Origin of the sequence: Myxococcus sp. CA023, assembly GCF_010998615.1 — a bacterium.
GTDB lineage: Bacteria > Myxococcota > Myxococcia > Myxococcales > Myxococcaceae > Myxococcus.
In genome coordinates this window covers 1-41087 of the sequence record NZ_JAAEAH010000083.1, presented here as the reverse complement: position 1 = coordinate 41087, position 41087 = coordinate 1, and the positions used below count along the sequence as shown (strand labels likewise).

The 41087-nt window shown below is 67.9% G+C and carries 28 protein-coding genes, 1 tRNA gene and 1 pseudogene; 19 read left to right on the top strand and 11 right to left on the bottom strand.

Going from position 1 to position 41087, the window contains the following annotated elements; all coding sequences use genetic code 11:
• Positions 1-215 precede the first annotated feature (215 nt).
• From F8M74_RS30150 to F8M74_RS30135, 4 genes are all read left to right on the top strand, one after another.
• A complete protein-coding gene (locus tag F8M74_RS30150; protein ID WP_240462311.1) occupies positions 216-908 on the top strand; it encodes an AgmX/PglI C-terminal domain-containing protein in 693 nt (230 codons plus the stop codon).
• 239 nt (positions 909-1147) lie between these two features.
• On the top strand, positions 1148-2050 hold the full coding sequence (locus F8M74_RS30145) for a hypothetical protein (RefSeq protein ID WP_228560203.1): 903 nt from the start codon (positions 1148-1150) through the stop codon (positions 2048-2050).
• A 148-nt stretch (positions 2051-2198) separates the two neighbouring features.
• Positions 2199-2681, top strand: coding sequence for a toxin-antitoxin system YwqK family antitoxin (locus tag F8M74_RS30140; RefSeq protein WP_141256344.1), 483 nt, complete (start codon positions 2199-2201; stop codon positions 2679-2681).
• A 38-nt stretch (positions 2682-2719) separates the two neighbouring features.
• Complete coding sequence (locus tag F8M74_RS30135; protein ID WP_141256343.1) at positions 2720-3892, top strand: TIGR04552 family protein; 1173 nt, start codon at positions 2720-2722, stop codon at positions 3890-3892.
• A gap of 58 nt (positions 3893-3950) precedes the next feature.
• Here the strand turns inward: F8M74_RS30135 and F8M74_RS30130 are convergent, their stop codons facing one another.
• Both F8M74_RS30130 and ffh read right to left on the bottom strand, forming a co-directional pair.
• A complete protein-coding gene (locus tag F8M74_RS30130; RefSeq protein ID WP_228560201.1) occupies positions 3951-5306 on the bottom strand; it encodes an Ig-like domain-containing protein in 1356 nt (451 codons plus the stop codon).
• A 246-nt stretch (positions 5307-5552) separates the two neighbouring features.
• The gene (gene ffh, locus F8M74_RS30125) at positions 5553-7199 is read right to left on the bottom strand and encodes a signal recognition particle protein (protein WP_141256342.1); all 1647 of its coding nucleotides are present in this window, start codon (positions 7197-7199) and stop codon (positions 5553-5555) included.
• 311 nt (positions 7200-7510) lie between these two features.
• Between ffh and F8M74_RS30120 the strand changes: the two genes are divergently transcribed.
• Both F8M74_RS30120 and F8M74_RS30115 read left to right on the top strand, forming a co-directional pair.
• Positions 7511-7596: transfer RNA gene (locus tag F8M74_RS30120), tRNA-Leu, on the top strand.
• 64 nt (positions 7597-7660) lie between these two features.
• The gene (locus F8M74_RS30115) at positions 7661-8617 is read left to right on the top strand and encodes a pirin family protein (protein ID WP_141256341.1); all 957 of its coding nucleotides are present in this window, start codon (positions 7661-7663) and stop codon (positions 8615-8617) included.
• A gap of 6 nt (positions 8618-8623) precedes the next feature.
• On the opposite strand, the gene F8M74_RS30110 is transcribed toward F8M74_RS30115, so the two are convergent.
• Positions 8624-10579 (bottom strand): ATP-dependent DNA helicase RecQ, encoded by a 1956-nt coding sequence (locus tag F8M74_RS30110; protein ID WP_228560199.1) that lies wholly within the window; start codon positions 10577-10579, stop codon positions 8624-8626.
• A gap of 186 nt (positions 10580-10765) precedes the next feature.
• On the opposite strand from F8M74_RS30110, the gene F8M74_RS30105 reads away from it, so the two are divergent.
• Both F8M74_RS30105 and F8M74_RS30100 read left to right on the top strand, forming a co-directional pair.
• On the top strand, positions 10766-12439 hold the full coding sequence (locus F8M74_RS30105) for an amidase (protein WP_141256339.1): 1674 nt from the start codon (positions 10766-10768) through the stop codon (positions 12437-12439).
• A gap of 153 nt (positions 12440-12592) precedes the next feature.
• Complete coding sequence (locus F8M74_RS30100; protein WP_141256338.1) at positions 12593-14071, top strand: glycoside hydrolase family 6 protein; 1479 nt, start codon at positions 12593-12595, stop codon at positions 14069-14071.
• Positions 14072-14098: 27 nt separating this feature from the next.
• Here F8M74_RS30100 and F8M74_RS30095 read toward each other — a convergent pair whose 3' ends face one another.
• The 3 genes from F8M74_RS30095 to F8M74_RS30085 all read right to left on the bottom strand — a co-directional run bounded on the left by F8M74_RS30095 (position 14099) and on the right by F8M74_RS30085 (position 16821).
• Positions 14099-15562: an MDR family MFS transporter gene (locus tag F8M74_RS30095; protein ID WP_141256337.1), complete on the bottom strand. Its 1464-nt coding sequence runs from the start codon at positions 15560-15562 to the stop codon at positions 14099-14101.
• 183 nt (positions 15563-15745) lie between these two features.
• A complete protein-coding gene (locus F8M74_RS30090) occupies positions 15746-16312 on the bottom strand; it encodes a hypothetical protein (protein ID WP_141256336.1) in 567 nt (188 codons plus the stop codon).
• A 74-nt stretch (positions 16313-16386) separates the two neighbouring features.
• A complete protein-coding gene (locus tag F8M74_RS30085) occupies positions 16387-16821 on the bottom strand; it encodes a hypothetical protein (RefSeq protein ID WP_011554819.1) in 435 nt (144 codons plus the stop codon).
• A gap of 165 nt (positions 16822-16986) precedes the next feature.
• On the opposite strand from F8M74_RS30085, the gene F8M74_RS30080 reads away from it, so the two are divergent.
• The 4 genes from F8M74_RS30080 to F8M74_RS30065 all read left to right on the top strand — a co-directional run bounded on the left by F8M74_RS30080 (position 16987) and on the right by F8M74_RS30065 (position 23102).
• Positions 16987-19641, top strand: coding sequence for an ATP-dependent Clp protease ATP-binding subunit (locus tag F8M74_RS30080; RefSeq protein ID WP_141256335.1), 2655 nt, complete (start codon positions 16987-16989; stop codon positions 19639-19641).
• A 77-nt stretch (positions 19642-19718) separates the two neighbouring features.
• Positions 19719-20372 carry an Isoquinoline 1-oxidoreductase subunit gene (locus tag F8M74_RS30075; protein WP_171410288.1) on the top strand — a complete coding sequence of 218 codons (654 nt, stop codon included), beginning with the start codon at positions 19719-19721 and terminating at the stop codon, positions 20370-20372.
• On the top strand, positions 20369-20830 hold the full coding sequence (locus F8M74_RS30070) for a (2Fe-2S)-binding protein (RefSeq protein WP_140793704.1): 462 nt from the start codon (positions 20369-20371) through the stop codon (positions 20828-20830). The genes F8M74_RS30075 and F8M74_RS30070 overlap by 4 nt, the downstream gene beginning before the upstream one ends.
• Positions 20831-20840: 10 nt before the next feature.
• The gene (locus F8M74_RS30065) at positions 20841-23102 is read left to right on the top strand and encodes a molybdopterin cofactor-binding domain-containing protein (protein WP_141256333.1); all 2262 of its coding nucleotides are present in this window, start codon (positions 20841-20843) and stop codon (positions 23100-23102) included.
• A gap of 75 nt (positions 23103-23177) precedes the next feature.
• Here F8M74_RS30065 and F8M74_RS30060 read toward each other — a convergent pair whose 3' ends face one another.
• Complete coding sequence (locus F8M74_RS30060) at positions 23178-24173, bottom strand: hypothetical protein (RefSeq protein WP_141256332.1); 996 nt, start codon at positions 24171-24173, stop codon at positions 23178-23180.
• A 207-nt stretch (positions 24174-24380) separates the two neighbouring features.
• Between F8M74_RS30060 and F8M74_RS30055 the strand changes: the two genes are divergently transcribed.
• Positions 24381-24881, top strand: coding sequence for a flavin reductase family protein (locus tag F8M74_RS30055; RefSeq protein WP_141256331.1), 501 nt, complete (start codon positions 24381-24383; stop codon positions 24879-24881).
• Positions 24882-24906: 25 nt separating this feature from the next.
• On the top strand, positions 24907-25488 hold the full coding sequence (locus F8M74_RS30050; protein WP_141256330.1) for a superoxide dismutase: 582 nt from the start codon (positions 24907-24909) through the stop codon (positions 25486-25488).
• 55 nt (positions 25489-25543) lie between these two features.
• On the opposite strand, the gene F8M74_RS30045 is transcribed toward F8M74_RS30050, so the two are convergent.
• From F8M74_RS30045 to F8M74_RS30035, 3 genes are read right to left on the bottom strand one after another with little or no spacing between them, the layout of a single operon-like run.
• Positions 25544-27838, bottom strand: coding sequence for an AAA family ATPase (locus F8M74_RS30045; protein ID WP_141256329.1), 2295 nt, complete (start codon positions 27836-27838; stop codon positions 25544-25546).
• A gap of 1 nt (position 27839) precedes the next feature.
• Complete coding sequence (locus F8M74_RS30040) at positions 27840-31223, bottom strand: AAA family ATPase (protein WP_141256328.1); 3384 nt, start codon at positions 31221-31223, stop codon at positions 27840-27842.
• A 4-nt stretch (positions 31224-31227) separates the two neighbouring features.
• Entirely contained in the window at positions 31228-34635 is a 3408-nt protein-coding gene (locus tag F8M74_RS30035) for an AAA family ATPase (protein ID WP_228560197.1), read from the bottom strand.
• Positions 34636-35034: 399 nt separating this feature from the next.
• Between F8M74_RS30035 and F8M74_RS30030 the strand changes: the two genes are divergently transcribed.
• The 5 genes from F8M74_RS30030 to F8M74_RS30010 all read left to right on the top strand — a co-directional run bounded on the left by F8M74_RS30030 (position 35035) and on the right by F8M74_RS30010 (position 40279).
• Positions 35035-36045, top strand: a complete 1011-nt coding sequence (locus F8M74_RS30030) for a sulfate ABC transporter substrate-binding protein (protein WP_141256347.1) — start codon at positions 35035-35037, stop codon at positions 36043-36045.
• Between the two features lie 12 nt (positions 36046-36057).
• Complete coding sequence (gene cysT / locus F8M74_RS30025; protein WP_141256326.1) at positions 36058-36900, top strand: sulfate ABC transporter permease subunit CysT; 843 nt, start codon at positions 36058-36060, stop codon at positions 36898-36900.
• Between the two features lie 5 nt (positions 36901-36905).
• A complete protein-coding gene (gene cysW / locus F8M74_RS30020; protein WP_141256325.1) occupies positions 36906-37754 on the top strand; it encodes a sulfate ABC transporter permease subunit CysW in 849 nt (282 codons plus the stop codon).
• Positions 37751-38818 (top strand): sulfate/molybdate ABC transporter ATP-binding protein, encoded by a 1068-nt coding sequence (locus tag F8M74_RS30015; RefSeq protein ID WP_141256324.1) that lies wholly within the window; start codon positions 37751-37753, stop codon positions 38816-38818. The genes cysW and F8M74_RS30015 overlap by 4 nt, the downstream gene beginning before the upstream one ends.
• Positions 38819-38911: 93 nt before the next feature.
• Positions 38912-40279: a family 16 glycosylhydrolase gene (locus tag F8M74_RS30010; RefSeq protein ID WP_141256323.1), complete on the top strand. Its 1368-nt coding sequence runs from the start codon at positions 38912-38914 to the stop codon at positions 40277-40279.
• Positions 40280-40565: 286 nt separating this feature from the next.
• On the opposite strand, the pseudogene F8M74_RS38180 reads toward F8M74_RS30010, so the two are convergent.
• A pseudogene (locus F8M74_RS38180) lies at positions 40566-40888 on the bottom strand (transposase); the annotation flags it as partial.
• Positions 40889-41087: the final 199 nt, after the last annotated feature.

The window sequence follows — 41087 nt, the reverse complement described above, 5'->3', positions numbered from 1 at the left end:
CGTCAGATGTGGTATAAGAGACAGAGACGGGGCTCTTCGTTGGCATTGCCGCGGGGCTGCTCCTGGTCGGTGGTGGCGCTGCGGCGCTCTTCCTGAAGGGCGGGTCTGGCACGGACGCGGCACCGGCGAATCCCCCGGTCGTCGCGGCGGCGCCCGTGGCCACGCCGACGCCTCCTCCCAGCAGCCCTCCGCCTCCTCAGGCGAACACGGCCCCCATGGCGGCTGCTCAGACGCCCGTGAATCCCGCGACGCCGCCTCCGACCCCGCCCACGGAGGTCGCTGCGGCGCCGGTGAACACGCCTCCGCCGGAGACGACGCCCCCGGCCGTCGCGGCGGCGCCCGTGGCCACGCCGACGCCGCCTTCGGTTGAAACGCCGAAGCCTGCGGAGACGGCGGTGGCGAAGGCCGAGCGGCCCAATAATCGACGCACCTCGTCGTCGTCCTCTCGCCGGGAGGACCCGGAGCCTCGCGCGTCCGCGCCGGCGCGTGCGGAGCGGCCCTCGTCGAGCGATTCGGATGATGACTTCGACGAGCTCTTCGGCACGAAGAAGTCGGCGCCAGAGGCGAAGCCGTCCTCGGCACGTCCGACGGCCTACGTCCCTCCCGAGCCGGGGGGCGGGGTTCCGGACCGGCTGCAGCAGTCGGACATCATGGCGGTGGTGCTGGCCAACAAGCCGGCCATCGTGAAGTGCGTCAACGAGCAGAAGAAGAAGGACCCGTCGTTGAGCGGCAAGCTGGTGATGCGCTGGACCATCCAGACGAGTGGCAAGACGAGCGCGGTGTCGTGCCGCACGGATGAGTTCCGCACCACCTACATGGCGAGCTGCATCTCCGGGCTCATCAAGAGCTGGTCCTTCCCGCGTCACAAGCGGCAGGGCGAGCCCATCGACTTCCCGTTCACCTTCTGAACGGTGGGGGGCGTCCACTGAGGCTATCGCGACATGAACGTCGCGATGGCCTCCGCTCCCGCTGTCTGCTTGCGCGAAGGGTGAATTTCGTGGCCGAGCAGCCGTCCAGGTGGCGTCGACACTCGTTGACACGTCCGGACGGGCGGGACTAAGCCTCACTTGCTCGCATGGTTGTTGGGGCCTGTAGTCAGTGGCCGGAGGCCCCCCGGGCGGCGTTCCAAACAAGAGGAAATCTCAACATGCAGCTTCGCAAGATGATGTTGGTGCTCACTGCGCTTGGCGCGATGAGCGGTCTCATGGCTGGTTGCGGTGACGACACGACGTCCCCGGGTGCGTGCTCCAGCAATGACGAGTGCGGAGAGTCGGAGATCTGTCACCCGACCGCCCAAGTCTGCGTGCAGACCTGTAACTCTGGTTCGGACTGCCCCTCCACGGCGAAGACCTGCGCCCCGCTGGGTGTTGCGGGTCCCAACGCCACCACGAACATCTGCCAGTGCTCCACGGACGTGCTCTGCAACGGTGGCACGGACTCCGAGTCCACGGGCCTGGTCTGCTCCCACCTGGACAACGTCTGCGTGACGGCCTGCACGTCCAACGCCGAGTGCACCGGCGACCGGACCTGCAACGTGACCACCGGCCAGTGCGAAGAGGGTGACACCCAGCCCACGAGCTGCTCCGGCGAGGGCCTGTCCACCTGTACTTACGGCCAGATCTGCTCCAGCGGCACCTGCTCCGCGCCGCCCGCGCCGACGTGCCAGAACTACAACGAGTTCCCGAACAAGGCGGACCTCGGCACCACGGGCCCGATCATCTACAAGGTGGGCTTCGTCAATGCGACGACGGACTCGGCGTTCTGTGGTGCCAGCGCGCCCAAGCGCCTGCGCATCCGTATCAACGCGTACTCCAACACGCCGTTCCCGGACACCTCCACCGAGCTGAGCCGTTTCTTCTACGTCCAGACGGACGGTGGTCGTAGCAACGCGTCCATCAGCCGCTCGGAGGGCAACTACACCGTCACGGGCACTAACCGCAGCAACGCGGAGATCATCGTCAACCTCTGCGTCGCCGCGAGCAGCACCACCAACTCGGCCGGCTTCTACTTCACTGACGGCAACTTCGTCTGCCAGCAGTCGAACTACTAGTAGTCGATTGGGCAGGTGAGTCATCGAGCCCCGCTCCGGTTGTAGGGGCGGGGCTCGCTCATTCCAGCGAGAGGTACGCTGAATTTCGGCTGGGCCTGTGCGTCCCATTCATGCCGCGGAAATCCCGGCGTCTTGAAAAGGAGAATCGATGCTGTCTACCAAGCTGATGCGAACGCTGACCCTCGGTCTGACCCTGGTTGCTCCGGCGGCAATGGCTGAAGGCGCTTCGGAGCGGCTGAACTGCGCTGAAGGCACGGTTCAGCTCGGTTCCAAGGAGGAAGGCTTGTCGTGTGTGAAGTCCGGCACGAAGGCAGGCTCCCGCACCTCGCACGGTGCGTACGTTGAGTACTACCCGAATGGCGTGAAGGCGGCGCAAGGGCAGTTCGAGAACGGCCTCAAGGTCGGGACCTGGACCTTTTACGACGTGTCCGGCGTCAAGCGCGGCACTGCGGAGTTCAAGGACGGCGGCTGGCATGGCCAGCGCATCATGTACTTCCCCAGCGGCAAGCCCCAGAGGGTCGAGGAGTACAAGAACGGCCGTAAGCATGGCGTGGTCAAGGACCTCGCTGAAGACGGCCGGGTGCTGAGTCAAGTCCGGTACGAGAACAACCGCGAGATTGCTTCCCAGTAGCTGGCTGACCGTTCGGTCGTAACGAGGGTCCTCTCCCGATGGGGGAGGGCCCTCGTTCGTTTGAGAGGACTTCCCCATCCGAGTGGGCTCGGCTAGGAAGCTCAAGTGTGAAGGCGCCTTCGCTTGTTCCTGTTTTGCCTGATATTCCCATCTGCGCGGTGGAGCGGATGGGGGTGCGCGAACTCGAGCGCATCCGATTGATTCTCCGCGGGGGGTCGGTAATCGACTGGCGGCGAATGCACTTCCAGTCCCGTGGAGAGGTGGACAACTTCCTCAGGTTGCTCCAGTTGGATGTGTCTCGCCCCTACGATGAGGAGTGGGCCCGTGCCGTCTTAGCCGAAGCCGTTGAGTACCTTCGCAAGACGTTCAACTATCGCGTCGCGGATGCGGTGGCGCGGCCAGAGGAAATCCACGATTTGTTCCTCTACGCATCAGGCGTCAAAGGGTCGCCCCGTCACCGGCGGATTGCGTGTGTCGTCCTGAAGGTGATGCACGTCATTCAGCACATTGAAGGGCGCGATCTGCTCTTCCGCTTGCCCGTCTCCGAGGTGGAACTGGCAGAACTGATCACGGAGAGGGTCTTGGGCGTGGCTGCTGAGATGCAGGCCAAGGGTCTGCCCATCGTGGAGTTCGCGCACTCCATCAAGACCCAGGATTCGCTCATCACGAAGTTGCTGGCAAAAAAAGATACCGTTGCCGCGCAGGTCTACGACCGGACTCGGTTCCGGGTGGTAACACGGAAGCGTGAGGATCTACTGCTGGTCCTTTACTACCTTACCCAGCGCCTCTTCCCATTTCATCTGGTGGTCCCTGGGCAGACTGAAAATACGCTGATGCCCTTCAAGACCGTGCTCGCTGAAAACCCCCACTTTGAGCAACATATCGCCAAGCTTCACTTGGATCGCGATTTCGAAGATCGTGAAAACGCTGGCGGGAATGTGTTTTCAGGAAATACATATCGGGCACTCAATTTCGTGGTGGATATCCCCATGCGAATGGATGCCTATCTGCCGCCGCCAGAGGAAGACACCCGGCATCGAAAGGGAAGGATCATCATTTCCCTTGTCGAGTTCCAGATTGTCGACGAGGAGACCGCACGGCTCAACGAGCGTGGGGAAAATGCCCATGAGGCCTACAAACGACGGCAGAGGCAGCGGGTGCTCAAACGCCTGAGTCAGGGCCTCGTGGTTCCCAAGCGACAGGAGAAGTGACTCCGGCGGGACTCATTAAAGGCGAGCCGCTCACTTGCGGCTCGCCTCATTCTGCACTTCAAGGATACTCGTAGACGACTTCAAGCTCGGCCAGCGTGGGGTACGTGCTTGAGCTCGAACGCAGTTCGTCAGTGTTCCGGTCGCTATTCGTTTCTCGGGTGAAGCGGAGACGGAACTGAGACCTGTAGTTTCGTTCCACCCGGCTTGCCCAGTCTTGAGTCACGTACGACGTGACATCGAACTGCCCCGGCGTGCCAATATTTGCTGCCGTGAGCGTGAGGCCGAGGGCCCGTGGTTGCGCGTTGTAGGCTGCAGTGAGCACTGGGCTTTCAGTATCTTCTACGTTCGACTGGGGGAGGTACTCACCTACATCTACAGGCTCCAAGAGGAGAGGCCCAAGTTGTTCGAATGGCTGGCCGAGTTGAGTGGAGAGCCACCACTTGATTGTCGACCGGTTGATTTGAATGAGCTCTGAAGGCAGGGCGTCGAGCTTGAATCCGAAGAAGAGCCGGCTGCTTTGATTGGCACTGTTATCGCCTATGCGCTCAAGGACGTAGGTGGCGTAACTCCGGTAGTGGAAGTCGGGTGTGTCGGATGTGGAAATGGATCCACTCACCGAGTAGATGATGGGCATCGTCATCGATGCTTGGCGGACGATTCTGAACTCGCTGTGTCCGGCCTCCTGCAGTGTATTGCCGGATTTGTCTTTGGCGAGAGTGGAGAGTTGCCAGGTAATGGTGGTGCCATACGTTACGATTGAAGGAAGCGCATAGGTCATCACCGTGTCGGCCTCGTTCCAGTTGAAGCTTCCGGAGTTTTGGCCCGCGGGCGAAGTGATGGCGAAGGCGTTTTGGACCGAGGTCCTATCCATGGGCTCCGAGAAGAGAACCTCGATGACTGGGTCTCGGGGCACGCCGATGGCGGCCTGACCGGGCGTCGTGTTGAGGATGGTAGGCGGGGTGGTGTCAGGGGCAGGGCCCGTCGTGGTGAACGTGAAACTGCGTGTGCCCGTCAGAGACTGCCCCGTGCGGTCCTTGGCCTCGACAGTGACTGTATATGCGGTGTTCTGCGCGAGCGCCGTCGATGGGCGCGTCACTGCAGTCGTGCCCTGATTGCTCCATTCGATAGGGCCCATTGCCACATGAGGGGCGACGTCCAGACGCAGCGAGTTCGTGTCAACGGCGCTTGAGAAGGTGAGCACCAACTGGGTGTCAGTGTCGACCTGCGTGGACCCACCTGCAGGGAAGGTCGTGCGCAACGTCGGAGGAGGTAGCTCTTCCTCGCCTGCGTCGGGCGTCGAGCCGGCATCTGCTTCTGGCTCGTTAGGAGTTGGTTCGACCTCTGGGACATTGATGCAGGCGCTCGCAGCCGCGAGGACGAACAACAGGAGAAGAAAGCGTCGTGGGTGGTGCATGCCGTGACTCATCGCAAGAACCATTCCGTGCAGTCGTGCTCGGAAGTCGGCCGCGAGGTGCCTGCGGCCTCTCTTCTTGTGCCTCGTCCCGTCAGCGGCGCGCAAGCCAGGACAGGTCACTGAGCTGACCGTTGTTCTGACGAGACGGGCGTCCCACGCCCCGGACGTCCATGCCGAAAACACGAACGCCCGCCCTCCCAGCACGGATGCGGGGAGGCGGGCGTGGGCACCGGGGCCTTGAGCGGCCTACTTCTTCTTCCGGTTCTTCTTCTTGTTTTCCTTCTCCCGCTTGCGGCGCTCCTTGATGGCGTCGCGGTCCTCGCTCTTGCCGGTGGCGGAGGGCGGCGCGTAGCCCATCAATCGGGCCTTGGCCATGGCGGCCTGGCCCATGGGCGGCGTGTAGCCGGGCGCGATCTGCGGCAGCTGCATGGGCATTCCCATGCCGGGCATTCCACCGCTCATCATCTTCTCCATCATCTTCGGGTCACCGCCGAACATGCTGGAGAGGTCCATGTTCTTCATCTGCGACAGCTGACCCAGTTGCTTGAATCCGGGGATGCGGCCCAGCAGGCCCGGATTCTGGCCGATGGTGCCCATCACCTGCTGCATCATCCCGAACTTCTGGAGCAGCTCCTTGACCTCTTCGACCTTGCGGCCGCTGCCCTTGGCGATGCGGTTGATGCGGCTGTTGTTGACGGTGTCCGGCCGCAGGCGCTCCTTTGCCGTCATCGAGTCGTACATCGACTCAATCTTCGTGAGCTCCTTCTCGTCCGGGTTGAGGTGCTCGGTGAGGTCGCCGAAGAGGGGGAACTTCTCCAGCAGGTCCTTGAGCGGTCCCATCTTCCGGACCATGCGGATCTGCTCGACGAAGTCCTTCATCGTGAACTGGCCGGACAGGAGCTTCTTGGCATCCTCCTCGGCCTTCTTCTCGTCGACGACCTTCTCGAAGTCCTTCATCAGGCCGACGATGTCGCCGAACCCGAGGATGCGGCCCGCGAGGCCGGCCGGGCGGAACTCCTCCAGCTTGTCCATGGACTCGCCCATTCCGAGGAACTTGATGGGCTTGCCCGTGACTTCCTTGATGGACAACGCAGCGCCGCCGCGGGCGTCACCGTCCAGCTTGGTGAGGATGAATCCGTCCAGCGTCAGCCGCCGGTCGAACTCCGCCGCCGTGCGCACGGCGTCCTGACCAATCATCGCGTCGCACACCAGCAGGATGTTGTCCGGCTGGACGTTGCCCTTGATGGACTCCAGTTCGGCCATCAGGGACTCGTCGATGGCGAGCCGGCCGGCGGTGTCGATGAGCACCACGTCGCACTTCTGCTCGCGCGCGGCGGCGTAGCCCCGCTTGGCGAGCTCGGGCGGCTGGATGCCGGGCTCGTGGTAGACGGGGACCTTGAGCCGCTCGCCCAGGACCTTGAGCTGGTCCACGGCGGCGGGGCGGTAGATGTCGGCGGCGACGAGCAGGGGCTTGCGCCCTTCCTGGAGGAGCCGGCTGGCGAGCTTCCCGGTGGTGGTCGTCTTACCGGAGCCCTGGAGGCCCACCATCATGATGCCGGACAGCTGGCCCTTGGGCTTCAGCTTCAAGCTGGTGTCGACGGGCCCCATGAGGGCCTCCAGCTCGTCGTGGCAGATCTTGATGAAGTGGTCCATCGGGCTGACCTTGCGCTTCTGGCCAGCCGTGTCGGTGATGGTCGTCTGCACCAACTCGCCCACGGACTTCTCGCGGACGCGGGCGACAAACTTCTTCACGACGTCGAAGGCGACGTCAGCCTCGAGCAGGGAGACGCGGATGTCGCGCAGCGACTCGTCGACCAGCTCCGGGGTGAGCTCGCTCTTGCCGGCGAGGCGGTTCTTGGCGGCGCGGAAGCCCTTGGTTACGGTCTCGAGCATGGGGGGCGCTTTATAACAGGGTCAGGCGGGATGCGACGGTGGAGCACATTCCGGCCGTCGAACTGTGAAGAGAAGGGGGCCCGGACCGGCCTCCCTGGCGGCGAATCCGACCCGGGGCCCTGGATTCTTCAACGCTCTTGAGGGGTTGGCGCATCCCTGAGCACCCTGGCGCGGGCCTTGAGGCATCGCCGGGCGCGAAATGAGGCGCCCAGGCCTGCCAGGAGCCCCAGCGGAGAGGGAAGAGAGCCTGGGGCTGCACGAGGCCTTTGCCGGAGGTAGGACAGGCCCTGTAGGGTGCTGCCCGCAGCCGGGCACGAGTGGCGGAACTGGCAGACGCAGCGGACTTAAAATCCGCTGGCCCGTAAGGGCCGTCCGGGTTCGATCCCCGGCTCGTGCATGGACTCCGGGCGGCTCCCGGAGGAGGCTCGGGGGACGCCCACCCGGTTTCCGGCAAGGTCTTCATGAACGCCACCTCGCGCCGCCGTTTCCTCCTTCAGTCGGGTCTTCTCGTGGCCGCCTCGGCCATCGGGTGTCGGCGCTCGGAGGCTCCCGCGGTCATCCTGAAGTCGCAGCGCAACGTCACGCAGACGCTCGAAGGCATCCCCGCGACGGATGGAGCCGGCGTTCGCTTGACGCGGGTCATCGGGCAGCCTGCGCTGCGGAACCTCGACCCGTTCCTCATGCTCGACCGGTTCCACTCCGATGACCCCGGGGCCTACATCAACGGCTTCCCGAATCACCCCCACCGGGGCTTCGAGACCGTCACGGTCATGCTCGATGGCCGAATGCGCCACCGGGACAGCCGTGGCAACAGCGGGCTCATCGCCGGAGGTGGCTCGCAGTGGATGACCGCGGGCCGTGGTCTCATCCACTCGGAGATGCCGGAGCAGGTGCAGGGGTTGATGTCCGGCTTCCAGCTCTGGCTCAACCTCCCCGCGAAGGAGAAGATGTGCCCGCCGGCCTACCAGGACCACACGCCCGAGCAGCTCGCGGAGGAGCGTCTGTCGCCCTCGGGGAGCCGCGCGCGTGTCATCGCGGGCCACATGAACGGACTCCAGGGCCCCGTACGTGAGCGCCCCACGCAGCCGCTCTTGTTGACCCTGGCGCTCGAGGACGACCGTCCTTTCGAGCTCGACACACCGTCGGACCACACCGCCTTCGCCTTCGTGTCCGCGGGCGAGGTGGACATGGGGCCCGAAGACACGTCGAAGCCGGTGCTCGAGGGCTCGCTGGCAGTGCTCGGCCCGGGGAGCCGGCTTCGCGTGCGTGCGAGGAATCGCCGGAGCGAGTTGCTCATCGCCGCCGCACGCCCCCTCCGTGAGCCCATCGTCCAGTACGGCCCGTTCGTCATGAACACCCGCGAGGAGATCCACCAGGCCTTCGAGGACTATCGCGCGGGTGTGCTCGACCAGGGGTGAGGGCTGTCAATCCACGGCTGGCCGGCCACAGAAGTCCAGCACCTCCGCGAAGGGCCAGCCCTCCAGCGCGCCGAACAACTTGTGGCCGCCGAGCTTCGCCCTCGTGAGGGCGGGGCTGTTCAGTCCGCAGAGGAACCTCGCGGCCTGCCTCGGGTGCCCGAGCGCCTCGGGATGCTTCGCGGCCAGGGCTCGGAAGCCCCCCACGTCGAGGCCCGCGGGCAGTGCAGGCTTCCGGCGCACCGCGGGAAGTACCTGGGCCTCCCCGGTCCGGCAGAAGGTGCAGTGCCCACACGGCTGCTCCCGCCGCTGACCGAAGTGGGCGACCAGCGCATTGCTCTGGCACCCCGCATGGGTGACGAGCTTCAGTACGTCCCGGACACGCGTGACCTCCTGGGCCTCGCGCTGCTGAAACCGCTGATGGAGGAGTGCGGTGAGCGCTGCTGCGTCCTCCTGGGTCCGTAGCCGTGTGAAGCGCTGACGCGGCTCGGAGACCTGGAGCAACACGAGCCCTTGTTCCTCGAGATATTCGATGGCCCGGACCACGCGCTCGCGGGGCTGCCGAAGTGAGTTCGCCACCTCGGCCGGGTCGAGCGAGTACCAGGTGCGTCCTTTCTTCGCCTGGGCAAACACGTCGCGCAGGAACTGCACCCGTTCTCCCTGGAAGCGCCCCACGAGCGCGTCGATGGACATGAGCGGCTGCACCTTGTAGCCCACGTAGTACGGCGTGCCCTGCCTCAACACGCCTTCGAGCTCCAGGTACGTCAGCGCCGTGCGCAGCACGAGTGGCCGCACATCATGCCGGCTGGACAGAGCGAACATGTCGACGCTCAGTTCGGGACCCAGGCCGAGCAACTCGGTCACCAGACTTTGAATTGCTTCCCGCGTGGGTGTGTCCCCGAGCGCGAAGTTCTCCAGGCTGGGGACGTCGTCCGGACACGCGAAGAGCTCCACCACTGATGGCGCTCCATCTCGCCCGGCACGGCCGATTTCCTGGCTATAGCTCTCCAGTCCCTTGGGCAGGTTGTAGTGATACACGGACCGTACATCCGCCTTGTCGATGCCCATCCCGAACGCGATGGTGGCCACGACGATGCCGTTCGTGGAGGCCATCCAGTCTTCCTGCACCCGCTCTCGGACCTCGGGCTCCAGGCCCGCGTGGTAGGCGCTGGCGGGGAGACCTTCCGTGGCGAGGAACGCGGCCACGCGCTCGGCGGTCTTCTGCTGCGTGACGTAGACGATGGTGGGGCCGGGCGCTCGGGAACCGAGCCGCCCCAGGAGGAGCGCGTCGCGGGCCTCGGCGTGAACCGGGGTCGTCTCCAGCGTGAGGTTCTGCCGGTAGAAACCCGTGACGACCGCGTTCTCCTCGGGGATGCCGAAGCCCTGGCAGATGTCTCGCACGACGGAGGGTGTCGCCGTGGCCGTGAGTGCGAGGATTCGCTCTGCCGACAAATCCCGCGCGGCCTTCGCCAGCTTCAGATAGTCCGGGCGGAAGTTGTGGCCCCATTCCGAGACGCAGTGCGCCTCATCCACCGCGAACAAGGAAATGCGCAGCTCACGGAGCAGGGCGGTGAAGCGCTCGTTGTTGAAGCGCTCGGGCGCCACGTACAAGAGCTTGAGTGAACCATCGCGCAGCGCCTGCGTGACTTCGCGTGAGTCGTCCACCGACAGCGAGGCGTCCAGCCGCGCGGCACGAATGCCCTGCCGGGCCAGGGCGTCAATCTGGTCCTTCATCAGCGCGATCAGCGGGGAGACCACCACCGTGATGCCCTCCAGCAGCAGCGCCGGAAGCTGATAGCAGAGCGACTTGCCGCCACCTGTGGGGAACACCGCGAGCGCCGCGGCGTTCGGACCGAGCAGGGCCTCGAGGACCTCTCGTTGGCCGGGGCGGAAGTCCGTCAGGCCGAACCGCTCGCGCAGAACGGTATCGAGTGAGCTGTGTCGTGCGCCATCTGCCCTGTGCATGAAGCTCCTCCAACTCGCGAACTCCGGCAACCCACGCCCTCCATGGGCCCTGTCCAGCGACTCCGTCCCTGCTCACCGAGGGAAGAGCGTAGCCACGAAGTCCACGAAGACGCGAACAAGTCGCGCCGCTGAATTGGCCACCATCGCTCATGCGGTACCGCCGGCTCGAGGATAGGCTGCGGCGCCATGACCTACCAACGCAACCCCGTGAAGGCGCCCCGTGTGTCGGGCATGGCGCTCAAGGCTTTCGTGAACGCGCTCGAGAGCGGCGTCGGGTCGGTGATGCTGGACAAGCTGACGCGGGACAGCGGCATCGAGCGATGGCGTGAGCTCCCAGCGGGGGATGCGCCGCCGCTCCAGTTTCCGTTGCCCCAGGGCACCGCCGCCACGGAGTCGCAGACGCCCACGCAGCAGGCCGCGCGCGCCGTCGCCGCGTCCGCCAGTCCACCGGAGCGTGAGAGCGTCGCGGCCTATGTCCGCGCCTACCGCGAGGGCGCCACGGACCCGGTGGCCGTGGTGAATCGAATTCATGAGTCCATCGCCCGGATGGACAGTGGGAAGCAGCGCCTGGGCTTGTTCATCGCCCGCAAGCCGGACGAGGTACACCGGGCCGCGGAGGCGTCCTCCGAACGGCTGCGCGAGGGCCGCCCGCTGAGCGTGCTCGATGGCATTCCCGTCGTGCTGAAGGACGAGGTCGACCTGGCCGGGTTCCCCACCACGCTGGGCACGCGGTTCCGCACGCAGGTGGCCGCCGCGGACTCGACGGTGGCTGCCCGGCTCAAGGCCGCGGGCGCCATCATCCTCGGCAAGGCCAACATGAATGAGATTGGCATCAACCCCATCGGGTTGAATCCCCACCACGGCGCCGCTCGCAATCCCTGGGACACGGGCCGCATCACCGGTGGCAGCTCCAGTGCCTCCGCCGCCGCCGTGGCCGCGGGCCTGTGCCCCTTGAGCATCGGTGCCGACGGCGGTGGTTCCATCCGCATCCCCGCGGCCCTGTGCGGCATCGTGGGGCTCAAGGCGACGTGGGGCCGCATCCCGGAGACGGGCGTGCCGCCGCTGTGCTGGAACGTGGGCCACGTGGGGCCCATGGGGCTCACCGTGGACGACGTCGCCGCGGCGTATGCGGTGCTCGCGGGGCCGGATGGACATGACCTCGTCTCACAGGGACAGTCGCCGCATCACCTGTCTGGCTACGAGGATGACGGCCTGAGTGGTGTGCGGCTGGGCATCTGCTGGGACTACTTCGAGGACGCCGACGCGGACGTCGTCGCCCGCTGCAAGGAAGCCGTGGCCGCGCTGTCGGCCGCGGGAGCGCGGGTGGTGGAGATTCCGCCTCCCGACCTCAACACCGTGCTGTGGACGCACAGCTGCATCATCCTGAGCGAGATGTCGGAGGTGATGCTTCCCCACGTGAAGGCGCATCCGTCGGAGTTCGGGCTCGACACGCGCACCAACCTGGCCATTGGCCGGCACTTTCGGGCCACGGACCTGGTGCATGCCCTGCGGCACCGGCACCGCCTGACGCGTGAGCTGCTCGCGCAGATGGCGGGCGTGGACGTTCTCGTCACGCCGACGACGGCCACCACGGCGCCCCTCATCCCGGAGGCGGCGCTTCCGGATGGCGAGTCGAACCTGCCTGTCGTCGATGCCCTGATGCGCTTCGTGCGCCTGGCCAACCTGACGGGCTTCCCCTCGCTGTCGGTGCCAGCAGGCTTCGACGAAGAGGGGCTCCCGGTGGGTGTCCAGCTCACAGGCCGTCCCTACGAGGAGCACCTGCTGCTGCGTCTGGGCCGCGTGGTGGAGCAGGCCTCGGAGTACCGCGTCCCGCCTGTTCATCTGCGCGCACTTCGGTGAACGCTGCGGATTGAAGGGCTGAAAAACAAGAAAAACGTGCAAGTGTGGCTCCGCGTGCTCGCGGGGCCACCCACGGGCCACGCACTCGACACAGCCCGCGTCACTCCGGGCGCCGCTCCCTGGCGTCCTCGCGCGGGCGGGAGGAATGGCTTCGTGCAACCCAGTAACTCCGCCGGTTCGCCGTTTCGTCGCTTCACCGCTCCGGCCGCGCTGATGCTCGCGGCGGCCCTCGCGACTGCCTGTGGTCCTTCGGAGCCGCCCGCCCCGGCGGAGGCCGAGGCGCTCGGCAGTCGCACCGACGCGCTGACCGAGCTCGTTTCCAATGGCACCTTCAACGGCGGCACCGTGTCGCCCTGGTGGAGCGGCCCCAACACACAGTCCCGCGTGGAGAACGCCCGCCTGCGCGTGGACGTGGGGGGCGGGACGGCCAACCCCTGGGACGCGCTGATTGGCCAGGATGACATTCCGCTGGTGAATGGCCGGGCGTACACGCTGTCCTTCACCGCTTCTGCTTCGGTGACGACGACGGTCCGTGTGACGGTGCAGTTGGAGAGCGCGCCGTACACCGCGCCGCTGGACCGGCAGATTACGTTGGACGGCACGTCACGGCGCTTTACGTTCCCCTTCACGTCGACGCTGGCCACGCAGGCAGGACAGGTCACCTTCCAGATGGGAGGCCGCGCGACGGGGTTCAGCGCGTTCATCGATGACGTCTCGCTCACCACGGAGGACGGCGGCGGGGGCGGCGGGCCGCTGGCGATGACGAGCGGCTTCTACATCGACCCGAACTCCAACCCCGCCAACTGGGTCCGGGCCAACAGCGGGGACTCGCGCGCTGCGCGCATCCAGTCCTCCATCGCGAACAACCTGGCCGCACGCTGGTTCGCCGCTTGGAGCGGAGACATCACCACGGCGGTGGCCAGCTTCGTCTCGGCCGCGGACGCCGCGGACAAGCTTCCGGTGCTGGTGGCGTACAACATCCCTGGCCGGGATTGCGGGAGCCACTCGGGCGGAGGCGCGGGGTCGCCAGAGGCGTACCGGACGTGGATTTCGTCCTTCGCCGCCGCCATTGGCAACCGTCCCGCCGTCGTCATCATCGAGCCGGACGCCGTCGCCCAGCTCGACTGCCTGGCGAACGACGCCGAGCGGCAGACGCGCATCAGCCTGATTCGCTACGCCACCGAGCAGTTCAGGGATCGCGCGCCGAACACGTGGGCCTACCTGGACGCGGGCAACGCCTTGTGGATCAACGCGGACACCATGGCCCAGCGGCTGGAGAACATGGGCGTGCGCAACGTGCGAGGCTTCGCGCTCAACGTGTCGAACTTCTACACCACCGCGCAGTCGGCCTCGTACGCGGGCTCCGTCAACAGCTCGCTGACCAGCCGGTACGGCTACACCAAGCCCTTCGTGGTGGACACCAGCCGCAACGGCAATGGCTCCAACGGTGAGTGGTGCAACCCCGCCGGCCGGAAGATTGGCACGACGAACCAGGTGGGCGTGGGCGGCGCGGAGATGACCCTGTGGATCAAGGTCCCCGGAGACTCCGACGGCCAGTGCGGCGTCGCGCCCAACACACCCGCAGGCACGTTCGTGCCGGACGTGGCCCTGCGGATGATTGACGGTCTCTGAGCGACGCACGGGGGCGCCGCACGGATGTCAGTGCGGCGCCGCCATCTCGGTGGAGGACACCGTCGTGGTGCGCGACACCTTGGGGAAGAACAGCCCCGCGGTGAAGGCGGCCACGGTGAAGGCGCAGATCAGCCAGAAGTTGATGCTCAGCCCGGTGCCCAGGGCGCTGCTCAGCGTCGCCAGCAGGTCCGCGGGCAGGTCCTGGCCATGGTCGGGGCTCATCAAGGCGTTGGCGGCCGAAATCGGCACCGTCGGGTCCTTGAGCAACTGCGACACCATGACGCCGCCCATCAGCCCCACGCCAATGGCGCCGCCGATGGTGCGGAAGAACATGTTGCTGGCGGTGGCCACTCCGCGCAGCTCCCAGCCCACGCTGGTCTGCACGGCGATGAGCAGCGCGGTGGACGCGAAGCCCATGCCGATGCCGAACAGGCCCATGGCCACCTCCGGCAGCAGCTTGGGCGCCTGGGGCCCCAGGAGCAGCGCCATCAGCGACGTGCCCACCACCGTCAATCCCAGCCCGCCCACGATGAGCGGGCGGAAGCCCGTCTTGAGCAGCAGCTTCCCGGCCACGAGGGCCGCCAGCGGCCAGCCGACAATCATCGGCGTAATCATCCCGCCGGCCTCGGTGGGCGTTCCGCCCAGGACGCCCTGGACGAAGAGCGGAACGTAGGTGGTGGCACCGAACATCGCCGCGGAGAAGAGCGCTCCCGCGATGGAGGAGATGACGATGGCCGGCACCTTGAAGATGGACATGGGGATGATGGGCTCGGCCGCCTTGCGCTCCACGGCGACGAAGGCCGCGAGCAGCACAGCCGCCACGGGCAGGCCCCACAGATTCACGCCCACACCTTGCACGCCGACGAGCAGCGCCACCACCCAGCCGGTGAGCAGCGCGGCGCCCGCGTAGTCCAGCTTCTGGGGCTTTCGCTCCACGCGCTCATGGAAGTAGCTCAGGAGCAGGATGAGGCAGCCCACGCCCACCGGGACGTTGATGAAGAAGACCCAGTGCCACGTGAGGTACTTCACGAGGAAGCCACCGGTGATGGGCCCGATCAGGCCCGCGATGCCCCACACCGCGCTGAACGCGCCCTGGACCTTCGCGCGCTCCTCCAGCGTGTAGATGTCCCCGATGACGGTGAGCGCCACCGGCTGCATGGCGCCCGCGCCCAGGCCCTGGAGCGTCCGGAAGCCGATCAACATGGCCATGGACGTGGAAAGGCCACTGGCGATGGAGCCCACGAGGAACAGCACGATGCCGAACACGAGCACGGGCTTGCGGCCGTAGAGGTCCGCCAGCTTCCCGTAGATGGGCACGGTGATGGTGGAGGACAGCATGTACGCGGTGAAGACCCACGCGTAGTGCTGGATGCCGCCCAGTTCGCCCACCACCGTGGGCATGGCCGTGGAAACGACAGTGGCTTCCAAGGCGGCCATGAAGAGGCTCAAGGCCAGGGCCAAGGTGGTGAGGGGACGATGAGTGGTTCGCATGAAGACGCCGGCGCGGGAGAGGCCCTCCTTAACGGCTGTGGGTGGGTGTCGCCAGCATCAAGCGGCCTCGCGCCCCGGGTGACCACTCTGCGTGTGGGCGCACACGGACTCGGAAACGAACGAAGGGCCAACCCCCACGTGCGTGGGAGCTGGCCCTGGGGGGCTTCACCCGTCGATTCGGGATTACAGGCCGCGCATCAGCTGGGCCTGGGCGAAGGCCGCCATCTGCTGGGCGTTGAACCGGCCCTCGGCGATGTCGCCCACCGTCTTCGCGCCCGTGCGGACCGTGTCCACCATGTCCGCCAGCTTGCCCACGGTGCCGGCCTTGCCGAACATCGAGGCAACGCCACCCAGCGGACCGCCGGCGACCATGGCCAGCCCGTTGTCGATGAACTTGTCGACGAACGGCTTGGCGAGCTGGCCGATGCCGAAGGGCATCTTGTCCAGCAGGCCGCCAATCATGCTCTTGAGGGGGCCGGTGATGGCGCTCATCGCCTTGTCGACGAGGCCGGACACCTGGCTCAGCGCGCTGCCAATCTTGCCGGCGATGCCGCCGATGCTGTTCGCCAGGCCGCCTACCGCCTTGCCGATGCCGCCCAGCGCCTTGCCGATACCGCCCAGCGCGCCCGCGAGACCGCCCGCCGCCTTGCTCGCCGCGTTGGCCGCACCTGCAGCGGCGCTTCGGCCAGCACTGCTCGCGCCATTCGAGCCACGGCTACCGTTCGAACCACCTGCGCCGCCAACGGACATGGGGGAAACCTCTATGAAAGGGGGTGAATGTACGGATTGTCGGGGAGCGTGGGAGAAAGTTGCGTCAAATCCGCCTAAACGCGATCAGGCCCGCCCTTGGGCACGTGCTGGCGGAGCTTCTGGCTGGTCTCCTCGTCCACCTTCACGGGCTCCTGGCCCTCATCCCCACGGAGTGACGGCTTGTTCGCGTCGTCCTGCTTCCCTTCGAAGCCACTGTAATAGGACTTGGGCGGGCCAATGCCCAGCTCTCCATTGGCGGCGGCGATGAAGAAGTTGGCGACGTCCTGGGTGGTCGGCGGGTTGTAGCCGGCGGCGCGCAGCTCCTCGTCCGGGGCAACGATGAGCGTTGGCTCCTTGTCCGGGTTCTGGGCGTAGTCGAGGACCAGCTCGACGTAGGCCTCCAGCTCCATATCGAGGGACTTCGCGATGCGCTGGGTGTCTGGGTCCGCGAGCAGCTCGGCGCGGACATTCTCCACGGGGCGCTTCAGGCGGGGCTTCTGCTCGGACATGTCGGGGACTCCCGGAGGGCATGGAAAAAACGACTCTTCCGGCAGGTTAGCGTCCCCTGCAACGGGGGGCCACCTTGGACGCCCGGCCCTGCCCTGGGGCCGAGGTGATGCGCACCGGCCGTCCCTAGCGTTGGCATTGAACCGTCGTTCGGGGGACCCGAAACCATGGCCAATGTCTGCGACCTCTGCCACCAACGCCCGGCGACCACCCGAGTCACCCGCGTCATGGGGAACCGGCGGACCACCGAGTCCCTGTGTGACGTCTGTAGCAGCCAGCGCTCGCGCTTCGGCCGCATGGGCCTGGGCACGTCGCTCTTCGACCAGTTCTTCAGTGACTTCGGAGAAGAGGACTTCGGGGGGCTGTCGCGTTCACTTCAGCAGCCGGTGGAGCGCTACGACATCACCGAGGCCTTCTCCGATGAGACGCGGCGCGTACTGGAAGCGGCCTTCGAGGCGGCGCGAAGCGCGGGTGCTGCGTTCATCGACACGGAGCACCTGCTGGTGGCGCTCGCGAAGGACCCGCTGGGCCGGACCGCGCTCAGCCGCATGAAGCTGGACCCGGCCCGCGTCGCCGAGCGCGCCGAGTCCGAGATGCGCCGTGGGAAGCGCCCCATGGAGCGTCCCGAGCTGTCGCCGCATGCGAAGCGCGCCCTGGAACTCGCGTACCAGGAGGCCTACGAGCTGGGACATTCCTATGTGGGGCCCGAACACGTGCTGCTGGGGTTGCTGCACGAAGGGGAAGGCTTGGCGTCGGAGATTCTGCGCGAGCAAGGGGCCCAGCACGGCAAGGCGCGCGCGGCCGTCGCGGAAGCGCTGGCACCTTCATCCGAGGCACGCCGGTCGCCCACGCCCACGCTGGACGAGTACTGCCGCGACCTGACGAGCCTGGCCTCGGAAGGGAAGCTGGACCCGGTGGTGGGGCGGGCCAACGAAATCGAGACCACGCTCGAAATCCTCTCGCGTCGCACGAAGAACAACCCCGTGCTCATCGGTGAGCCAGGCGTGGGCAAGACGGCCATCGTGGAGGGCATTGCCCAGCGCATCATCTCCGCCGCGGTCCCGGACACGCTGCGCGACAAGCGCGTGCTGCAACTGGACCTGTCCGGCCTGCTCGCGGGCAGCAAGTACCGCGGTGAGTTCGAGGAGCGGCTGAAGAAGGTCATGGACGAGGTGAAGGAGCACAGCGACGACATCGTCCTCTTCATCGACGAGGTTCACACCATCGTCGGGGCGGGCGCGGCGGAGGGTGCCATGGATGCGGGCAACATGCTCAAGCCATCCCTGGCGCGCGGCGAGCTGCACGTCATCGGCGCGACGACGTTGGATGAATACCGCAAGCGCATCGAGAAGGATGCCGCGCTCGAACGCCGCTTCCAGCCCGTGGTCGTCCCGGAGCCGACGGCCGAGCAGGCCATTGAGATTCTGCGAGGCCTCAAGGACCGCTACGAATCCCACCACCGCGTGCGCATCGCGGACGAGGCGCTGGTGGCGGCGGTGGAGCTGTCGGACCGTTACGTCACAGGGCGCTTCCTGCCGGACAAGGCCATCGACCTGGTGGACCAGGCGGCGGCCCGCGTGCGCTTGCGGCTCACGCTGCCACCGGAGCGACTGGTGAACGCCGAGCATGAGGTGGTGAAGGTGAAGCGCTCGCTCGACGAGGCACGCGACCGGAAGGCGGGCCCGCGCATCCAGGAGCTGGAGTCGAAGCTGAACGCCGCCGAGCGCGAGGTCCAGAGCGCGCAGAAGGAGCGCCGCACGCAGAAGTCCGGTGAGACGCCGGAGGTCCGCGCCGAGGACGTCGCGGAGGTGCTGTCGCGCATGACGGGCATCCCCGTGACGCAGATGACGGAGGACGAGCGCAAGAAGCTGCTGGAGCTGGAGTCGCGGCTGCACGAGCGCGTCATCGGTCAGGACGAGGCCATCCGCGTGCTGTCCCAGGCCATCCGGCGGGCGAGGGCGGGGCTCAAGGACGAGTCGCGCCCCATCGGCTCCTTCCTCTTCCTGGGCCCCACGGGCGTGGGCAAGACGGAGCTGGCGAAGACGCTGGCGGAGCTGCTCTTCGGTGACGAGAAGGCGCTCATCCGCTTCGACATGAGTGAGTACATGGAGAAACACACCGTGAGCCGGCTGGTGGGCGCGCCTCCGGGCTATGTCGGCTACGAGGAGGGCGGGCAGCTCACCGAGGCCGTGCGGCGGCGGCCCTACGCCGTGCTCCTCTTCGACGAGGTGGAGAAGGCCCACCCCGACGTGTTCCACATGCTGCTCCAGGTGCTGGATGACGGGCGGCTCACGGACGCGCAGGGCACGGTGGTGAACTTCAAGAACACCGTCATCATCGGCACCAGCAACCTGGGCTCGCACCTCATCCAGGAGTCCACCGCGCGCAAGGAGCCGCAGGAGCGCATGCGGGAGCGCGTCATGGGCGTGCTCAAGGGGCACTTCCCGCCCGAGTTCCTCAACCGCATCGACGAGACGGTGGTCTTCGAGCCGCTCAACCGCGCGCAGCTGCGCGCCATCGTGGACTTGATGCTGGAGAAGACGCGCCGCCTGTTGCATGGCCAGGGCATCGAGCTGGAGGTGACGCCCGCGGCGCTGGAAGCGCTGGTGGACAAGGGATGGGACCCAACCTTCGGCGCGCGTCCGCTGCGGCGTGAAATCCAGCGCGCCATCGAGGCGCCGCTCGCGGAGAAGCTCATCTCGGGCGACATCCATGAGAACAGCCGCGTGAGAGCGGACTTCAAGGACGGAAAATTCCGGTTTGATGAAGTGGAGGCCGCTGAGGCGGAAGGCGCGCAGGCTGAAGCGAGTGCCGTCCACTGAACCGTCACGTGTGGGGTCATCCTGGCCCCCGAACATTCGCCTTGTAGTTGGTACGGACATGCCGGAGCCTTGGCGCGATGCAGCCATCTCTTCCGGTCATGGCCTCGCTCTCCGCCCTCCTGCTGGCGGGAGGGTGCAAACGGGAGCCCGATGCCGCGGCGGCGCAGATTCCCGCGCTGCCCGAGGTTTCCCCCAACGCGCTGCGCCCCGTGGAAGCCTTCGCGGCCATCCTGGACCGGAAGGAGCGCTCCCGCGCACTCTTCCTGGAGGCGAGCCGCGTCTTCTTCCACCCGCGATGCGCGAACTGTCACCCGGCGGGTGACAGCCCGCTGCAAGGTGACGACGGCCAGCTTCATGACCCGCCCGTGGTGCGCGGCCCCGAGGACCAGGGCGTGGTGGGCATGGAGTGCATCAGCTGCCATCAGGACAAGAATCAGGACCTGGCACGCGTGCCCGGCGCGCCGAAGTGGCATGTCGCCCCCATCGAAATGGCGTGGGTGGGGAAGAGCCCTCGTGAGGTGTGCGAGCAGCTCAAGGACATGAAGCGCAACGGCGGCAAGACGCCCGAGCAGATGATTGAACACAACGCCCACGACGCATTGGTGGCCTGGGGATGGAACCCGGGCTCGGGGCGTGAGCCCGCTCCGGGAACGCAGGCGCAGTTCGGCGCCATCGTCGCGGCCTGGGTGGAGACGGGCTCGGAGTGCCCGAGCGAGGAGGCACGGCCGTGACGGTTCGCGTTCGCATCAACGGTGAGGAGAAGGAGCTGGACGTCGACCCGGAGATGCCGCTGCTGTGGGCGGTGCGGGACGTGCTCGGGCTCACCGGCACGAAGTACGGCTGCGGCCAGGCGCTGTGTGGCTCGTGCACCGTCCACCTCGACGGGCAGCCGGTCCGCGCATGCGTGACACCCATCCGCCGCGCTGAGGGGCACTCGGTGACGACCATCGAAGGGCTGTCGCCCGACGGTAACCACCCGCTGCAGAAGGCCTGGGTGGAACTGGGTGTGCCGCAGTGTGGCTTCTGCCAGACGGGGCAGATCATGTGCGCGGCGGCGCTGCTGGCGAAGAAGCCGCGGCCGTCCGACAAGGAGATCGACCAGTCGCTCGCAGGCAACCTCTGCCGGTGTGGGACGTACACGCGAATCCGCTCGGCCGTGAAGAAGGCCGCGGGCATGTCCGAGGAGTGACGAGGCCGCCATGACGAAGCTGCTCACGTTGATTAGCCGGCGCTCGTTCCTGGAAGGCCTGAATCTGTCCGTGGGAGGGCTCGCCCTGGGTGTCTTCTCCGGCGGCCTGGCCGCGGCGGCCAGTGATGCCTCCACGGCGAAGGGCGCTCCGGGGTTGAACCCGAACGTGTTCGTCCACGTGGCTCCGGACGGAGCGGTCACCATCGTCTGTGCCCGCTCGGAGATGGGGCAGGGCGTGCGCAGCTCGCTGCCGGTGCTCGTCGCCGATGAGATGGGCGCGGACATGGCGCGGGTGACGGTGGCCCAGGCCGACGGTGACAAGGTCTACGGCGACCAGAACACGGACGGCTCCAGCAGCGTGCGGGGCGTGTACGACGACATCCGCCGCATGGGGGCCACCGCTCGGGTGATGCTGGTGGCCGCCGCCGCCCGCCGCTGGAAGGTGAAGCCGGAGGCGTGCGAGGCCCGCGACCACGCGGTGTTCCTCCGCGATGGCAAGCGCTCGCTGGGCTTTGGCGAACTCGTGGCCGATGCGTCGAGGCTGCCCATCCCGAAGGCGAAGGACGTCAAGCTGCGGCCGAAGAGTGAGCTGCGGATGGCGGGCCGGCCCATGCCGCTGCTGGATGGTCCAGCCTATGTGACGGGAACCGCGGTGTTCGGCGCCGACATCCGTCTGCCGGGCATGCTCATCGCGGTGGTGGCGCGCCCGCCCGTCGTTGGCGGCAAGGTCATTCGCTTCGACGCCACCCGCGCGCTCGCGGTGCCTGGGGTGAAGAAGGTTCTCGAGCTGCCCGCGCCGAAGCCGCCCTACACGTTTCAGTTCTGGGGCGGCGTCGCGGTGCTCGCGGAGAACACCTGGGCGGCGATGCGCGGGCGCGATGCCCTGGACATCACCTGGGAGGACGGGCCGAACGCCTCCTATGACTCGACGACGTACCGGGAGCAGTTGACGGCGTCGATTCGCGAGCCGGGAACGGTGGCGCGCAACGTCGGTGACATCGACGAGGCGCTCGCTTCTGCCGCCCGCGTCATCCAGGCCGAGTACCACGTCCCTCACCAGTCCCACGTGCCCATGGAGCCTCCCGTGGCCCTGGCGCGGGTGGAGAACGGGACGTGTGAGGTCTGGGCGCCCACACAGCATCCGCAGGCCGCGCGCGGCGTAGCTGCGGCAACGGCGGAGCTCCCGGAGGAGAAGGTCCAGGTCCACGTCACGTTCCTGGGCGGAGGCTTCGGCCGCAAGTCCAAGGCGGACTTCATCGCCGAGGTGGTGTGGCTTGCGAAGGAAGCGGGCGTTCCGGTGCGCGTGCAATGGACTCGCGAGGACGACGTCCGGCACGACTACTACCACTCCGTCAGCGCGCAGCAGCTCACCGCTGGGCTGGATGCCTCCGGCAAGGTCATCGCGTGGCGGCACCGCACCGCGTTCCCGCCCATCGCGTCCACCTTCGGGCAGGCCACGCGGCCCAGTCCGGCGGACCTCCAGCAGGGCGTGCTCGACCTGGCGCTCTCCGTGCCCAACGTCCGGGCGGAGACCTGCGAGGCGCCTCCGCACGTGCGCATCGGCTGGCTCCGGTCCGTCTACAACATCTTCCACGCCTTCTCCGTGAACGCGTTCGTGGACGAGCTGGCGCACCTTCGTGGCACGGACTCGCGCGACATGCTCCTGGAGGTGCTGGGGCCGCCGCGCAAGGCGTCGCTCCAGGAGCTGGGCATCACCGCGCTGCGGAACTACGGCGCGTCGGTGGAGGACCACCCCGTGGACGCGGGGCGCTTGCGCGGCGTCATCGAGCGCGTGACGGCGATGTCCGGCTGGGACGCGCGCAAGGCGAATGGCCGAGCGCTGGGGCTCGCCGCGCACCGCAGCTTCCTCAGCTACGTGGCCGTGGTGGCCTCGGTGGTCAAGGATGACCAGGGGCGCATCCGCGTCGACGAGGCGTGGGTGTCGGTGGACGCCGGGACGATTCTCAATCCGGAACGCGTGCGCTCACAGATGGAGGGCTCGATCATCTTTGGCATGAGCATCGCGTTGCATGGCGCCGTCACCATGAAGGGCGGCGTGACGGAGCAGTCGAACTTCCGCGACCTCAAGCTGGTGCGCATCGGCGAGGCGCCGCGGAAGATTCATGTCGACATCGTCCCCAGTGAGCTGCCGTCCGGGGGCATTGGCGAGCCCGGCGTGCCTCCGGTGGCGCCCGCCATCATCAACGCCATCTTCGCGCTCACGGGCACGCGCATCCGCGAGCTGCCGGTGTCCCGCACGCTCTCCGTTTGAGTGCCACGGGGGCGCACTGCGCGCCCGCTTCGTCCCGTGCCCGGCGGTGGAGTTCCGGGCACGGAGACGGCGGCCTCAGATTTCGTGCGCGGTCTGCTCGTAGACGACGACCTTGTACGACTGGGGGAAGAGGATGACGTTCAGCGTCCGCCAGTTGTCTCCGTTGGGGCCGGTGGAGAACTCGCGGTAGTACCGCTTCACCTGCACGTTCTCCGTGCCGTTGCCGTAGGTGGCGAGGATGGCCGGGTGCAGCGGGCGGAACTGCCAGTACATGGACGTCTCCAGTTGCGCGTACGTCAGCACGAGCGGCGCCGGGTCATTGCGATAGGCCCGGTACTGGCCCCTGGCCAGGATGGCCGCGGCCGCCGTGTCCAGCGTCGTCTCGCCAGAGTAGGTCCACGCGAAGTCGAACGCAGTCAGGTGTGAGATGTTGTCCTCGCGCACGGTATTGCCCGCGTCCAGCGCGGACTGGAGGTCGGCGGTGATGGGACTCTGGACCAGCGTGAGCACATGGCCCGTCGGCGCGGGATGCGGGTTGGGCAGGCACGCCCCGCCCACGCAGTCCACCTGGAGCCGGAACTGCTTGCCACCGCCGTTGATGAAGCCGACCACGGCCAGGTACTCGCCGTCCTGCGGCAGCGTCACCAGGCCCACCTTGCTGAGTTGCCCGTAACCGGAGTCGTCGTCTTGGGCCAGCACGGTGTTGCCGTAGCTGCCGTTCGCATCCTTGGGGCCGTACAGGAACAGGCCGGTGTCCAGGTACATGGAGCTGCCCAGGTGCGTGACCTCGAGCTTGAGCTGCGAGCCCGCCTGCACCTGCACCCGGTATCCGTAGTAACCCGGCTGGGCTGACGTGCCGTCCTGCTGCGAGCCGCCCACCGCCACGGTGCTGACGTACAACATGCTGTCCGCGATGTTGCCGCTGGCCGGCACCGGCGGCGCGGAGATGAGGGACTGCGCGCTCTCGCTCAGCGCGTCCTCGGCGCCGGCGGCGTCAGGTGCTCCACCGCAGGCACTCAGTAAGCCCAGCGGCATCATCCACAGCAGTGCTCCCTTCAGGCTCCGACGCATCGTTCCGACCTCATTGAGAAGGCGGAGGCGTGGGGGGGCCGCGCGCCTTCACTTCAGGTGTGGGTCTCCCGTATGCCACAGAGTCTCGTTAAATTCATGTAAACTAAGTATTTATTGACAGTCCGGGCCCCTGCCATTGGAACAACAACCCGCCAATCTATTGGCAGGTGTGATGACAGGTGGGCGGAGGGCCTGTATCCAGGGGGCATGACGCAGAGCACGCCAGAAGGTGTGGACACGCGAGGCTTCCGGGATGCCATGGCCCGGTGGGCCAGCGGCGTGGCCGTGGTGGCGATACGGGACACCGAAGGCCTGCGGGCGACGACGGTGAGCTCCTTCAGCTCCCTGTCGCTGGAGCCGCCGCTGGTGGTGGTGGCGTTGTCGGATGCGTCCCGCACCTTGAAGCGGGTGGAAGCCTCCGGTGTCTTCTCGCTCAGCATCCTGTCCGCAGCACAACGTTCCATCTCCGTGCGGTGCGCGAAGGGTGAGTTGGATGCGCAGCTCTTCGACGCGGACGCCTTCGTGCGGGACAGCCTGGTGGGGCTGTCATGCCAGGTCCATGGCCTGCACCGTCACGGTGACCACACGCTGATTGTCGGCCGCGTCACACGTGTTCATGAGGGACGTCCGCAGGAGCCCCTTCTTTATTGGGCGCGGGGCTATCGAACCGTGACCTCTCTGCCGCCGTCTGATAGCGATGGCGCCTGACCTCTCACACCGAAAGGAAACGACCATGCCGTTCACGTTGCCTGATCTGCCTTACAAGAAGGACGCCCTCGCGCCGCACATGAGCGCGGAGACGCTCGAGTTCCACCACGACAAGCACCACGCCGCCTACGTCAACAACCTGAACAAGCTCCTGGACGGCAAGCCGGAGGCGAACAAGTCGTTGGAGGAGGTCATCCTCAGCAGCGACGGTGGCGTGTTCAACAACGCCGCGCAGGTGTGGAATCACACCTTCTTCTGGCAGTGCATGAAGCCCGCTGGCGGCGGCAAGCCGACCGGTGAGCTCGCGGCGGCCATTGACCGTGACTTCGGCTCCTTCGACAAGTTCAAGGAGGAGTTCTCCACCGCCGCGGCCACGCAGTTCGGCTCGGGCTGGGCCTGGCTGGTGCTGGAGGGCGGCAAGCTCAAGGTCACCAAGACGGGCAACGCGGACCTGCCGATGAAGCACGGCCAGAAGGCCCTGCTGACCATCGACGTGTGGGAGCACGCGTATTACATCGACTACCGGAACGCGCGTCCGAAGTTCATCGAGACGTTCCTGACGCACCTGGTGAACTGGGACTTCGTGGCCCAGAACTTCAAGGGCTAGGTCGCACCGCACGCCCCCGCACGGCGTCCAGCGCTGGCCTGGGCGGCCTCGGAGGTCATTCGAGGCCGCTCAACGCAATCCGCCCCTCAGCTCCCACGCGGAGCACCACCTGGGGCGGAGCGCTGGTGGCCTGAGCCGCCAACCACCGCGCCAGGGGCGCGACCACCTGTTGCTCCACAGCGCGCTTGAGAGGCCTGGCCCCATAGCGTGCGTCGAAGCCGGTGCGCGCCAGGTGCTTCACTACGTCCTCGCCGAAGGTCACCTTCACGCCCCGGCGACTGAGCCCCTCGCGAGAGAGGGCCGCCTCCAACGCGCGCCGGGCGAGTGATTCAATGACGTCCTCTGTGAGCGCGCGGTAGGGCACCACCCGGTCCAACCGGTTCAGCAGCTCCGGCCGGAAGAAGGCCGCCGCGGCCCCCAGGTAGTGCGCCGCCCGCTCCAGGGCGCCGCGCTCCCCGAATCCCAGCGAGCGCCCCGCGCTGTCCGCGCCCAGGTTGCTGGTGAGCAGCACCACGGTGTTGCGGAAGCTGACGGTGCGGCCGGTGGCATCCGTGAGCCGGCCTTCGCCGAGCACCTGCAACAGCAGGTCATGGACGCCCGCGTCCGCTTTTTCGATTTCGTCCAGCAGCACCACGCCGAAGGGCTGCTCGCGGACGCGCCGCGCCAGGCTGCCTTGTTGGCCTCCCGCTTCTCCCACCAGCCGGGTGGCGCTGCCAGGCGCGGCGTACTCCGCCATGTCGAAGCGCGCCAGCCGGGCCACGTCGCCAAACAGGTACTCCGCCAGCGCGAGCGCCGACTCCGTCTTGCCCACGCCAGTGGGACCCAGCAGCAGGAAGGCGCCCAGCGGACGCGAGGGGTCCGCCAGGCCCGTCTTCAGCGTGACGACCAGGTTGCGCAGGAGGAGGGTGGCCTCGTCCTGGCCCACCACGCGCTCGCGGAAGCGGCGGAGCAGGGCATCCGGGTCCAACCGGATGGCGGAGTCCACCAGCTCGAGCGGGTACCCGGTCCGGGTGCAGAAGGCGCGCGTCACCGAAGCGGCGTTCACTTCTCCGGCCGCGCCGTGCTCCGTGCTGGCGGCGCGCAGCAGGGACACCGCACCTCCGGGCGAAGGGCCCGAGCCGAAGCGTTCCGTGAGTTCGCCAGCGCGGTCCAACGCGTCGGGCGTGAAGCGCACCTTGCGAGCCCGGCCCACCCGATGCGCGGCCTGCTGAATCGCGGTGCGTGCGGCCTGGGCCGAAAGGGGCGCCACGGCGATGTGCCGGAGCGATTGCAGGAACGCGGCGTGGGTCCGCTCCGCGCGGGCCACGTCCTCCGGTGTTGCCTCCAGGACGAGTGAGACCTCGCCACTTTCCAATGCGGGTAGCAACTGACGCGCCACATCCAGCCCCGTGTCGCCGCTACCCAGGGACAGCAGCTCCGACAGGCTGTCGAGGTGCAGAACGGCCCGGCGAACACGCAGGGCCTCCACCATGTGCTTCACGCGCTCCTGCCACTGCCCCAGGTAGCGCATGCCCGCCATGATGCGGCCTCCGGAGGAGCTGAAGACCTCCAACCCGTGAAGCGGCGAACCCGTGGTGGCCGCCTCCGCGCGTTGCACGAGTTCATGAACCAGGGCCGTCTTGCCCACGGACGACGGGCCCACCAGGAGGACGCTGGCTCGGGTGCGCGAGGTGACGGCCTCCGCGAGCCGGGACACCTCCAGGTCCCGTTCCCAGGCGCGTTCCAGCAAACCCGCGCGTGCTTCCTCATTGAGACACCGGCTGGCTTCCGCGAGCCCCGGTGGTGGCGCCTGGCGCCGCTGCGGCTTCGCGGCATCGAGAGCGCGGGCACGCGGCGTGTCCCGGAAGCGGACCGGCACCGACAGCGTCTCTACTTGTTCCTCGCCCACGTAGGCCAGCGAGTGCAGCCGGTCGAGCGACGCGAGATAGAGCTCATGACGGACCATCTCCTCGACGAAGGGCTCCAGGTCCGCCGCATCGTGCAGCGTGCCCTTGACGTCCACGCGGGGCACCCACACTCGTAGGGTTTGGCGCGCCGGTGCTCCCTTGCGTGCGGTGCGGGCCTTCACCCCGTGCGTGAGCACGGTGAGGCGCAGGGGGACGGACAGCATCTTCCCGTGTTCGAGCGCGCGCACCGTCAGCGTCGTCTTCCGCTGGCGCAAATCGCTCCAGTGGGTCTCCTCGTCCCAGAGCTCTCCTCGCTTGAGGAGCCGCCCCACCACCGCCGCGATGTCGAGCCTCGCGGCGTGCAGCGTCGGCGCGAAGGCCGCCAGGTGCGGGTGGGTGAGGACGTGCGCCGCCACGCCCAGCCCGGGATAGGTGCGCACGAAGAGGTGGACGTTCTTTTCCATGTCAGTCGTGTCCCTGGCTGGGTTCCCGGAGCACCCTCGCGGCCCATGCGAGCGCCTCCCTGGGGCGGCGTCCGTTCGCGACGTGCGTGAGTTCGGTCGAGTCGTGGGGCCGTCCAGTCGTGACACCCTCGCGGCCACGCAGGATGACGTGGCTGGCCGCGCCCACTGACGCGACGCCGCTCCTACGGGCTTCGCGTTCGCGGACGACTGCCTCATCCCATGCCGCCATCACGCGCGGCACGTCCTCGAGACTCCCCACGTCTTCGGACAGGTGCTCCAGGCGGACCAGGACCTGGCGCGGCCCATCGCCATGGACGAGGTCCACCAGCGCATAGCCTCGAAGGGGCGCCAGCACCTCACGCAGGCCGATGGCCGACATCCGCACGGCGACACGCCGAAGCACCAGGTCCTCGGACCGCTCGTCTCCGGACCGGAACCACTCGGTGCGCCCGTCGGCGTGGACGGCTTCCAGGTACATCGTCGACTCCCCGAGCGCGCTGGGGAGGGAGTGGGCCACGGTCCACACCGCGGATGGCGTCGCGTCGCCGAGCCCCTCCACCAACACCGTCACGACGTCCGTCCCCCGTGCCAGGTGCGTGAGCTGATGTTCGACCCAGGCGGTCTCGTCGCGAAGGGCCAACACCCGGGGCTGTGCGCGGCGGAGCTGTTCTTCGTTCGAGACGTGCAGCGGGCGCTCCTCATACGCAGGGCGCTGCCGCAGGCCCAGGTGGCCCACATGACTCGAGCGCGAAGTCAGCATCTGCTTCACGGCGGACTCTGGCGACTGCGCGTCCTGGAAGTCGCGCGGGACCAGCTCGTAGTCGCGGATGTCCGTGGCCTCGAGTGCCAGTCGGTGCAGTCGCTCCGCCAGTTCTCCCGCCTCGGGCACCTCCTTCGTCATCAACGCCTCCAGCCGCGAGCCGGTCTCCTCGAGCAGGCGGGAAACCTCCGCCAGGCTCCATGCAGAGGCGGGCCGCTCGGGTGCCCACGCAGGCGCGTTGACCAGCACCTCCACCGACACGCGCATGTCGTTGCCGTCCCGTAGCAGCTCCACGCGCGCCAGGTCGTCCGCGCTCCGCCGCACCAGGTGGTGGGCCAGGGGCAACGTGAGGCGCTTCTCCAATGCGCGCTTGAGGGGGCGGGCTCCGTAGCGCGGGTCGTAGGCCTCCTCCACCAGCAGGTCCAGCAGGCGCGGCTCGACCTCCACCAGCACGTTGCCCTGCCGGATGCCATGGCGCGACAGCAGGGCTTCGAGCGCGAGGTCCACCACCACGCGCAGCGCGGCGGGCGTGAGCGGACGGAAGGGCACCACCCGGTCCAGCCGGTTGAAGAACTCCGGGCGGAACCAGGCACGCACGGCGGAGAGGTAGTGCGCCTCCGCGCTGTCCGCGGCGCGGTGGAAGCCGGTGTGAGTGACGGCCTCGCGCACGCCGAGGTTGCTCGTGAGCACGACGACGGACTGCCGGGCATCCACCGTGCGTCCCGCTCCGTCCGTCAGCCGTCCCTCACCAAGGAACTGGAGGAGGGCGTCGAACACGCGGGGATGGGCCTTCTCCACCTCGTCGAACAGCACCACGCAGAAGGGCTGGGTGCGCAGCGCGGTGGTCAGCTCACCGTCGGGCGCGCCGGGCCGCCCGAGCAGCCGGGTGATGCTGGAGGACGTGACGAACTCCGACATGTCGAAACGGATGAGCCGCTGCTCTCCGCCGAAGAGCGTCCGCGCGAGCGCCTTCGCCGTCTCCGTCTTGCCCACGCCCGTGGGGCCCACGAAGAGGTAGGTGGCCAGAGGCTTGTCGGACGGCTGGAGCGCGGACTGCAACGTGAGGATGGCGTCCACCACGGCTTCCACGGCTTCGGGCTGGCCCGCCACCTGCCGCTGCATCTCCCACGTCAGCGCTTCGCGCTTCTTCGGCTCGGCGCTACCCAGGATGAAGTCCGGTAGGCCCGTCTGCTCCCGCATCGCGTCGATGACGTCCCCCGACGAAAAGCGCCGGGTGCCCGAGGTGCTGGTGCCCTGTCGGGCCATGACCCGGCGGAGCAGACGGACGGCCTTGCCCGGGAACGCCTCGTGCGACACGAAGCGCTCCTGCAAGGAGAGCAGGGTCTCCAGCGCCAGCGGCGAGAGCCGGACCGCGCTGTCCGTGCCTTCCGCCTCCAGTTCGCGCACGGTGCCGAGGAGCGCGGGCAGCGTGGCACGCGCATCCATCGCGGGGACGTGGATGACCCGGAAGAGCGAGGCGAGGGTTGGGGCTTCTTCCCGCACGCGCTCGAAGCGCTCGGGCGTGGACTCGGCGAGCACGGTGAGCTCGCCCCGGGCCATGTGGGGCTCCAGGAACTGCGCGACGTTGGTGCGCTCATTGCGCGTGCGGCCCGCGTAGACGAGCGAGGCCAGGTCGTCCACGTAGAGCAGGTCGCCGACCTCCATCAGCTCCTTCACCACGCCCCGCGCGCGGGCCTCCCACTGGCCCACGTACATCATGCCGGCGATGAACTGGTTGCCGTCCACGCGCCACACGTCGCGACGTACGCCCGCGGCGTCCTGCCGGGCCGTGAGCCGGCTCACCGCTTCATGAATCAGGGCCGTCTTGCCCGCGCCAGGTGGACCCACCAGCACCAGCGCGGAGCCTTCGCGGCCTTCGAGCGCCTCCACGAGCTCGCGAACCAGCGCCTCCCGGCCGAAGCAACGCTCCAGCGTGCCGTCTCGGGCACCGTGGCTCAGGTTGCGCGCCACGGCCCGGAGCTCCACCAAGGTGAGGCGCCGCCGGTTGCGCCGTTGCTCCCGCTGCTCTGGCGTTTCGGGCGCGGTGTCTTCCTTCTCCGGGTTCTTCGGCCGGCGGCGTCGCGCGGGCTGAGCCGGTCGCGGCGGCGTGCGCGGGAGGACGGAGGGAGCATAGGCATCCACCTCCAGGAGCTCCAGTTGCTCCCGGCCCTGGGCCCAGTGCGCGTCCAGGGAGTCCAGGTTGTGTTCCAGACACCATGCCACCAGCCGTCGCGCGAGCGCCTGGGGCAGGTCCGCGGGCTGGTTCAGCGCGAAGCGCGCGGCGGGGAGCCGGGTGGGGGTGACGACCCAGAAGGTGTCACGGGGCCACTTCTCCAGCAGCACGGACATGGTGCCCTGAAGGACGACGCGCCGGTTCTTCTCCCGGTCCCTCCCTTCCGCATCGACGGTGACGCGCTTCAGGGCGAAGTGGGGTGGAAGTTGGTACTGCGCCACCTGGGAGGGCGACTCGCGCTCGAAGCGCTCCATGACGGCGAGCGCGAGTTCGTCTCGCAGCATGGAGAGGCTGGGCCCCACCTTGTGCAGCGCCGGAAAGAAGGCGGGCACCCAGGCCTCGACGAGCCGGCCGCTGAGCGGGGCCACCACGAAGGGAAGCTTCAGGTCCATGTCGTCAGTCCTCGTCCCGGGTGTTGAAGACGCGCCACTGCATCCAGGGCTCCAGCAGGGGCTCCAGGTCTGGCCCCTCCAGACCGAAGCGCTGCTGCACCCCGGTGCGAAGGTCAGTCAGCGTCCCCTGGCCGGAACCGCTGCTCGACAGGCGCACCTGACGGACCTCGTTTTTCGGCAGCTGCTTCTGCAACGTCTCCCGGGAGGAGAGGTCGAACAGCGAGAGGGGCCGCGGCTCGAAGTACGCATGCACCATCGAAATCTGACTGCCTTCGATGAAGCGATGCAGGCCGTGCTCGCCAGCGAGCAGCAGGGCGTGGGGACCGCCCTTGACTTGAATCGCATAGGCGACCGGCTGTACGACGAGCTTGTCGAAGTCCTCACCGTCGGCCCACCGCCATTGCGGCGGCGGAGGGGTGCGATGGGCTTTCTCGCCGGCCTTGCGCTCGGGGACGGCGAGCAGGCCTCGCCGCTTCTCCAAGGACTCCTTCTGGGCCCACCCTTCATAGGCGGTGGCGAGCATGCGTGCCTGCCTCCACGCGCCGCGACCTGGTACCAGGTAGAGGGTCGCGCCATGTGACGGGGGAAAGAGGGAGGAGTAGATGCGTTGCCGGATGCGCGCGAAGGCCGCCTTCACCTGGCTCACCTCGCGGCTCAGGGACTCCACTTGATCCACGGTCCTGGACAGGTGGGCCTCGAAGAGCAGGTCCTCGATGGCCTCCGCCTGCTGGGCGCACTCCCGAAGCGACTGTTCTAGCGCTCGCGCCTCCGACGACTTGCGCGAGTTTTCTTCGGCCAGGGCCCGCTCCTCCCAGTACGCGGTGTGCCGGGAGACCTTGTCGAAGACGGCCAGGACGCGGCGCAGGGAGTGCATGGGCGCGCAGCGGCTCCAACGCTGGACCTCCGCGCGCACGGTGGCTGCTTCCTCGAGGATCCGCTCGATGGCCTCCCGGCCCCCGCCCTCGGCGGCGCCGCCCAGGGACTCGGCGCGCAGTTCGAGTCCCGTGGTTCCCGCGTCCACCGTGAGGCTCGCCGGCCCCATGCGGGGATGCGCCGCGAGCCAGTCCGCCACGGGGACCACCAGCTCGCGCTCCAGCGCGCGCTTCAAGGGGCGGGCGCCATACCGCGCGTCGAAACCTCGCAGGGCCAGCCAGTCCTGGGCGGCGGGGGTGACCTCCAGCAGGGCATTGTGGAGCGAGAGGCCTGGACGGCGGCACACGGCTTCAAGCTCGCGGACTACCAGCCGGCGCAGCAGCGGGGCGGACAGCGGCGAGAAGACGACCACGTCGTCCATGCGGTTGAACATCTCCGGCCGGAAGAAGCGCTGCACCTCGGAGAGGTAGTGCGCGCGCAGGGATGCCATGTCCGGGGCACCTCCCGACGCATCGAAGCCCACGCGGGCGCGCAGGGTGTCCGCGCCCAGGTTGCTGGTGAGGATGATGAGGGCGTTGCGGAAGTCCGTGAAGCGCCCGGAGGCATCGGTGAGGCGGCCTTCGCCCAAGACGCCCAGCAGCGCATCGTGAACGGCGGGGTGGGCCTTCTCCACCTCGTCCAGCAGCACCACGCAGAAGGGCTGCCGGCGCACCTCCGAGGTGAGGTAGCCCGGCGTCTCCCCGTCTCCCATCAACCGCAGCAGGGCGTCCGGACCGGCGTACTCACCCATGTCCAGGCGGACCATGCGCTCCTTCGCACCGAAGAGCAGCTCCGCCAGCGCCTTGGACAGCTCCGTCTTGCCCACGCCGGTGGGGCCCACGAAGAGCAGCACTCCCAGCGGGCGCCGCACGTCGGACATGCCGGCCTTGAGGACGGATACCACCGAGGCCGCGCGCTCCACGGCGGCGTCCTGCCCCATCACTCGCGAGGCCAGGAAGTCGCGCACGTGTGCGGACGCCAGCGGTTGGTCGTCCCGGAGCAGGTGCTCGGGGATGCCGGATTCCGAGGCGAACTGGCGGATGGCCTCCAGCCGGGTGACGGAGGTGCGCGAGGCTTGGGCACACGACGCCAGCAGCCGGCGCACGAAGGCCACGGTGTTGCCCACCTGGGCGCCGTAGGGCAGGAAGCGGCGGCACAGGAAGCGCGCCTCGTCGAGCGCGTCGGGGTGGACTTGCATCGCGGCGGCCAAGGCGTCGTCCTCCGCCACCTTGGAGACGATGCGGCCGAGCGCATCGGGCGTGGGCTCCGCGACGCGCACCACCGAGAAGAGCCGGGCGAAGCTGGTGTTGCGCTGCTCCACCTGGGCCCAGGTCTCCTCCGTGGCCTCGGCCACGACGGTCACGTCACGTGCCGCGAGGAGCGGGAGCAGCAGCTGGGCCACGTTCTGGTCACTGTGGGCGCTCTTGCCCGCGTCGAGGAGCTCCACGGCATGGCCCAGGGACAGCAGGGCCCGGGCCTCGGTGGCCTCACGGAAGGCGCGCAGCACCTGCTGTTGCCAGTCTCCGATGAAGCCCTCGCCCGCGATGAGCCGGCTTCCGTCGAGGAAGTAGAACGGGCGGGCGCGCTCGGCCTCGGTGGCGGTGGGGGCGCGCAGCGACTGGGCGAGCGCGTGGAGCACCGACGTCTTGCCCACGCCCGAAGGCCCCACCAGGACCACCGGTTCGGCGTCTTTGGCCGCGAGCCGGGTCCGGAGCAGGGTGACCAGCGCATCCTGCTCGTAGGCCGCGTCGAGCTGCCCTTCCTGCGCGAGCCGGTGCCAGGCCACGCCGACGCTGTCCAGGGTGGGCGTAGGCGGCGGCTTCGCGGGCGCCTCACCCGGGCCCCGATGCGCGGTGCGGCGGCGTGGCTCCCAGCTGTCCAGGTCCAGCGCCTCCGTGTCTTCGTCCTCGTCGTCCTCTTGCGTGTCGTCCCCCAGGTCGGCGGGAGCGTCCGGAGGGCGCGGCGGTGGACGAATGTCCCGGTGCAGCTCGCGAGGCGTGAGGTCCGACAGGGCTACGGGGTTCGCCCGCACTTCGATTTCCAGCAGGGACTCGGGGCCATCCGGGCGCAGGGCAAGGCGCTCCGAGTCGGACATTCCCTCCAGGCGGTCTCCCAGCAACTCCTGGGCCTCGGCGGGGAGTGTCTTGCCCTGGAACCAGTGGTGGCTGTTGAGGCGTGGCGCATGGAGGCCCAGGAAGGCATTGAGCGTGGGGGCCACCACGGCGGACAGCGTCAGCGGCGCGAAGTGAGTCTCCTCGGCGCCCCAGACGGGAATCGCGGGCAGCTCCACCGTTTCGAGCGCCCCTCCGATGGGAGCGATGAACTCCGGCACGCGCCGCGGGTGGACGCGGGAGAGTTGGTCGTCCAGCGCGAGCGTCAGCTCCTCGGTGGCGGCCTCCAGCGAGTCCGCGTGCACCGCGAGACGGCGCAGCGCCAGCGGCGTGAGCGTCACCCGGCCGCTGACGTGCCGCTGCAACCAGCATTGAAAACGGAAGTTCATGGGTGAGGGCTCGGGTGAAAACGGTGCCGTGCGTGACGGCAGGAGCCCTCGGGAGCTGACTGGACCCGCTCAGACGCGGGGCGAGCATGAGGGAGTCATGGGACTTCTGGGGGAAGGCGAGGGGCGTTCCTGGAGGGCTCGGGCGGTCGCGTTGACAGCGCCGCGGGTGCCGGGGCATCGTGTGGGGACTGATGACGCGCTCGACCCACCAGACGTGTTGCTGCTGTTCGGCATCCGCGGTGGGCGTCCGTCCGCCAGTGGCCTGAGTGCCCTGGCTGAGCTGTTTCCGGAAAGCCCACTGCCCGCGAGGGAGTGGGCTTTTGACTTTCTCGCGTGGCCCCCTGCTTCACCCTGAGGTCCCGCATGGAACGTCTCGCGCTGTTGCGCGCCAGGAACTGGATGCCGTTGGCCCTGCTGCTGACCGTGGCGGGCTGTTCGCGCTCCTCCAGTGATGCGCTACCCGACGGGACGGTGACGTTGCTCAACGTCTCCTATGACCCCACGCGGGAGCTCTACGAGGACCTCAACGGGGCCTTCGCGAAGCACTGGGCGGCCACGCGTGGCCAGCAGGTGTCCATCCAGCAGTCCCACGGGGGCTCCGGCAAGCAGGCCCGGTCCGTCATCGAAGGACTGCGGGCGGACGTGGTGACGCTGGCGCTCGCGTACGACGTGGACATGCTGCACGAGAAAGCGCAGCTCCTTCCGGCGGACTGGCAGGCACGGCTGCCTCACAACAGCGCGCCGTATACGTCCACCATCGTCTTCGTGGTGCGCCAGGGCAATCCCAAGGCCATCCGTGACTGGGACGACCTGGTGCGCGAGGACGTCACCGTCATCACCCCGAACCCGAAGACGTCGGGCGGCGCGCGGTGGAACTACCTGGCCGCGTGGGGACAGGCGCTGAGAGGCGAGGGCGGTAGCGAGGCCCGGGCCCAGGCGTACGTGGAGAAGCTGTTCCGCAACGTGCCGGTGCTCGACTCGGGCGCGAGGGGCGCCACCACCACCTTCGCCGAGCGGGGCCTGGGGGACGTGCTCCTCGCATGGGAGAACGAGGCCTTCCTCCTCACTCGCGAGGTGGGGCAGGCGCGTTTCGAGGTCATCATTCCCTCGGTGAGCATCCTCGCCGAGCCGCCCGTCGCCGTGGTGGACCACAACGTGGACCGCAAGGGCACTCGGGCCGTGGCGGAGGCGTACCTGGCGTACCTCTATTCGGACGAGGGCCAGGAGATCGCGGCGCGGCACCACTTCCGGCCGCGCTCGGAGGTCGTGGCCGCGAGGCATGCGTCCGACTTCCCCGGGTTGAAGCGCCTCACGCTGGCGGAAGTCGCGGGCGACTGGCGGCGGGCGCAGGCCACGCACTTCGCCGACGGCGGCCTCTTCGACCGCATCTACGCGCCCCGCGCGGACTGAGGACACCCCGCCATGTCCCATCCTACTCGCCACCGGGTGCTCCCGGGGTTCCGTCTGTCGCTGGGCTTCAGTTGGTTCTACCTGGGCCTCATCGTCCTCATTCCGCTCTCCAGCCTCTTCCTGCGGACCTTCTCCCTGAGCTGGGAGGAGTTCTGGGGCACCGTGACGACGCCGCGCGCGCTCGCCGCGTACCGGCTCAGCTTCGGGGCCTCGTTGGCCGCCGCGCTCGCCAACGTCGTCTTCGGCCTGCTGGTGGCTTGGGTACTGGTGCGCTACCGCTTCCCCGGCCGCGACGTGCTGGAGTCCCTGGTGGACCTGCCCTTCGCGCTGCCCACCGCCGTGGCCGGGCTCACGCTCACGACGCTGTTCTCCGCGAAGGGCTGGTACGGCCAGTACCTCGAAGCGCTGGGACTCAAGGTGGCCTACACGTCCGTGGGGGTGGCCATCGCGCTGACGTTCATCGGGTTGCCCTTCGTGGTGCGCACCGTGCAACCCGTGCTGGAGGACATCGACGTGGACGTGGAGGAGGCCGCGGCCACGTTGGGCTCCTCTCCGTGGCAGACCTTCCGACGCGTCCTCTTCCCCGCGCTCTTCCCCGCGCTGCTCAGCGGCTTCACGCTGGCCTTCGCCCGCGCGCTGGGTGAGTACGGCTCCGTCGTCTTCATCTCCGGCAACATGCCGCTGCGCACGGAGATTGTCCCGCTGCTCATCATCACCCGGCTGGAGCAGTACGACTACGCGGGGGCGACGGCCATCGCCATTGTCATGCTGGGGGCGTCCTTCTCACTGCTGCTGGCCGTCAACCTGCTCCATCGCTGGAGCCAGCGTCGGCTGGAAGCCCGGCCGGGAGCGTGAGCGCCATGCATCCGTCCACCCTTGTCTTGCGCCGAAGCGCGCGCAGTCTGAGCGGTCCGGCGTTCGTCCGTTGGGGGCTCATCGGCGCGGCGGTGCTGCTGCTGGGCGTCTTCCTCATCGTCCCGCTGGTGGCCGTCTTCACCTTCGCCTTCCAGAAGGGCTGGGAGGCCTACGTCTCCGCCCTGACGCACCCGACGGCGCTGGCGGCCATGCGGCTGACGCTGCTGGCCGCGGCCATCGCCGTGCCCTTCAACCTCGTCTTCGGCCTGGCCGCGTCGTGGCTCATCGCGCGGTTCCAATTCCGGGGACGCTCGTTGTTGATGACGCTCATCGACCTGCCCTTCAGCGTGTCACCCGTCATCGCGGGGCTCATCTTCGTGCTGCTCTTCGGCCGGCAGGGCTGGCTGGGGCCGTGGCTCCTGGACCACGACGTCCGCGTCATCTTCGCCGTGCCCGGCATCGTCCTGGCCACGGTGTTCGTCACCTTCCCCTTCGTCGCACGCGAGGTGCTGCCAGTGATGGAGGCCCAGGGCAGCGACGAAGAAGAGGCTGCGCTGACGCTGGGCGCGAGCGGCTGGCGCACCTTTCTGGTCGTCACGCTGCCGAAGGTGAAGTGGGGCGTGCTGTACGGCGTCATCCTCTGCAACGCGCGAGCAATGGGGGAGTTCGGCGCCGTGTCCGTGGTGTCCGGCCACGTGCGCGGAGTGACGACGACGCTGCCGCTGCACGCGGAGATTCTCTACAACGAGTACGACCTGGCCGGCGCGTTCGCCGTGGCGTCGCTGCTGACGCTGCTCGCGCTCGTGACGTTGGTGGTGAAGAAGTTCGTGGAGTGGAGGAGTCAGCCGTCATGAGCATCGTCGTCGAACAGCTCGCCCGCCGGTTCAATCGGGGTGGCAGTCCCGCCGTGTCCAGGGTGTCCTTCCAGGCCCCCGAGGGGGCCATCACCTCGCTGCTGGGACCGTCCGGCGCGGGCAAGTCCACGCTGCTGCGGCTCATCGCCGGGCTGGAGATTCCCGACGAGGGCCGTGTCCTCATCGACGGCGTGGACAGCACGCAGATGCCCGTGCAGCAGCGTGGCGTGGGGGTGGTCTTCCAGAGCTACGCGCTCTTCAAGCACCTCACGGTCCGGCAGAACGTGGCCTTTGGCCTGGAGGTCCGGCGCGTTCCCAAGGCGGAGCGCGAGGCCCGTGTGGAGGAGATGCTCCGCATGGTGCAACTGGAGCACCTGGGCGGCCGCTATCCCGGCCAGCTCTCCGGCGGGCAGCGGCAGCGTGTGGCCTTCGCGCGCGCCCTGGCCATCCGCCCCCGCGTGCTGCTGCTGGACGAGCCCTTCGGCGCGCTGGACACGCGGGTGCGCGAGGAGCTTCGAGAATGGCTCCATGCCTTGCACGAGCGCACGCGGTTGACGACGCTGCTGGTGACGCACGATCAGCAGGAGGCCTTGGAGATTTCCCAGCACGTGGTGGTGCTGAGCGAGGGCTGCGTGGCCCAGGCGGGCTCTCCCGCGGACATCTACGACCGGCCCGCGTCCCCCTTCGTCGCCTCATTCATTGGAGGCGCCAGCGTGCTGCGTGGCCACGTCCAGGCGGGCAGGGCGGCCATGGGGGCGCTGTCCGTGACGGCTCCCGCCGCCGCGCGCGAAGGCGAACCGGTGCATGCCTTTGTCCGTCCGCATGACATCAAGCTGGCGAAGGCGTTCGCGGGCGCGGCGAGCGCGTCCACCACCACCGGCCGCGTCGAGCGGCTCAAACCGGTGGGAGGCTACGTGAAGGTGTTCCTCCGCCTACCGAGCGGGGACGAAGTCACGGTGGAGGTGCCGCGCTCGGAGTTCGACGCGCTGGGCGTGGCGGAGGGGGACTCCGTGCGCGCCGACGTCCGGTCCGCCACCGTCTTCGTGGGGGACTACTCCATTTAGTTGAGAAGTCTTGAAAATCTAATATTTCCACTAAAGCTGCTTGTGTGGTGAGGGAGGGCGGCTATGTCCCAGGGGGGACCCCTGGAGCGAGACATGCACAAACGACACGCATTGCGTTCGATGTTGTGGGCTGCGAGCAGTCTGGCGTTGGTTGGAGGCTGTTCCCCGGAGCCGGAACTGTCCGACGCGGATGCCCTTCCCCTGGTGACGCAGGAGCAGGGCGAGCGGGCCTATGACCCAGGGCCGGGCTGGAACCTGGCGTGGCAGGACGACTTCACGGGCAACAGCCTCAACTCCGCCAACTGGACGGTGCTGACGAGCAACTTCGACCCCGTCACCAACAACTGCAACTTCGGCACGGGTGAGCTGGAGTACCCCCGCGCGCAGAACGTCACCGTCGCTGGCGGCAAGCTCATCCTCACCGCGCAGCGGACGGCGGACGCGCCGTTTGACTCACGCTGCGCGGGTTACGGGCCACGTTCGTACTACTCGGGCCGTATCCACTCGAAGGGCAAGGTGGAGCGCCGCTACGGCAAGCTGGTGGCGAGCATCAAGGTACCGTCCGGCTATGGCATGTGGCCCGCGTTCTGGACGCTGGGCGCGAACATCTCCAACGTCGGGTGGCCCCGGAGCGGCGAAATCGACATCCTCGAGTGGCACTCCAACGACGCGTCGTGGATGAAGTCCGCCGCGCACTGGTTCGCCAATGGCGCGCAGCAGAGCTGGGGCACGGGCGCGAACCGAGGGTACAGCATCGCGGACGGCTTCCACACGTACGAGGTGGAGTGGACGGCCAACCGGATGATCTTCCGCCTGGACGGCGAGATTCGCGGCAACGAGTTCGCCCACAACGAGGCGGCCTTCCAACAAAACCACTACATCCTCCTGAACCTCGCCCTGGGCGGGAACTGGTACGGCCACCCGCACCCGGACGCCATCGCGCTGCCCTGGGGCCAGACGAAGACGATGGAGGTGGAGTGGGTGCGCTGGTACCAGCCGGGGAGCACGCCGCCGCCCGCGTCACTCACCAACGCCAGCTTCGAGAACGGCATGACGGGCTGGGCGACATGGAGCCCCAACGGCACCGAGGCCGCGGACTTCAGCGAGACGTACAACGGGGGCCGCACCGGCGCCTATCACCTGACACACTGGACGAACGGCACGCCCTTCGAGGTCTGGACGTACCAGCCGGTGTCGGGCCTCGCGTCGGGCACGTACAAGGTCCGCGCGTGGGTGCGAAAGAACGGCGGGTTCGACCTGTCGCGCCTCCAGGCCAAGACGTGTGGCGAGTGCTCGCCCGTGTTCACCGACCTGGGGAACCATGGCGACTGGACGATGGTGGAGACGCCGCCCATCTCCGTGACGGGAGGCTACCTGGAGCTGGGCTTCCACACCCGCGCCACGTCGGGCAACTCCGCCAACTTCATCCACATGGATGACGTGGAGCTCATCCGCCTCTAGCTTTTTGGGCGGCAACCAAGTTCTGCGGAGTCGGGAATGCGCGTTGGGCTTCTCCCTTTGAAGAAGCTGCGGCAGACCATCGTCGGGCCGTCCTGAAGGAGGGCCCGGCGTAGAACGTGCTGCTACAGCAATTATCATGTAGGACTCTCCGTGTGGCTGCAGTAAACAACCGGTGGACGTTGTTCCTCGAGGTTTGATGGCGTACGAGGACTGTGTTCGGCGTGCGAGGCGAGGTGCTTAGGGACTGAGCTGGAGGGGCGGCTCGGTGCCGCATCCACTCCTGGGATAGCAGCTCACCGATGCGCGAGTTGGGGGGACTGCACGCGCAGCAGGACGTCGGCAAGGTACGCTTCGGGGTTGATTTGGTTGGACTCACAGGTAGCTACCAGCGCGTAGAGGCCGGCGAGGCTTATTGTCGGCCGCCTTCGTGGCCGACGAATAAAAAGGTTTTGCGGCCCAAGGCCGCCTTCCTCAACGCCGATTCCGAGCGGCTGTTGTCGAGAGGAGGGGGCTCATTCTCCACGAAGCGGGTGAGGGCCTCCCACTGGTGTCGGGCGTAGGAGACTGCCTGTCCCGCGGACTCTTGGGCGGGTGGCGCGGGGCCTGGGCTTTACGCTAGGGGCTGTCCCTGATTAGCGCAGCCAAAGAAGCATGGATGCGACGTGCAGGACGGCGAGGTAGCTAAACCGCCTCGACGAGTCCGCTAAACATGGAGCCCAGCGTGCTCGAAGAAGGAGCGGAGGACGTCGGGACGATGCTGTAGGGCACGGAATTCCTTTCGTGCCAGGCGCATGAGGTCCGAAATGGC

Coding starts and splice junctions, on each gene's coding strand:
- F8M74_RS30055 (WP_141256331.1), top strand. CDS start 24,381: ATGACGCAGAGCACGCCAGAAGGTGTGGACACGCGAGGCTTCCGGGAT.
- cysW (WP_141256325.1), top strand. CDS start 36,906: ATGCATCCGTCCACCCTTGTCTTGCGCCGAAGCGCGCGCAGTCTGAGC.
- F8M74_RS30130 (WP_228560201.1), bottom strand. CDS start 5,306: ATGCACCACCCACGACGCTTTCTTCTCCTGTTGTTCGTCCTCGCGGCT.
- F8M74_RS30050 (WP_141256330.1), top strand. CDS start 24,907: ATGCCGTTCACGTTGCCTGATCTGCCTTACAAGAAGGACGCCCTCGCG.
- F8M74_RS30095 (WP_141256337.1), bottom strand. CDS start 15,562: ATGCGAACCACTCATCGTCCCCTCACCACCTTGGCCCTGGCCTTGAGC.
- F8M74_RS30115 (WP_141256341.1), top strand. CDS start 7,661: ATGAACGCCACCTCGCGCCGCCGTTTCCTCCTTCAGTCGGGTCTTCTC.
- F8M74_RS30035 (WP_228560197.1), bottom strand. CDS start 34,635: ATGAACTTCCGTTTTCAATGCTGGTTGCAGCGGCACGTCAGCGGCCGG.
- F8M74_RS30065 (WP_141256333.1), top strand. CDS start 20,841: ATGACGAAGCTGCTCACGTTGATTAGCCGGCGCTCGTTCCTGGAAGGC.
- F8M74_RS30015 (WP_141256324.1), top strand. CDS start 37,751: ATGAGCATCGTCGTCGAACAGCTCGCCCGCCGGTTCAATCGGGGTGGC.
- cysT (WP_141256326.1), top strand. CDS start 36,058: ATGTCCCATCCTACTCGCCACCGGGTGCTCCCGGGGTTCCGTCTGTCG.
- ffh (WP_141256342.1), bottom strand. CDS start 7,199: ATGCTCGAGACCGTAACCAAGGGCTTCCGCGCCGCCAAGAACCGCCTC.
- F8M74_RS30010 (WP_141256323.1), top strand. CDS start 38,912: ATGCACAAACGACACGCATTGCGTTCGATGTTGTGGGCTGCGAGCAGT.
- F8M74_RS30150 (WP_240462311.1), top strand. CDS start 216: ATGGCGGCTGCTCAGACGCCCGTGAATCCCGCGACGCCGCCTCCGACC.
- F8M74_RS30145 (WP_228560203.1), top strand. CDS start 1,148: ATGCAGCTTCGCAAGATGATGTTGGTGCTCACTGCGCTTGGCGCGATG.
- F8M74_RS30090 (WP_141256336.1), bottom strand. CDS start 16,312: ATGTCCGTTGGCGGCGCAGGTGGTTCGAACGGTAGCCGTGGCTCGAAT.
- F8M74_RS30080 (WP_141256335.1), top strand. CDS start 16,987: ATGGCCAATGTCTGCGACCTCTGCCACCAACGCCCGGCGACCACCCGA.
- F8M74_RS30135 (WP_141256343.1), top strand. CDS start 2,720: ATGGGGGAGGGCCCTCGTTCGTTTGAGAGGACTTCCCCATCCGAGTGG.
- F8M74_RS30105 (WP_141256339.1), top strand. CDS start 10,766: ATGACCTACCAACGCAACCCCGTGAAGGCGCCCCGTGTGTCGGGCATG.
- F8M74_RS30140 (WP_141256344.1), top strand. CDS start 2,199: ATGCTGTCTACCAAGCTGATGCGAACGCTGACCCTCGGTCTGACCCTG.
- F8M74_RS30040 (WP_141256328.1), bottom strand. CDS start 31,223: ATGGACCTGAAGCTTCCCTTCGTGGTGGCCCCGCTCAGCGGCCGGCTC.
- F8M74_RS30110 (WP_228560199.1), bottom strand. CDS start 10,579: ATGCACAGGGCAGATGGCGCACGACACAGCTCACTCGATACCGTTCTG.
- F8M74_RS30045 (WP_141256329.1), bottom strand. CDS start 27,838: ATGGAAAAGAACGTCCACCTCTTCGTGCGCACCTATCCCGGGCTGGGC.
- F8M74_RS30075 (WP_171410288.1), top strand. CDS start 19,719: ATGCAGCCATCTCTTCCGGTCATGGCCTCGCTCTCCGCCCTCCTGCTG.
- F8M74_RS30085 (WP_011554819.1), bottom strand. CDS start 16,821: ATGTCCGAGCAGAAGCCCCGCCTGAAGCGCCCCGTGGAGAATGTCCGC.
- F8M74_RS30060 (WP_141256332.1), bottom strand. CDS start 24,173: ATGCGTCGGAGCCTGAAGGGAGCACTGCTGTGGATGATGCCGCTGGGC.
- F8M74_RS30030 (WP_141256347.1), top strand. CDS start 35,035: ATGCCGTTGGCCCTGCTGCTGACCGTGGCGGGCTGTTCGCGCTCCTCC.